Raw genomic sequence first — 57,214 nt, forward strand, 5'->3', positions numbered from 1 at the left:
ACCGGCACGAAATCGTAGGTCGGATAGAAGTCGGTCTGGAAAGTTCCCCAGGCCCGGCGTTCCAGCTCGACGTTGACCGCGGCGAGCCGGTCGGCCGCCAGGCGCAGCGTGACGATCTGACCGATGCCCATCGCGACGACCCAGGACACGATCTCGCAGCCTTCGGGCGGGAAGCCGTGCCACCAGTCACTGTCGTCGAGGCGGCTCTGCAGCTGCTCGAGATTCTGCGACTGGTCGTGGCGCAGGATGACGGTCAGCAGCAGCGTGTCGTCGGAGCTCATGCGTTGGCCTTCGCGAGTACCTCGGCCTGGGCGACGGCGTCGGCACGGTAGATCCGCCGGATGCGCGAGACGCCGAGATCGTGCTGGTAGAGGTGCTCTTCGCGGTCGGCGTCGTTCGCCAGTGCCTCGAGCACCACGCGGTCCTGTTCGAGCACCTCCCAGTGCTTGGCCTCAAGGGTGCTGCGGAACATGAAGCGCCAGGCCTCACGTTCCCAGCCACTCACCCGTCGGGTCCGCCAATGGAAGATCGCCGACGTCGACCGGTCGATGGGCGTGCTCATGCCGACGATGCCGAAGACACCGCCGGGGCCGGCGCCCGGACCGTACGGGATCTCCAGGTCGACGTAGTCCATCGAGCCGCGGACGAACTCCACCCAGTCGAAGTTCACGCCGCGTTGATCGGTCTTCTCGAAGAAGAAGCCACGGTCGGTCTCGCGGATGCGGAACCGCGCCGAGGTGTCGCCGCCGAACATCGAATGCGAGTTTCGGTGCAGGAACGCGCCGTGCATCGGGTCGAGCACGTTGTCCATGTAGAAGCGCCAGGGGCCGCCCCACTCGGCATAGTTGGGAAACCACGACACGTCCAGGTCCGACAGTCGGTCGGGAAGCGCGAACGGCGTCGGCACGGACTCGTCGGTGAGCGGAATGTAGGCAAAGATCGTGTCGGCGGCCTCGACGACCTTCAGCGAGACGGTGGCCCGGCGCCCTTCGAGCGCGCAGCCCGGCATGCCGGGCACGGAGACGACGGTGCCGCCGCTGTCGACCTGAACGCCGTGGTAGGCGCAGGCGATCCGGTCGCCGAGGTGCTGGCCCACCGAGAGCGGTGCACTGCGGTGCGGGCATCGGTCCTCGAGCATGTGCACGACGCCCCGTGGGTCGCGGAACAGCACCCAGTCGACCTCGAGGCGCCGGACCGGAACCATGGCGCCGGGATCCACCATGTGCGAGGGCAGGATCGGGTACCAGCGGTCGCGCAGCCCGGTGGCAGCGATCTCGTCGGCGTCGAGGTGTCGGCGGGTGCCGACAGCGAAGGTGGGCCGTCCTCGGATGGGACGTGGTGTGGCTGTGGTGGTTTCGGTGGTGGTCATGTCAGTTCCCCAATCGGCGCATCTCGGCGCGGAAGTTATCGTCGGTCCACGGACCGCCGTCGGGTCCGTGCAGTCCCAGGGCGTTGAGGCCGTCGACGACCTCGGTCAATGTCGTTGCACCGGCGGTGAAGATCTCGGTGAGTGAGCCGGCGAGCTTCTGTTCGTACGGTGTGATGGGCTCCGGATGGGTTTGGTGGACTTCGAGATAGGGCTCGCGGGCTGGGCGAGTGATCATCGGAGGGCTCCTTCGATCAGTGGAGTGGGCGGGGTGAGTAGTTTGCCGTCGCGTGCGGCGAGGCCTTCGGCGATGGCGACGAACGAGGAGCTCCATTCGGTGAAGGACTCCCGGCGTTCGGTGTGCACCGGTTTCGGCGCCCCGTCGATGACGACGAAGACACCGTTGTCGATCTCACCGGCGAGTTGTTGGGCGGCAGTGAGATCCGCGTCGGCCGACGGCGCCGACGCCAGCACGAGTGTGGGTACCGACACCTCGGCGAGGAGGTCTGCCACGTCTGCGGGGAACGCGGCCGGTTCGGCCAGAATCAGGCTGAGGACGACATCCGGGTGAGCAACGGCGAGTCGAATGGCCTCGGCCACATCGTGATCGGCGGCGAAGACGTGGGTCGGTGCACCGGATTCGACCGCGGTGCGGGCTCCGTCGTCCCACCACAGCGTCGCGGCGGTCATGACCGTGCCCCCGCGGCAGAGGGGACATGCACTGGCGGGACGAAGGGCCCCGGCACCGGGTCGAGCGCCTCGACATCGACCTCGATGACCGAGGGGCCTCGGTGCGCGACCGCGTGCTCGAGGGCCGTCGCGATCGAGCCCGCACCCTGGACCAGTCGATACGGCAGATCCATCGACGCCGCGAGCAGATCGAAGCGCGGAGTGTACAGGTCTACGCCGGATCGTCGGAAACCGTTCTTCTCCTGCATGTTTCGCAAGACGCCGTAACCGCCGTCGTTGAAGACCAGCACGATCACGGGGGCGCCGGAGCCGGCCAGCGAGGCGAGTTCGCCGAGGTGGACGGCGAGACCGCCGTCGCCGACGATGACCAGGGTCGGGACGTCGGGGCGGGCGTGCGCGGCACCGATCCCCATCGCCAGTCCCTGCCCGATGCCGCCGCCGAGCGGGAAGATGTTGGTGGCCCGGTCGTGGATCGGCAGCAGGCGGTTGCCCCACTGACTCGACGGGATGGTGACGTCGCGGGCGATGACCGACTCGGCGGGCAACGCTGCCCGGATCGCTGAGCAGATCTCGGCATAGCCGCCGATGTAGCCGGTGAGATCTGCCCGGACCCGATCCCGGACCTCGCTGACCCGGGCCGGCCAGTCCTCGTCGGCGGACACCGCGCCGAGGTGTTCGGTGATCGCCCGGACCGATGCGTCGGCGTCGCCCACGACACCGACCGATGCCGGGTAGACGCGGCCGACGGTTGTCGGTTCGACGTCGATCTGGATCAGCTGCTGCGGGAGACGCAGGCTGTACGAGGCGGTTTCGTTGGACCGGAAGTGGGTACCGATCGCCAGCAGCACATCGGCGTCGTCGATCAGGGCACGCACCGCCGCGGTGGTGGCGAAGTTCCCGACCACCAGCGGATCTGCCTCGTCCACGATGCCGCGTCCGGAATTGCTGGTGAGGATGCCCGCACCCAGGCGTCGGGCGAGTTCGGCCACGGCGTCCCCGGCACCCGCCGCCCCGCCACCGAGCCAGATCAGCGGCGACCGCGCGGTGCGCAGGAGTTCGGCTGCGGCAGCGACGGACTCGGCGAGTGGTGCGGCGGCGGCCGGTGCCGTGACCTCGGCCGGCCGTTGCCCCTCTGGTGTCGCGAGGTACTGCAGGTCGGTGGGCCATTCCACGCTGGCCGGTCCCGACGGGGCCGTGACGATCCGCGCGATGGCGGTCTCGAGTTCGGCGGCGGCGTCCTTGGCGTCGGTGATGGTGGCGGCGTGTGCGGAGATGGCGTCAAGCATCCGGGGTTGGCCGGGGAACTCGTGGATGACGCCGCGACTGGGCGCCGGCCGGCCCGGGGCCAGGTGTTCGCTCTCGATCTGGCCGGTGATGTGCAGCACGCGGCTGCCCGCGGTCAGCGCCTCGACCATCGAGCCGGCGGCGTTGCCTGCGCCGGTGCCGGTACTGGTCAGTGCGACTCCGATACCGCCGGAGGCGCGGGCGAATCCGTCCGCGGCGTTGACCGCGGCGGCCTCGTGGCGCATCTCGACGAAGGTGAGGTCGCGGTCGACGGCCTCGACGAGCGGCAGGTTGTGAATGCTGACGACGCCGAACGCGTGGGTGATGCCGTGTCGGCGCATCACCTCGACGAGGACGTCGCCGCCGGTGCGGCGGTGATGGGTGGGCTGGTCGGTCATGGGTGGTCTCCTGGGGGCTGGGTCGGGTCAGACGTAGCGGTGGACGCCGCCGCCGACGTCGAGGGCCGCACCGGTCATATAGCTGTTGCGGGGCGATAGCAGCGTAGTCACCGGGAAGGCGAGTTCGTCGGCGGTGCCGAAGCGCCCCAATGCGATTCCACGGTCGTGGGCGATCTCGGCGCTCCAGGCGGCGAAGTCGTCGGAGCCGCTCTCGGTGAAGCGCCGCTGCCACTGGCCGGTGTCGATGAGTCCGAGCAGGACCGAGTTGACCCGTATGCCGTCGGCGGCGTACTCGCCGGCCAGTGACCGGGAGAGATTCAGCAGTCCGGCCCGGGCGGCGGCGGTGACCGCGAGCCGCAGTTCGGGCTGTCGCGACAGGATCGCGTTGACCACGACCACCGCGCCGGCGTCGGACTTGGCGAGCGCGGGCCGGGCCGCGCGGATGACGTTGAGCACCCCGAAGATCTTCAGGTCGAACTCGTCGCGGATCTCGTCGTCGGTGGTCTCGTCGAGGGTGCGCATCAGGGATCGGCCGGCGTTGCAGACGACTCCGTCGAGCCCGCCGAGGCCCTGCACCGCGGCGTCGACGAAGGCGTCGACCGAGGACCGGTCGGTGACGTCGCAGGACGCGTAGACCACGTCGGTGGTGGCGGCGAGATCGGCGGTGGCGCAACGCAGTCGGGACTCGTCCCGCGCGCAGAGCGCGAGCGTCGCGCCCTCCTCGGCAAGCAGCCGCGCCGTGGCGAGTCCGATCCCCGAGCTGGCGCCGGTGATCAGAATCCGGCGGCCGGTCAGCTGCAGATCCATGGTGACTCCTCTGGTGTGGTGGGTCAGGGTGGGCCGGTCGGGGTGACCGTCAGCGGAAGACGAATCCGCCGTCGACGACGATGGTCTGGCCGGTGACGAAGGCGGCGTCGTCGGAGAGCAGGAAGGCGACTACTCCCGCGACGTCGTCCGGGGTCTGTTCGCGTTTCAGGGCACGGCCCTCCGCATAGGTGCGATACCGCTCGTCGGGCACCGTCTCGGTGGCCTCCACGCGTGTGAGACCCGGGGCGACGGCGTTCACCCGTACCCCGTGCGGACCCGCATCGCGGGCCATCGACCGGGTCATGCCGATGACGGCCGCCTTGGACGAGACGTAGTGCACCAGGCGCGGTGAACCGTACATGGCGACGTCGGAGGCGATGTTGACGACGGCGCCCTGCGACGCCGACAGCAGCGGCCACAAGTACTTGGTGACCGACCAGGTGCCGCGGACGTTGACGTCGGTCAACCGCCCGAACTCGTCGTCGGCGAGCTCGAAGAACGTCGCGCCCCCGACTCCGTCGGCGATCGCCGCGTTGTTCACCAGTCCGACGACGTGCTCGCCGTCGAGCCGATCCAACAGCGCGCGAACCGATGTCACGTCGGCGATGTCGGTGACCACCGCGTCGGCGTCCCGGCCGGACGCGCGTAGTTCGGCTTGCGCGGCGGCGGCGGTGCGCGGGTCGCGCTCGGCGATGATCACGCGATGTCCGTCTCGGCAGAGTCGGCGGGCAATGGCGAGGCCGAGACCTCTGCCACCGCCGGTCACCACGACCGTTCCCGCGCTCATGACAGACCGCCGACGAAGTCGGCGACGAGCTCGGCCACCACGTCGGGTTGTTCCTGGATCGCCACGTGTCCGGCGTCGGCGATGATCGCCAGTTCGGCACCGGGGATGCGGTCGGCCAGCAGACGCGATTCGTCGACACCGGTGATCACGTCGTGTTCACCGACGAGGACCAGAGTCGGACAGTCGACGCGGTGCAGATCGGCCCCGTGGTCGGTGGCCGCCATGAAGTCGGCCGCGGCCCGGAATCCGTTCTCACGCACCGCCGCCATCGATCGGCGGACGGCGTCGGACACGACCGGCGCCGCATCCGGGGCGGTGAGCCGCGACGCCCGCTGTGCGGCGACCACGTCTGCTCCACGGGCCCGGAACTCGTCGATCCGGGCGCGCATGGCGGCGGCCTGCTCCGGCGTGGTGCCCGATCCCCGGGTGCTGTCGGCCAGGATGAGCGCGGCGACACGGCCGGGGCGGCGCAGTGCGACGGCGGTCGCGATGACCCCGCCCCAGGACGTGCCGAGCAGGACGACCGGCCGGTCCGGCCAGCGGGCGTCGAGCAGCTCGATCACCGCGTCCGCGGCGTCGACGCCGGGTTCGGGGTCCGGCGAATCCCCGTAGCCCGGCGCGTCCACACAGGTGCACGGGATTCCCGCTGCGGCCAGCCGTTCGCCGAGAGGTGCGCAGGACGCTACGGAGCCGCCGATACCGTGCAGCAGCAGCATGGGCTGGTCGATGCTGATCTCGCGGTGGGTGCGATGCTCGACGATGTTGAGCCGGTGCCGGGCCGGTGACGTCGCGGTCACGAGACACCTGCCAGTTCCGGCGCACCGTAGAAGTAGTCGTCGTGGACCGGAACGACGAGGTCACGTGCACCCGGATCCGGACTACCGGCCATCGCCGACCGGATGGTCGTCGAGGGCGGGCCGGCGGTGCCCCACTGGTCGGACAGTTCGGGGGTCCGGCGCCAGGTGCGGCACAGCCAGGCGTCCTCGTCGATCTGGGCGACCTCCGAGGTGTACTCGCACACCAGTCCGGCGGGATCGGTGAAATAGGAGAACGTGTTGTCCCCCGGGCCGTGTCGTCCCGGCCCCCACTGCGGGGCGATCCCGTGCGACCGGAGATTGCCGATACCGCGCATGAAATGGTCGATCGAGGTCATCTCGTAGGCGATGTGGTTGAGCGAGGGCCACGCCGCCTGATTGAGGGCGATCACGTGATGATCGGCATTGCATCGGAGGAAGGCCATCTGACGTTCCGACCAGTCGGAGATCCGCATGCCGAGCACGCGGGTGTAGAACGCGGCAGTGCGCTCGATGTCGGTGGTGTTGAGCACCACGTGGGCGATCTTGCGGGGCACGGCCCGGCGTCCCGCGGGTTCCCGGGTGGAGACCGCGAAGGTGTCGGCGGACAGTTCGACGACGCGTCCCTCCGGGTCGACGAGCTGGAGTCCGTAGCCGCCGCCGGCGTCGTCGAGCGGTCCGGGTTCGCGCAGCAGCGGGACGCCGCGGCTCTCCAGGGCGCGTGCCGCGTCATCGATCTCGCCCGGCGTCGACACCGCGAAGGTGATACAGCCGAGTTCATTCGACCGGGCGGGCCGGAGGTCGAGGACGTGGTGTTCGGTGCCGGTGGCGCGGAGCCAGAACCGGTCGCCGTCCTCGTCGATCGCCGTCAGTCCCCAGACCTCGTGATAGAAGTCGCGGGAGGCGATCGGATCGGGGACGCCCAGCGCGACCGACCGCAGGCTGCGCAGCCGGCAGACCGGGACGTCGGTGGTGGGGGTCTTCGCTGAGTGCAGCACGATGGTTCCTTTACAGATCGAGGACGAGTTCGGCGGAGCGGCAGCGGGATACACACGGGAACATCGTCGTGTTCGCGGCGTGCTCGGCCTCGCTGAGCAGGAAGTCACGGTGGTCGACGTCACCTTTGACGACACCCACCTCGCAGGTGCCACAGATGCCTTCGGTGCAGGAGCTCGGCACGTCGACGCCGGCCTCGAGCAGCGCATCGAGCACCGACGTGTCCGGCCCGACCGTCACACGTTGTCCGCTGCGGTCCAGGACGACGTCGAAGGCGGTGTCGTCGCCGGCGGGTGCGGCGGCGATCGGCGCGGCGAACCGTTCGGTCCGCAGCGTGACCCCCTCGGGGACATGGGCGGCGACGGCGTCGAGCAGCGGCGCCGGGCCGCAGCAGTACACGACCGCGCCGGCCGGTGCCGTCGCGACCACGCCGGCGAGGTCGGGCAGACCGCCCTGTTCGTCGTCCGCGTGGATCGTCGAATCGGCATGCAGCGCAACCTCGTCGACGAAGGCCATCGACCGTCGCGAGCGTCCCGCGTACAGCATCCGCCACGGGTGGCCGTCGCGGTGCAGGCGGCGCATCATCGCGATGATCGGGGTGATGCCGACGCCACCGGCGACGAGCACGTGCTCGCGGGCGTCGTCGTCGATGGCGAAGGCGTTGCGAGGCCCGCAGACCTCGACCTCCGCACCGACCGACAGCCGATCATGGACGAACGCGCTGCCACCCCGGGACTGTTCGGCCCGCAGCACCGCGACGGTCCACCGGGCGGTGTCCTCGGGGTCCGAGCACAGGCTGTACTCGCGGACGAGTCCACCCGGAAGTTGCAGCGCGACATGGCTACCCGGCTCCCAGGTCGGCAGCGGCGCACCCGTGGGGTCCACCAGGGTGACACTCGTGACGCCGTCGGCCTCCCACGTCTTCTGATGGACGCGTAGCGCTCTCGAGTCTGCTGTGCTCATCGTTGATCCTCTTGAGTCGGTGTCGGTCGGTGCGGCGTCCCTCAGCGGGTGACGCCGTACATCTCCGAGCTCGGCGGATAGGTGGGCAGCTGCGGCTTCTGGGCGCCGATGATCACGCAGAACAGCGCATCGGTGTCCCCGACGTTGGCGAGGCTGCGCGGGACGCCGGCGGGCACGCGGATGAGGTCGCGGTAGCCGAGGCGGCGCACGGCCTTCTTGGTTCCGTCCTCGACGTCGTGCACGGCCACCTCGAGTTCGCCCTCGAGGACGAAGAAGACCTCTTCGACGTCGTGGTGGGTGTGTTCGGGGCCGACCGCGCCGACCGGCAGGCGCATGTTGGAAAAGGTGAAGTGTTCCGACGGGAGGGTGCGGTTGTCCCCTTCGTGGTTTCCGGTTGCGCCCGAACCGATGTAGCGGATCTGGGCCCGCTTGAAGCGGTCACCACCCTTGGCGGCCTGGAATCCCAGGGTGTCCCAGTCCTCGTAGCGGGAGTCGTGGCTGGCAATGGCTGCGTCGATCTGCTGTTCGAGATCGACGGTGGTCTTCTCCGGTGCGGTCATGATGGGTCCTTTCGGTTGGATGGGGGTCGTGCGGTGGACGGAGGGGTCAGGCGAGGTGGGCGACCGCTTCGATCTCGACGGTCGCGCCGTAGGGCAGCGCGGCGACCTCGACGAAGGAGCGGGCGGGGCGCGGAGTGTCGAAGACCTTCTCGTAGTGGCGGTTGGCCGCGTCCCGCAGGGACACGTCGGTGACGAAGTAGGTGGTCTTCACGACGTCGGCCAGCGCCATGCCGATCGTGGCGAGTCGTTCGGAAAGCCGGGCGATCGCGGCGTCGAGCGCGGGTTCCACACCCTCGACGGCGCGGCCGTGTTGGTCGACCGAGAGTGCCCCGGAGACGAAGCCGAAGCCGGCGACCGCGTAGGCGGGGCTGTAGGGGTGCGCGGACACCTGCGCGGTGTCGGTGGGTGCTGACATTGAGGGGATTCCTTTCGTCCGTGATGGTTTCGGGGCAGCCGCTAGTGGGCGGCGCCCCAGGCGAGGGGTGCGTCGCTGCGGTCGAGGTAGATGCTCTTCTGCTCGCTGTACTGGCGGACCGCGTCGCGTCCCTTCTCCGTGCCGAGCCCGCTGTCGCGGAGGCCGGTGAAGGGGGTGGAGATGGAGAACTGCTTGTAGGTGTTGACCCAGACGGTGCCGGCGTCGACGGCCTCGCCGACGCGCAGGGCGCGGCGGTAGTCCTCGGTCCAGATGCCGCAGGCGAGTCCGTACACGGTGTCGTTGGCCTGGGCGATGACGTCGGCCTCGTCGTCGAAGGGGATCACCACGGCGACCGGGCCGAACACCTCCTGCTGACAGATGGTGTCGGAGTTGGTGACCGCGCTGAGGATGGTCGGCGGGTAGTAGCTGCCGCCGGCGAGCCTCGGATCGTCGGGAATGGCTCCGCCACAGAGGACCTCGGCACCGTCGGCGACCGCGGCGTCGACCATCGCGGCGACGGAGTCCCGGTGGGTCCGCGAGATCATCGGTGCGACGTCGGTGGCGGGGTCGGTGCCGACCCCCAGCCGCAGCCGACGGGCGCGGGCCACCAGTTCGGTGGTGAACGAGTCGATGATGCTGCGCTGCACGAAGATCCGCGATCCCGCGATGCAGCTCTGCCCGCTGGAGGAGAAGATGCCGAACAGCACGCCCTGCAGGGCACGTTCGATGTCAGCGTCGTCGAACACGATCGTCGGCGATTTGCCACCGAGTTCGAGGGTGATCGGCATCAGCTTGTCGGCGGCCAGATGGGCCAGGTGGCGGCCCGTCGAGGTCCCGCCGGTAAAGCTGACCTTCGCGACCAGCGGATGCCGGACCAGGGCCTCGCCGACGGTGCGTCCCGGGCCCGGCAATACCGACAGCACGCCGCGTGGGAGGCCGGCGTCCTCACAGAGCCGCGCGAGCAGGAGGGTGACCCAGGGCGCCCACACCGGCGGCTTGCTGACCACCGCGTTTCCCGCGGCCAGCGCCGGTGCCAGCTTCTGCGCGTCGGAGGCGATCGGCGAGTTCCACGGCGTGATCGCCCCGACGACCCCCATGGGTCGGTGTGTGGCCAGCGTCATCCAGGGACCGCGGGGCGTGGTCAGCCCGCCGTCCATGGTCTCCAGGGCGGCCGCCATGTAGCGAAACGTGTTGGCTGCGCTTGCGGCCAGCGCCCGGGTCTCGGTCAGGGTCTTGCCGGTGTCGAGTGTCTGTAGCGCCGCGATGCGGTCGCGGGCACCGTCGATCGCGTTGCCGATCCGATGCAGGACCGCGGCCCGCTCGTGCGGCAGCATCGTCGCCCACCCGCTCGTGTTGGCGGCCGACAATCCCTCGCGTACCGCGGTGTCGACGGTGTCGGCGGTCGCGCCGTGGAGGGTGGCGAAGACGCGTCCGGTGGCGGGGTCGATGGACTCGATGAGCCCGCCGGTGCCGATCTCCCACCGTCCGGCGACGTGGATACGGTCGGCGAGATCTCGCGTGGTGTCGATACCGGCGGCGGAGAGGTCCGCGATTTCTGGGGTACTCGCGACGAGCGACATACATCTGTCCGTTCGGGAGGCTGTTCGGGGATTGTCTGCGCTGAGGGATATATCTTTGCGCTAAGACAGTTCTAAAGCCTTAGCGCTAAGACGTCAAGGGCGGAAACCGCTGGACAGACGTTTGTAACGGCCGATTTACATCGTCGAAATCGAAGAGATGCAGGTCACACAGGGTGTGGTGGCGGTCACGGCCGCCGGAAGATTCTTTCGGATTCCGCCGTCAGCCGGCAGTGATCGGGTCCGATTCGCCCGGATCGAGGCCGTCGCCGAGGACCGCCGATCGCGCCGAGCGCTCGAGCTGACCGAGCAGACCCGCGAGTTCCGCGGCGTCGTCGTCCGACAGTCCGTCGAGCATCAGGCGCAGTTTTGCGAAGTGTTCGTCGGCCACCCGATCCACCAGGGCCGCGCCCTCGGGCGTCAGATCGACGTAGACCACCCGGGCGTCGTGCGGGTCCTTGGATCGCCGGACCAGCCCGGCATCCTCGAGTCGCTTCACGCGCAGCGAGAGCCCGCCCGTGGTGACCAGGGTCTGCTCCGCGAGCTGACCGGCCGTCAATCGGTGATCCGGCACGGCGCGTCGCAGACAGGCGAGTACGTCGAAGCCCGCCTCGCTGATGTCGTACTCGTCGAAGGTGGTCGCGATGCGCGCCTTGTAGACGAGGAAGCTGCGATGGAGCCGGCCGAAGACCTTCAGGGCCGAGACGTCCAGTTCGGGTCGGGCGACCGCCCAGTGCGCCACGATGACATCGACTCCATCCATGATTGGTTGAGAGTACCCACCGAGGCGCTCAGCACCGGATACCGCCGGTCGGACACGCCAGCGAATCGTTGCCGGCCCCTCGAAGCCAAACCCTCCGCGAAGACTGTTCTCCAGTGCGGTCGATCGCATGTGTGTGGCGGATCCCCCGCGCGGCGCGCATATCGCGCCGGATCCTGAGACGATGCATGTCGTGACGAGCGAAGCAGGCGCGCGCGAGCATCTGGAGGGATTGGCCCGACGCTGCGGCGTCGCCACGAGCTATGTGGGATGGGATCAGCTCGACCACGAGGTCGGTTCGGAAACGATTGTCGCGGTGCTCGGTTCGCTCGGCATCGCGGCCGCCACCCCGGACGAGATCGCCGCCGCCCACGCCGACCTCGACGACGAGCCCTGGCGGCGGATGCTGCCGCCGGTGACCGTGGCGACCGAGGGGTCGCGGGCGACGTTCGCCGCGCACGTTCCGCATTGGAACCCGGTGCACGTCTGGATCGTGACCGAACAGGGACAGACCGTCCATCCTGACCAGTGCGACGTCTGGGTGGACCCGCGCGAGGTCGACGGTGTGCTCGTCGGGCGCGCGACCTTCGAGGTGCCCGCCGGCCTCGCGCCGGGCTATCACCGTCTGCACGCGCTCGATCCCGTCACCGAGAAGACCTCGCAGCGCCCCCTCATCGTGACACCGCGGCGTCTGTCCACCGCCGACACACTCCTCGGCGAGCAGCGGTGGGGGCTGGCGGTGCAGCTCTACTCGGTGCGCTCCGCGCGGTCGTGGGGGGTCGGTGACTTCGCCGACCTCGCTGACATCTGCGAGGTGGCCGCGAGCAGTTTCGGGGCGGACTTCGTCCAGGTCAATCCGCTGCACGCGGCGCAGCCGCAGGCACCGATAGAGGCATCCCCGTATCTGCCGGTGACCCGACGGTTCGTCAACCCGCTCTACATCCGGATCGCCGACATCCCGGAGGCGTCCGACCTGGACAAACGTACCCGCAAGTGGCTGAAGGGGGTCGAACGCGACTTCTTCGACGAGAACGTGTCGGCGGAGAAGATCAAGCGCAACAAGGCGTTTCGCGCCAAGATGTCGATTCTGGAGCTGCTGCACCGGCAACCGCGGTCAGACGAACGGGACTTCGCATTCCGGTCGTTTCGGCGCCGCGAGGGCAAGGGGTTGCGCCGGTTCGCGACGTGGTGCGCGCTCGCCGAACGCTACGGCCCGGATAGTCCGAAATGGTCGGATCAGTTGCAGGACAAGGACTTCGTCCGCAGGAAGCGGCGCGAGCTGGCCGACCGGGTCGACTTCTATATGTGGCTGCAGTGGATCTGCGACCAGCAACTCGCCGCGGCCCAGCGCGCGGCCCTCGCGGCGGGGATGGACATCGGGATCATCGCCGATCTCGCGGTCGGCGTTGCCCGGCACAGCGCCGACGCGTGGATGCTCGGCGATGTCCTGGCCTCCGGCGCCACCGTCGGTGCGCCGCCGGACGGATTCAACCAGCAGGGTCAGGGCTGGGACCAGCCGCCGTGGCATCCCCGCCGGCTCGCCGAGGCCGGGTACGGCCCGTATCGCGACATGCTCCGCACGGTGCTGCGTCATGCGGGTGGTCTGCGGGTCGACCACATTCTCGGCTTGTTCCGTCTGTGGTGGATCCCGGATGGTAAGGGCCCGGCCGACGGCACGTATGTCCACTACGACCATGACGCGCTCATCGGCATCCTCGCGCTGGAGGCCGAACGTGCCGGCGCAGTCGTGATCGGCGAGGATCTCGGTGTCTTCGAACCTCACGTGCAGGAGGCGCTGGCCGAGCGGGGCATCCTCGGTACCTCGATCCTGTGGTTCGAGCACGGACCGTATGCGCCGATTCCGCCCGAGTCCTACCGCGAGCTGTGCCTGACCTCGGTGACGACGCACGACCTGCCGCCGACGGTGGGCTACCTCGCGGGCGATCACATCGAGCTGCGGTCGAGGCTGGGTCTGTTGGAGACCGGTGAGGACGCCGAACGAGCCCGCGACACCCGAGACCGCGACGCGATCCTGGGCATGGCGCGGCAACGGGGCCTGCTGTCGGAGGGCACCGAGCTGACCGACGCGCGGACCGTCGAGGCGCTCTACCGGCTGATCGCGGCCAGCCCGTCGGTACTGCTCGGCGTGGCCCTTGTCGACGCGGTGGGGGAGAGGCGCATCCAGAACCAGCCCGGCACCAACGCGAAGCAGTACCCGAACTGGTGTATTCCGCTCGCCGACCCGGACGGTGAGGTGGTGCTGGTGGAGGACCTCGCCAGCAACTCCCGGTTCGCCGAGCTGGTCGCGGCCCTCAACGACGCCGGAATCGGGCGCGACTGGGACTGACCGCGACCACCGACAGCGCCAGCGCGATCAACGCGAGCACCCCGACCACGACGTCGAACACGATCCCCGACGTGCGCAGCCCCCACTGGGCGGCCGCGATGCCCTCGCCGACGATGGGGATCGAGATCGCGACGTAGGCGACCACGAAATAGCTCGAGGTGACCTCGGCCCGCCGGTCGGCGGGGCTGGCGGCGACCACCGCGGCGAGTCCCTTGCTGAACGAGAGACCCTGTCCGATGCCGCAGACGACGGCGCCGACGAGGAGCAACACGAAGGACGCGGCGAGTAGCCCACCGATCAGCACGCCCACACCCGCGACGAGGATCGCGCACCCGACGATGAGGGACAGCTCGGTGGGCAGCCGACGGCCGACGATCTGCGTCACCGCCGACGACAGGAACAGCACCGACACCAGAATTCCCGCCAGCGCATGGCTGGAGATGCCGAGGATCTGCGACACGAACGAGGGCGTGACGCCGGTGAACGTGCCCATCACCGCGAAACCCGCGAAGGCCGCGATCGACGCCCGCAGGAAGACGGCCCGGACTTCGGGCGGCACCGACAGCCGCTGCACCGTCAGACGCGCGCCCCGTCGAACCGCGACGGGCTCGGTGATCGCCCAGATCCCGGCCATCGCCGCGGCCAGCAGCACCAGATCCACCGCGAACGGCACCCGCAGGGGCGCCGCGACGAACTCGGCGAGCAGCCCGGCGATCAGCGGACCGAGTCCGAGCCCGCCGATGTTGGCGGCGGTCGCGATGGCGGGCGCCCGATGACGCCAACCGCGGGGTGCGAGTTCGATGACCGCGGCGGTGGCCGCGCCGGCGTAGATACCGGCGGACAGTCCGGACAGGACCCGCCCGATCATGAGCTGCCACACCGGACCGGCGGTGAGGAACACGACCGCGCTGGCCGTCGAGAGTGCGGCGCCGGCCAGCAACAACGGCCGACGGCCGACGATATCCGACCACCGTCCGAACAACACGAGCGCAGCGATCACCCCGGCGGCGTAGACCCCGAAGATCACCGTGGTGGTGGTGACACCGAAGCCCAGCTCGTCGGAGTAGATCGCATAGAGCGGCGTCGGGAGAGTGGTGCCGAGCATGACCACCGTGAACGCGAACACCACCGAGGCGAAGGCGCGGCCGCTCGAACCGATCGGCGTGGTGGCGGGAGATGCGACCTGAGCTGACGGCGCGGAGTGGTTCGACGGCATACCCAAGCGCAGCGTCATCGCCGGCGCATGTATTCCTCGGGACGGGTATCCGTCCGGGCCGTGTCGGTGTGACGTCGGCATCATCGATTAGGGTCGGACGGTGCCAGAGCCAAGCGCACCGCCCCGCATCCTCGTGACGACGTCGCGGATGCCCTTCGCCGTCGACGAGATCCACAAACTGGGCGTCACCGGTCACGACGTGACCGCCGCCGACACGTTCGCCGCGTCGCCGGGCAGCCATTCCCGCGGTGCCCGCCGTTCGGTGGTGGTGCCCGCCCCCACCCAGCAGACCGAGGCGTTCATCGACGCCGTCATCGACGTCATCGACCGCCACGACATCACCTGGCTGTTGCCGATGTTCGAGGAGGTCTTCTACCTCGCGGCCCATCGCGACCGGTTGATGGCGGCTCGCGATGACCTGGAACTGTTCTTCCCGCCCTTCGAAACCCTCGCCCGGGTGCACGACAAGGTGACCTTCGCCGACCTGTGTGCCACTCTCGGGCTGCCCGTCGCCGAGTCCGTCACGGCGACGTCGACCGCCGAGCTGCAGGCGGCGATCGGTCGGTGGGATCGTTGGTTCGCCCGGGCCGCCTACGGGCGGGGCGGCCTCGACATCGTCAGCAACGCCGGACCGCTGGCCGCCGAGACCGACATCGGTGACGCCCATCCGACACCACAGGCGCCCTGGATGGTGCAGGAATACCTGACCGGCGTCGACCGGTGCAGCTGGAGCGTCGTCCAGCACGGCGAGGTGGTCTTGCACTCCTGCTACGAGCACCCGCTGTCCATCGACGACCGGGGCGGCATCGTGTTCGAGTCCGTGGCGTCGCCGGAGTCGTTGGCGGCGACCCAGACCATCGCGCGGCACCTGAACTGGCACGGCCAGATCAGCATCGACTACCTGGTCACCGAGGACGGAACCCATCACATGGTCGAGTGCAACCCACGCCCGACCGCCGGCTGCACCGTTGCCACCGCCGACGAGTTCGCGACCGCGCTCTTCGAACCGGGCGGCCTCGTCGTCGTCCCGCCCGGCCGTAAGAAGGCGATCCGGGCCGCGGTGCTGCGCGACGTCCTCAAACACCCGACCCGTCTCCTGCGAGACCTCAGTGTCGCCCTCGGTGCCGGTGGCGTCTACGAACAGGCCGGCGATATCCTGCCGCTGATCTACTCCGCGTTGTCGTTGCAGCACGTGCAGCAGTACCGCAAGGCGATCGGGCTGGACCGCAACACCCGCGAAGAGCTGTTGGCGACGCAGTTCTTCGACGTGTCGTGGGACGGTTCGCCGATCGGTTGATCGGCTCCCGAGATCGCACGGGTATCAACTCCTGACACCGCCTCGGCCCATATCCTGGAGCCATGCGCGCATGGGCGGTGACGCGGCCCGGTCCGATCGAGGACCGGCCGCTCGAGTTCGTAGAGAAACCGACACCCGAGCCGGCCGAGGGTGAACTCCTCGTCCGGGTCCTGGCCTGCGGTGTCTGCCGGACCGACCTGCATGTGTGCGAGGGCGACCTCCCGGTGCACCGTGACCATGTCACCCCGGGGCACGAGGTGGTCGGGGAGGTCGCGGCGCTCGGCGCCGGCGCGGAGGGCTTCGCGGTCGGTGATCGGGTGGGGGTGGCCTGGCTGCGCAGCACCGACGGGACCTGTGCCTATTGTCGGCGCGGCGCCGAGAACCTTTGCCCCGCATCGTCGTACACGGGCTGGGACGTCGACGGTGGCTACGCCGAGTTCACCACGGTGCCCGCCGCCTTCGCCTACCGGCTGCCCGACGACATCGATACCGTGACCGCGGCGCCGTTGCTGTGTGCGGGCATCATCGGTTATCGCGCGCTCAAGCGGGCCTGCCACACCGACGGCACGTCCGGATCGGGGTTCACCGTCCCCGAGCGTCTGGGTCTGTACGGTTTCGGCGGCAGCGCGCACCTGTGCGCCCAGATCGCCATCGCCCTGGGCTCCCGCGTCCATGTGTTGACCCGTGGTGAGCAGGCTCGCGAGCTGGCGTTGTCGCTGGGTGCGGCGTCGGCGGGCGGCGCCTACGACAGCCCGCCCGAACCGCTGGACGCCGCGATCAGCTTCGCACCCGTCGGCGAATTGGTGCCGGTCGCGATGCGGGCGCTCGACCGGGGCGGGATCCTGTCCATCGCCGGCATCCACGTGACCGACATCGGGCCGCTCGACTACGAACGGGAACTGTTCTACGAGAAGGAGATCCGGTCGGTCACCGCGAACACCCGCGACGACGGGCGGGAGTTCCTGGAGCTGGCCGCCCGCCACGGTGTGCGGTCGACGACCCATCCGTATCCGTTGTCGTCGGCGGCGCAGGCGCTGGCCGACCTCAAGGCGGGCCGCTTCGACGGCGCCGCGGTCCTCGTTCCCGACTAGCCTGACAGTTCGTCCGCCAGTTCTCTCAAGACCCTCCGAAAGCAGAAAGGGGACGAACGGGGAACTGGGGGACGAACGGGTGAGGAGATGGCTACGAGACCGGCTCGAGGAGCTCCGGTCCGTTGTTGGCGACGCGGTTGACCAGCGGCGCGACCTCGCGGATGTCGATGGCATCGGCGATCGCATCGGTCGGCGGCGCGAACAGATCCGCCGGCGCCACATGATCGGGATCAAGCCACGCATCCCAGCTGTCGAAGGGCATGATCAGCGGCATCCGGTCGTGCACGTCACGAAGGTGGCCGACGGCGTCGGTGGTCAGGATCGAGCAGCTCAGCAGCGGCGGTGCATCCCTCGGTGCGTCCTTAGGACGCCACACCGACCACAGACCGGCCATGAACAGCCGGGTGCCGTCGTGCGGCGACATGAAGAACGGCACCTTCGTCGGTTTGCCCTTCGAATCCGGCGGCCCCTTCTTCCACTCGTACCAGCCGTCCATCGGGACCAGGCAGCGCCGCGACTTCACCGAGGTGCGGAACGAACTCTTCTGCGCCGCGGTCTCTGCGCGGGCGTTGAACAGCAACGGTCCCTTGCCGACCTCCTTGGCCCACGCCGGGACCAGCCCCCACCGCATGGCGCGGATCCGCAGCGCCGGATCGTCGTCGGGATCATCGGGGTCATGACGTTTGACCACCGTCATGACGGTCGTCGTCGGTGCGACGTTGTAGTTGGATCCCGGGACCCCGGCCGGCCGGGAAACCGGGGCGGACTCCGCCGACGACGAGTCCTCCACCCGCGCGGCGCTGCTGCCGCTGCCGGGATCGAGGGGGACGGGCACCTCGTTGATTGCGTCGATCTCCGCGGCGAGCTTCGCCGGATCGGTGGTCACCGCATATCGTCCGCACATGCCTCCATGCTGACACGCACCTCAGACAGCGATGTCGGCGACGACCGCGCCGGTCACCGCGACCAGGTCGGTCGGTGCGAGCGAGACCTCGAGTCCGCGCCGCCCGGCGCTGCAATAGACCCGCGGCCACTGCAGGGCCGAGGAGTCCACCACGGTCGCCAACGCGGTCTTCTGCCCGATGGGGGAGACCCCACCGAGCACATACCCGGTGGAACGGGTGACGGCCTTCGCGTCGGCCATCTGGGCCTTCGAAGCGCCCGGCACCGCCTCCGACAGCGCGGCCGCCGCGGCCTTGAGGGACAGTTTGCGGGGCACCGGCACCACGGCGACAGCGAGTGTTCCCGCGAGATCGATCACCAGTGTCTTGAAGATCTGCGCCGGATCGACGCCGAGGGCCCGTCCGAGGACGGCGACGGCCTCTTCACCGTAGGAGTCGCTACGGGCGTCGTGTCGGTAGCGATGTACATCGTGGCTGACGCCTGCCCGTTCGAGCGCGGCAACCGCCGGGGTCGCGGCCATCGGCATGGTCTCCCTTCACAGGCGGTCCTCGGAACATTTGAGACGATCGCGCTGTTGTGTCGGATGTCGACGGTTCGGCAAGTCCATCCCCGTCCACCGTGACCAGAAGATTTCCGCCTGGAGAAGGCCACTAGAGGAAGGTAGCCCAGCTCGATGAGTACCCTCGGTCTGCTCGACGCACCGCTGTCGGCTCCCGGGTCCGGCGACCGGTCCGGCGCCGTGTCCGCAACCGCATCGGTAAGCTTGAACGACATCGGTCAGGCGGCTCCCGATCCCCTGTGGATCATCGAGGCACCGGCCGCCGTGTCCGCGCCTGCCGTCACCGAAGGGATCGTAGTGGTCGAACCCGAGTCATCCGAGCAGCCGTCCGCCGTCGACATCGACGGCAACGACATCGATACGGGGGCCGACGCGTCGGAGGCCCCCGGCGTCAGCTCGCAGGCCCCGCGGCGTACCGACCCGGCGGAGAGCGCAGAAGAGCTGACCGAGCGTTTCGAACGCGACGCCCTGCCGTTGCTCGACCAGATGTTCGGCGCCGCGCTGCGGATGACACGCAACCCGGCCGACGCCGAGGACCTGGTGCAGGAGACCTACGTGAAGGCGTTCTCGGCGTTCTCGTCGTTCCGCGAGGGCACCAACCTCAAGGCCTGGCTGTATCGCATTCTGACGAACACTTACATCAACGGCTACCGCAAGAAGCAGCGGCAGCCCGCCCAGTATCCGACCGACGAGATCACCGACTGGCAGCTCGCGGCCACCGCCGAGCATTCGTCGACCGGGTTGCGGTCGGCGGAGATCGAGGCACTCGAGGCGCTACCCGACGACGACATCAAGGCGGCCCTGCAGGCGCTGCCGGAGGATTTCCGGATGGCGGTCTACTACGCCGACGTGGAGGGGCTTCCGTACAAGGAGATCGCGGAGATCATGGACACCCCGATCGGAACCGTCATGTCGCGTCTGCACCGCGGGCGTCGGCAGCTGCGTGAACTGCTCGCCGACGTCGCGCGCGAGCGCGGCTTCAACCGGGCGGCCCGTAACTCGGAGAGCGAGGTCGCGCGATGAGTGGCGCACCGCAGCATTCCCACGAGGCCCACGAGGACGACCCCGAATTCCTGCAGCACGACTGCTCGGCGGTGATCGCCGACGTCTGGCTCCTGCTGGACAACGAATGTGACACCGGCGCCCGGGCCCGGCTGCAGGGACACCTGGACAACTGCCCGTCCTGCCTCGCGCACTACGGCATCGAACAGCAACTGAAGATGCTGATCAACCGCAAGTGCGGGGGCGACCACGCACCCGAGGGGCTGCGTGAGCGGCTGCGGGTGGAGATCCGTAAGACGGTCATCGTCCGCGAGACCGAGGAACGCTGACCGCGGCCCGACCAGGCGAGTAATCGGACGGACGAGCGATCAGAAGACGACGACGGCGCCCAGATCCTTTCACAGGGCTGGGCGCCGTCGCTGTCTTTCCGATCGTGTCGCGACTCAGGAATTGGGACGCCGACCGTGGTTGGCTGCGTTCTTCTTCCGAGCGCGCTTCTTGCGTCCGCGCTTACCCATGATGGTCTCCTTCGTGCTATGTGCGTCGCCCATTGTCCCATGACGGTCGTTTCCCATTACCGGCAGGCGGCCCCGACAGGTCATCGGGTGCACAGTGGGTGGGCTAGTTTATGTCCATGGCTGAAGACGTCGTGGCAGAGATCGTGGCGAGCGTCCTGGAGGTGTCGGCCAGTGCGGGCCAGCGGGTCGACGTCGGAGACACCCTGGTCCTGCTGGAGTCGATGAAGATGGAGATCCCCGTCCTCGCCGAGGAACCGGGAACCCTCGCCGACGTCAAGGTCAAGGTCGGCGATGTCATCCAGGCCGGTGACGTCATCGCCGTCTACGAGTAGCGCGCCCGGGCCCACGATCCGTCGCACTGACCGCTGAGATCCCACGTCGATGTCGACCCTCGCCGATCTGCTCGCCGAGCACACCACCTTGTCCGACGCCGCCGCCGGGCACCTGCAGCGCCTGGTCGCCGAATGGCAGTTGCTCGCCGACCTCTCGTTTGCCGATCTCCTGCTGTCGGTGCGCACCGAGAACGGTGCGGTCATCACCGTCGCCCAATGCCGACCCAACACCGCCTCGACGGTGTACGCGCGCGACGAGGTGGGCGCGGTCGCCGACGACACGATGCGACCACAACTCGAACGGGCGCTCACCGCCGGCACCGTCCTGCGCGACGAGGACCCACAGTGGGTCGGCACGCTCGCGATCCGACGAGAGGCGGTGCCCGTCGGGTTCGAAGAGGGCACCGACGCCATCGCGGTCCTTTCGCGTGCGGTCGACCTGACGCACCCGCGTCTGCCGTCACCGCTGGAACTGGCCTACCAGGACTCCGCCAACGATCTGTGTCAGATGGTCGCCGACGGCACGTTCCCACAGCAGGAAGGCAATCCGCGGGGCCTGTCGACGCCACGAGCCGGGGACGGCTTCGTCCGCGTCGACGAGAACGCCACGGTGGTCTACGCGAGTCCCAACGCGCTGTCGGCGTTTCACCGTATGGGCTGGAACGCGGAACTGAACAACACCCGGTTGTCGGAGGTGACGGCCTCCTTGTTGACCGATCCATTCGTGTCCGAGGACGTCGCGATGATGATCGACGCGGCCGCGGGCGTCGCGACCGTGCCTGCCGGCCCGTACCGCGATGTGGGGATGCGGATGGAGGCCGACGCGCGGCGGGCGACGGTGCTGATCCGGGCGGTGCCGCTGCGTCCGCGCGGTGTCAGTACCGGCGCGGTGGTGCTCATCCGCGACGTCACCGAGGTCAAGCGACGCGACCTGGCCCTCATCAGCAAGGACGCGACGATCCGCGAGATCCATCACCGGGTGAAGAACAACCTGCAGTCCGTGTCGGCGCTGCTCCGTCTGCAGGCCCGAAGGACCACGAATCCCGAGGCGCGCGGGGCGCTCACCGAGGCCGTGCGCCGGGTGGCATCGATCGCGCTGGTCCACGAGCTGCTCTCGGGCAGCGTCGACGAGGAGGTCGACCTCGACGAGGTGGTCGACCGTTTGGTCCCCATCCTGGTGGACGTCGCATCGGGTGACACACCGGTGACGGTGCGTCACCGCGATCGCCTCGGTGTGCTGTCCGCGGAACTCGCGATGCCGCTGGTGATGGTGCTGACCGAACTGATCCAGAACGCGATCGAGCACGGTTTCGCCGGCACACAGAGCGACAGCGAGATCGAGATCGTCGCGGACCGTGATGTCCGTCAGGTGCGGATCACGGTCCGCGACAACGGCTCCGGCTTACCCGACGGGTTCGATCCGGCCGCGTCCGATCGCCTCGGGCTGCAGATCGTGCAGACCCTCGTGTCGATCGAACTCGGCGGCACCCTGACCATGGGCCCCAACCCGTCGGGTCGGGGCACCGAGGTGAGTGTGGTGTTCCCGTGGCGGTGATCCCCCCGAAGTCCCCGAAGTGGAGTACCCACGGTGATCGCCCGTGGGCACTGCCCCCCGAATCCCCCGAATGCTGTGGCACCGCACGAATCGTCGGTGCGCAGACGAAGAGACCCGGCCGGGGCCGGGTCTCTTCGATGCCGTTTCCGGCTGGGTCTCGGCCCCGTTAGACGCTGCTCCGCGTACGCGTGCGAGCCGTGCGCCGCTTGAGCGCGCGCCGCTCGTCTTCGCTCATCCCACCCCAGACGCCTGCGTCCTGTCCGGACTCCAGCGCCCACGACAGGCACTCGGCCGTGACGGGGCAGCGGGCGCAGACGAGCTTCGCATCGGCGACCTGCGCGATGGCCGGGCCACTGGTTCCCACCGGGAAGAACAGTTCCGGGTCTTCGTCGCGACAAATAGCCTTGTGACGCCAGTCCATTCCTTCTCCTTCAGGTGCTTGACGCACCACTCGACAACTCCCATTGCTGGTTTGTTGTGGCTGTAACCGCTAGTTCACGCGGACCCACCAAATGTTTCCGCACTGTTGCTTGTGAATACTTTCACGAATCCAGGCGAAGTCAATGGTCTTCCGTAACACGTGTGCAATATCACTGTGCTGTGATGGTTCCCGAAGGGGGTCCCTGCACTCGGTTGTTCACCGCTGTACTATGCTACCGGTCCGGCGGGCCGATGTCTCGGTAATTCCCCTGGTTGTCGTCTGAAACACCTGGTGGTGTTCACGTCACCGACGCTATCGTGTTACTCATGCCACTCCGACGATGTTGATCCTCGTCACGCCGACTGACCGTCACCGCGTCCCTCGCGGCTCTCGCCGAGGACGCCATCCCGTTGTACCCGATCTATGCGGTGATGTTCGCCGATCCGGTGTCCGGCGGTGGATTGTCGCCCGGGGCGATCTCCGGACTCTTCGTCATCTGGTCGCTGTGCATGTTCGGGTTCGAGATCCCGACGGGAGTGCTCGCCGACCGGATGTCGCGTCGATCGCTGCTGGTGGCGGGGCCTTTGCTGACCGGGACGGGATTCGCCCTGTGGACGTGGTGCCCGTCGTTCGGCGCCTACGCGGCGGGTTTCGTGCTGTGGGCCGCCGGGTCGGCGTTGCGGTCGGGGACCCTGCAGGCGCTGCTCTACGACACCCTCGCCGCGCGTGATCAGGCCCACCGATACGTCGCGCTGGCCGGGCGGGTACGCGCGATGGGTGCGGCGGGCGTCCTGTTCGGGACCGTACTGGCCGTCCCGCTGACCGCCTGGGGCGGGTACCGGGCCGTCGGTATCGCCAGCGTCGTCGCCTGCCTGCTGTGTTCGGCAGCGTCGGCACTGCTGCCGGAGGACGCCCCGCCGCGACGGCCACCACCGGCCTCGGCGGACGGCACCGGCACCCACAGCGACACTTGCACCGACAGCGAGACTGGCGCGGCCGGTGTTCGCGAGGTCCTCTCGGACGCGGTGCGCCGGGTCTACCGGATCCGCGCGGTGCGGCGGGTGTTCGTGCTGGTCGTCGCGCTGACCTGGGTCGGCGCGCTCGACGAGTATCTCCCGCTGCTCGCCGACGAGCTGTGGCCCGGTGCCGCGGCGGCGACCGGTGTATCGCTCCTGATGGTGGTCGTCGCCGTCGGTGACATCGTCGGCGGTCACGCCGCCGCTCTGACCTCGACGATGCGGCCCCGCCGACTCGGCCGCTGGCTGCTCGGCGGGGCCGGTGCGCTGGCCGCCGGTGCGATGACGGGACATCCCGCCGGGATCGTGCTGGTCTCGTTCGGTTTCGCGGTGTTCGGGTGGTCGCTGGTGATCGCCGACGCGATGCTGCAGGATCGCGTGCCCTCGCGATCCCGGGCGACGACCACGTCGATCGTCGGGGTCGGGGAGGAGATGGTGGCGATCGTCGCCTTCGGCGCCTGGGCGCTCGGCTCGCAGTCGTTCGGACCGACGACGCTGTTCACCCTCGCCGCGGTGCCCTATCTGGCGATCTCGCTGCCGTTGCTGGTCTCGTGTGGCGCGACCACCGCGATCGCGTCGCGACGATGACCGAACTCCACGACGGTGTGGGCGCCGATGTAGTCACCGTCCATCTGGACATCGATGGGTTCCTCGGCGCGGAACCGCACCCACTCGACGTCGTCGTCGCGGTAGAGGTGTCGGCCCTTGGGGCTGCGATGGGTGAGCAGTCGCGCGGCGAGCGGCAGGTTGCGCGACACCGCGGTCGAGGTGGCCGCGAACAAGCCGAGACGGCTGTCGAAGTCGGTGGTCGGATTGGTGCGGATCTCGTAGTTGCCGAGATAGGTCCAGGGGCTGGTGTTGCTGACGAAACCGAAGCGGACGCCGGGGATCGGCTCGTGGTCGGGTACCTCGACGGTGAACGACGACGTGTTGCCCGCATGCCGGAGAAACGACATGATCGTCGTCCGCAGATACCGGGCAGGCGTCGCGGACTTGCCGGCGTGGCGCTTGTCCTCCATCGCGTGCACCACGATGGCGTCCATCCCCATGCCGGTGTTGAACAGGAACCATCGATCGGCGGTGTGGCCGAGCCCGATGCTGCGGCATTCGCCGGCCTCGAGGAGCTCGATGAGCTGTGCGGTGGCGGCCAGGGGATCGCCGAGGATGCCGAGGGTGCGGGCGAAGACGTTGGCGCTGCCGCCCGGTATCACCCCGAGACGGGGCACGCGGCGGGGCGTCGGGATCGATCCGGGAGCACCGAGCAGGCCGTTGACCGCCTCGTTCACCGAACCGTCGCCACCGTGCACCAGCACCACGTCGAACCCGTCGTCGGCGGCGCGCCGCGCCAGCTCGCCGGCGTGGCCGCGGTGTGTGGTGTGTTCGACGTCGAGGCGGAAGCGCGAGCTGAGGGTGTGCGCGAGCGCGTCGCGACCGGCCGGGGTGGTGGCGGTGGCGAACGGGTTGACGATGAGCAGCACGCGCACGAGTCCCCACGATATGGGGTCCGGCTCTGTGACGCGCACCCCACCGTCGGGTCGGCCCGCGGGCGCGGGGCCGAGCGGCGCCGGCCGGGACCTCACCCATAGGCTGGACCCGTGAGCGATCTGGTGGTGTGTCCATATGGCGGGCGGTGATTCCCGGCGGCCGCCGGCGACGATCCGGGCGGCCGGGGCGGTCACGGCGCTTGAGGGGGCCATCGCGGTTGTCGTCGCGGTGATCCTGGCCATCCGCGAGGCGTCCGGTCACCGCGAGGCAGCGATCAGCGGGTACGGCACCGCGGCCTGGTTCGGGATCATCGGCGGGGGTGTGCTGCTCGGCGGGATCGCCCTGCTCGCCGGCCGGCGCTGGGGTCGCGCGATCGCGGTGGTCGCGCAGATCCTGCTCCTGCCTGTCGCCTACGCGTTGCTCACCGACAGCCATCAGCCCTGGTTCGGCGTCCCCCTGGGTATCGCCGCGATCGGCGTGTTGGTCGCGATGTTCAGTCCCGCTTCCACGCACTGGCTGGCGGGGGAATACGGGTCCGACGACCCCGCCGACGGCGGGTCACGGGCGCGGCGATGACCTCCGACGTCGGTCGGGCAGACCAGCGTGTGTGCTAACCCCGACGGGAGGCCGGATGGGTCGTACAGTGTTGCCATGACCCGCAAGCTCGCCGTCGCGAATCAGAAAGGTGGGGTCGCCAAGACCACCACCGTGGCGTCACTCGGGGCGGCCTTGGCCGACCTCGACGTGTCGGTGCTCGTCGTCGATCTCGATCCCCAAGGCTGCCTGACCTTTTCGCTCGGGCATGACCCCGACCAGCTCGAGGTGTCGGTCCACGATGTGCTCCTCGGCGACGAGGAGATCGCCGACGTCCTCCTCGATACCGAGGACAACGTCACGTTGTTACCGGCGACCATCGACCTCGCGGGCGCCGAGGCGCTGCTGCTGATGCGTCCGGGCCGCGAGTATGCACTCAAAAGGGCGTTGGCCGAGGTCGCCGAGGACTACGACGTCGTCCTCATCGACTGCCCGCCCTCGTTGGGCGTGCTCACGCTCAACGGTCTGACCGCCGCCGACGAGGTGATCGTGCCGCTGCAGTGCGAGACGCTCGCGCACCGCGGTGTCGGACAGCTGCTGCGCACCGTCCGGGAGGTTCAGCAGATCACCAACCCCGCCCTGACGATGCTGGGGGCGGCAGCCACGATCTTCGACGCGCGCACCACCCACAGCCGCGACGTGCTCTCCGACGTCACCGACCGCTACGACCTCCCGGTTCTCGACCCGCCCATCCCGCGCACGGTGCGGTTCGCCGAGGCGTCGGCTTCCGGGTCATCGGTGATGCGGGGTCGAAAGAACAAGGGCGCGAACGCGTATCGCAGTCTTGCCGAGAACCTCTGGAAGCATTGGGACGCGGGCGAACCGGTGCGTACGTTCGAACCGTCCTGATCCGCGCGGCAACGGCCGGTCAGGACGCGCGGAGCGCCTGAACCGTCGAACCCCACTGTTCGACGACCGCGCCGCCGAGCGTCCGGAGGGTGACCGGTGCGTCACCGCGGCCGTCGCGGGGCACCGCGATCGTCCGGATCTCGCGGCCGGTGGCCGCGTCGCGGACGCTGATGCCGTCCGGGATCGGCAGCAACAACTGTCCGCCCATGGTGTCGCCGGACCCGATGGTGCCGGGCACCTGGTAGATCGGGCGCAGCGTCTGGGTGTCGAGGATGACGGTGGATTTTCCGGTGAAATAGCTGGTCAATCCATCGGCCGTGACCACGGCGGGCCCAGTGGGCGGTGACGGATCGCCGGCGACGAGATTGGTGGCCGACGGTACGCCGTCGGTGGTGAATCGCCGAATCGACGGCGCCAGGGACCCGCTCGGGGTGTCGGATGCCGGTGCGGGTGGATCTGCTCCTCCGTCGTAGACGGCGATACCCGAACTCCCCATCGCCACCAGAACCGGGGGCGGTCCGGCGGTGCCCTCGGTGATCAACGACGACCCGTACTGCTGTACCTTCTCGTCGTCGTCGAGGACCGTGCCGAGCACCGTCAGTCGGTACCCGGTGTCGCGGTCGCAACGCTCGATGACCGCGACCCGATCACCGCCCAGCGCCGACGAGTACAACCGGCATCCGGTGCGGCCGGGCTGCACGTCTGGCTTGACCGGCGCGTCGACCCGGCCGTACTCGATGCCTCGGACGAGATTGGATCCCCACGTCTCGAGTCGTGTCGGGCCTTGGGACACAACGTATCCCGTGTCCGACGACAGCTGGACGTGGTCATCGGCGTCGCTGCTGCGCGCACCCACCCGCTGCCCGGACGATCCGTCGAGCGCGGTGACCTCCGAGCATCCGCGGGAATTGCGGTAGACCGCGAGGACCGAGTTGGTGCCGGTCGGCCACGCGGCGAGCGCCGCGCACAACGACAAGTTGCGCCGATAGTGCCACAGCTCGTCACCGGTGGCCGGGTCGCGTCCCACGACCGCGCCGTCGGCGGCGGTCACCACCACCGAACGAGCGAGGGACGGACCGGCGGTCGCCGTGGAGCGCGCTCGCCAGGCCACCGATAGCCGCTCGGGCACCGTGGTCGCCGGAGCCACGTCGGCCGCGGGCCGGGCCGACTGCGCGCTGTCGGTGTGTCGGACCGGGCTCTTGGCCCAGACCACCAGGGCGGCGACGGCGAGCACCACGAGGATCGCGGCACTCACGGCGAGATCGACCCTGGTACGCCGCTCAGGACGGAGTGTGCCCACGCCCGGTGTCGCTCAGTCGGCGCTCGAGACGGTGGTCGCCTCCTCGGCGCGGTGCTCCGACGACGATCCGCTGCGCTTCGCGCCGCCCCGCCGCCGACGACGGCGCCGCGGCTTGTCGCTGCCGGTCTCCGACGACATATCGGACGGGGCGTCGTCGCCCTGCGCGGATCCGTCCGCGTCGTCGGCCGGCGTGGTGGTCGGGTCGGCGCCGGCGTCGGACGCTTCGACCGGCTTGCCACCGCGGGTGCGCCGTCGCGACCGGTTCGACTTCGGACGCTCGGCTCGCTCCCGCCGCCGTTCGCCTTTCTCGCCGTCGCCCGACTCGCGCTTCGGCTTCGCGATCCGACCGGTCGCCGACTCCGGGATGCCGAGGTCGCTGCGGAGATTCTCGGAGGTCGAATAGGTTTCCACCGGCTCTGGGACGCCGAGGCCGAGTGCGGTGTTGATCAGTTCCCAGCGATGCAGTTCGTCCCAGTCGACCAGGGTGATCGCCGTGCCGGTGCGCCCGGCGCGGCCGGTCCGGCCGATGCGGTGGATGTAGGTCTTGTCATCGTCGGGGCACTGGTAGTTGATGACGTGGGTGACGTCGTCGATGTCGATGCCGCGGGCCGCCACATCGGTGGCCACCAGGACGTCGATGTCGCCGTTGCGGAATCGCTTGAGCGCCTTCTCCCGGGCCACCTGGCCGAGGTCACCGTGCACCGCGCCGACGGAGAAACCGCGCTCGCCGAGATCGTCGGCGACCTTCTGCGCCGTGCGCTTGGTGCGGGTGAAGATCATCGTCGCGCCGCGACCGTCGGCCTGCAGAATGCGTGCGACGAGTTCGGCCTTGTCCAGCGCGTGGGCGCGGTAGACGTGCTGGGTGGTGCGTTCGTGCACCGCGGAGTCGTTGGCGTGCTCGGCGCGGATATGTGTCGGGCGGTGCAGGAACGTGCGGGCCAGGGTCACGATGGGGCCGGGCATCGTCGCCGAGAACAACATCGTCTGGCGCGGCGTCGGCAGCGACGCCATGATGCGTTCGATGTCGGGCAGGAACCCGAGGTCGAGCATCTCGTCGGCCTCGTCGAGGACCAGGATGGCGACCTTGCCGAGGATGAGATGTCCCTGCTGGGCGAGGTCGAGGAGGCGGCCGGGGGTGCCGACGACGACGTCGACGCCGGACTTCAGCTCGGCGATCTGTGATTCGTAGGGGCGGCCGCCGTAGATCGAGGTGATCTTCAGCGGGCGGGTGGCTCTGTCCGCGAACGTCACGTCAAGCCTGCGCGCGGCGACCTCGAGATCTCCGGTCACCTGCAGGCAGAGTTCGCGGGTCGGCACGATCACCAACGCGCGCGGTGTGTTGTCGAGCGCGCGGAGTCCGGACTCCTCGGCGTGGACGAGCCGGTGCAGCAGCGGCACGCCGAACCCGAAGGTCTTGCCCATACCGGTACGGGCCTGGCCGATCAGGTCGTCACCGGCCATGGCCAGCGGCAGCGTGAGTTCCTGGATCGCGAAGGTGTGGGTCTTGCCGTCGTCGGCGAGGGCCGCGACGATGCGGTCGTCGACACCGAGTTCGGCGAAGGTGGGGGAGGTGTGGGTCTCGTCGACGACCGTGGTCTGCACGTCGTCGGTACCGGTGTTCGTCCCTGTGTCTGTCATGTGGTTGTATGCCTTCCTGCATTCCCGCACGCACGGAGGCACCACAGATCGAGCTGGCTTGCATGCGATGGGTCCGGCCGAAGCCGGGCAAACCGTCGGTGACTGTGTGGTGGCCAGGCTGGGCAGCTCTGCCCAGCGACTGTGCGCGCACATTGTCGGATACCTGCGCGTGAACCGGGCCGTCGGCCACCGGAACGTCACGTTCGCGTCAGTGCATCGTCGTTGAGTGTACTTGGTGAACGCACCCGGCCCGCCTACCATCACCACCATGTCGACTGTGCCGCCCCCATCCGGGGTCTCGCCCGAGCCCACCGCAGACGCCGACACGGGAGCCGATTCGGTCGCCATCGGCAAGCTCTACGCCGTACTGCTCGCCGGTGAATACTCCGCGTTCTACCGGTTGATCGATGAATCCCGGATGGCTCCGGACGTGCCGAGTCGGATCGCGATCGCGCGCATGGCGGCTTCGGAGATCCGACACTTCGACACCCTCGCCGAGCAGGTCTCCGCGCGCGGCCTCGACCCGGTGGCCGCGGTGGAGCGCTACCGGCCGATCTTCGACCAATACCACCAGGTCACCACCCCCAAGACGTGGTACGAGGCCCTGATCAAGGCCTACGTGGGTGACGGTCTGGCCGCCGACTTCTACAACCAGCTGTCCGGTGTGCTGCCGGCCGAGGCGCAGTCCGTGGTCGCCGAGGTGATGTCGCAGACCGCGAGTTCGGAGTTCGCGCGGGAGCAGGTGTCGCAGGCGGTGGCCCGGGAACCACGACTCAAGTCGCCCCTGACGTTGTGGGGGCGGCGTCTGCTCGGCGAGGCGGTGACCCACACGCAGTGGGTGCTGGCGGCCGAGGAAGAGGTGACCGACCTGCTGTTCTCCGGCGCGGCGACGCTCGCGGGCATGACCACCTTCTTCGATGTCATCGCCGAGAAGCACGCCGAGCGGATGCGCGACCTGGGTCTCGGCTGAGCCGCCCGCGCGGGCCGACACGTGCCTCCCGCGCCCGATTTCCGCTGTGAGCGGAGCCGCTGTCGCCCGCCCGCGACACGACACTAGGCTGGTGCGGCAGGCATCGTCGTATGCCGTCAGAGGCGTCGAGTCGGAAGAAGGTGGCCATGTCCGTTGAAGTGAAGATCGGCATCGCGGAGAGCGCTCGTGAACTGTCGATTCAGTCGTCCCTCACCAGCGACAAGGCCTTCGCCGCGGTCGAGGCCGCTCTGAGCGGATCGGAGCAGTTGCTCTCGCTGGTCGACGACAAGGGCGCCCGCTACCTCATCCCGGTGGCCAAGATCGCCTACGTCGAGGTCGGAGCCACCGAGAACCGGCGGGTGGGCTTCGGCGCGGTCTGACCAGCGATCGGACCGAACCGAGATCAGGCCGGACCCTCGGCGGCAGTGTGTCCGCCGGGGGCCTCGTCGTCTGACGGGGTCTGCTCGCCCGACGGGGTCTCCTCGTCCAACAGCGGAACATGGGAGAGTCCGCCCCACAGCAGCGCGGCGGTCGTGTCGATCGCGGACTCCTTGTCGATCGGCCGCTTCGCCTCCAGCCAGTAGCGGGCGTTGACCTGGCTCGCGCCGACGAGGCCCGCCGCCAACATGCGCGACCGATAGGGGTCGAGACCGGAGTCGTGCATGACCAGTCCGTACACGGCGTCGACGCACGCCTCCGTGGCACCTTCCACGCGTCGGATCACCGCGGGATCCATGGCGTCCGACGAGAAGATCAACCGGTAGCCGGAGTTGTCCTGGTCGATGAAATCGAAGAACGCCGCGACCGCGGCGTGGACGCGTTGTTTGTTGTCAGTGGTCGTCAACAGGGCGGTGTTGACGTCGCTGACCAGCTTCTCGGCGTGTGAGTCGACGACGGCGATGTAGAGGTCGAGCTTGGACGGGAAATGCTGATACAGGACCGGTTTGCTGACACCCGCGTGCACCGCGATCTCGTCCATACCGGCCGAGTGATAGCCGCGCTCCACGAAGATCTCACTGGCAGCGTCGAGCAACTGCATGCGACGGGCGCTGCGCGGCAGGCGCGTGCTGCTGCGTCCCGCACCCTGCGAGGAATTCGTAGCGGTTGACATGCGTCGAGAGTACTCGCGGCGACGCGCTCGCAGACCCGCCTGGCCACTACCGGGAGCCGGTGGATCGGGAGATTGGCGGTCACCTGTGAGAAAGTTGACCGGTGAGTGACCCAGGATATGGGCCGAGCTCCGGCGACGGTGGTGTTGGCGGATCCGGCGTCGGTGGCACCGGCGTCGGGGGGGACCGCCTGCGCGTGCGGGCGGGAGACGTGGGTCCGCGTCCCAGCAGCGGGATCGTGTCGGACCCGGCTCCGGGCCCATCGTCGGCGGTCGGTTCGGCGCCGCGCCCGCGCCCGCGACCCGACCAGCCGCTCCGCGCTCGATGGGACCCGACCGATGACAGCGGTCGTCCCCGCGTGGACCGGGACGCGCAGCCCGAGCGCAAGAAGCAGAGTGCCCTCGGCCGGTTCGTCTCGACCTACGGATGGCGGGCCTACGCGATCCCGGTATTGGCCATCATCACGGTGACCGTGGTTGTGATGACCCTGCGAGACGGAAGCGACCCGTCGGTCGCGACCGCCGCCGACGTCAACCCCGACACCGCCTCGCGCAACACCGAGGTCGCCGAGCAGACCACCCCGATCGGTGCCCCCACCGCAGCGATCCAGGAGGCGGCGTTGCCGGCGGGCGCGCTGCCGGCCGGTGGCGCGTTCACCGTGCAGGGTAAGCGGACCTACCACGTCGTCCCGGGGACGGGGGAGAAGATCGGCACCGGCGGGCAGGTCTACACCTACGCCGTGGAGGTCGAGAACGGTCTGAACGCCCAGGACTTCGGGGGCGACCGGACCTTCGCGAAGATGGTCGACGCGACGCTGGCCAACCCGCGCAGCTGGATCGGCGACGGGAAGGTCTCGTTCCAGCGGGTCTCCACCGACAATCCCGATCTGCGCATCACGCTGACGTCGACGGCGACCACGCGTGAGCTCTGTGGATACCAGATCCGGCTGGAGACGTCGTGCTTCTACCCGCCCGAGGGACGGGTCACCCTCAACGAGGCGCGGTGGGTCCGCGGCGCGGTGGCCTACCAGGGTGACGATCTGCTCTACCGCCAGTACCTCGTCAACCACGAGGTCGGGCACGGGATCGGGTACGAACATCACGAACCCTGCCGGGAGAACGGCGCGCTGGCGCCGGTCATGATGCAGCAGTCGTTCGGCGTGGCCAACAGCGAGATCATGGCGCTCGACCCCGACATGGAGGCGAACCCGGCATTCGTGTGCAAACCCAACCCCTGGCCCTTCCCCAACGCCTGACGGGCGATCGGTGACCACTGCGGCGGCGGAGGTCCGGCCGCGTGGAATGCTGAGGCGATCGTTTCGGTTGATAACTATCGCCAACAAAGAGTCGTGTGATGGAGGCGCCCGTGTCGTCCTTGCCCCCGCTGGTCGAGCCCGCAGCGGAACTGTCCAACGAAGAGGTCGCCCGCTATAGCCGGCATCTGATCATCCCGGATGTCGGGATGGACGGACAGCGGCGGTTGAAGAATGCGAAGGTCCTGGTCATCGGGGCCGGCGGACTCGGTTCGCCCACCTTGCTGTACCTGGCCGCGGCCGGAGTGGGCACCATTGGCATCGTCGAGTTCGACGTCGTCGACGAGTCGAACCTGCAGCGTCAGGTCATCCACGGCCAGTCCGACATCGGGCGGCTCAAGGCGGAGAGTGCCCGCGACTCGATCCTCGAGATCAACCCGTTTGTCACGGTCAACATCCACGATCAGCGATTGGAACCCGAGGGTGCGATCGAACTGTTCTCGGCCTACGACCTGATCCTCGACGGGACCGACAACTTCGCCACCCGCTATCTCGTGAACGATGCGGCGGTGCTGGCCCACAAGCCCTACGTGTGGGGCTCGATCTATCGATTCGAGGGTCAGGCGTCGGTCTTTTGGGAGGACGCACCCGACGGCCGCGGCATCAACTACCGCGACCTCTATCCCCAGGCACCGCCTCCGGGGATGGTGCCCTCGTGCGCGGAGGGCGGTGTGCTCGGTATCCTGTGCGCCTCGATCGGCTCCATCATGGGCACCGAGGCGATCAAACTGATCTGCGGCATCGGTGAACCCCTGCTGGGCCGGTTGATGGTCTACGACGCCCTCGACATGAACTACCGGACGATCAGGATCCGCAAGGACCCCGAGGGCGCGAGGATCTCCGAGCTCATCGACTACGACGAGTTCTGCGGTGTGGTGTCGGCCGAGGCGGCCGACGCGGCGACCGGGTCGACGCTGACCGCCGCCGAGCTCAAGGAGCGCATCGACGCCGGCGAGAAGATCGCGCTAGTCGACGTCCGTGAGCCCGTCGAGTGGGACATCGTGCACATCGACGGTGCGACGCTGATCCCCAAGGACGAGATCCTGTCCGGGTCCGGGCTGGCGAAGCTGCCGCAGGACCGCCCGACGGTGCTGTACTGCAAGACCGGTATCCGCTCCGCGGAGGCACTCGCCGCGCTCAAGCGCGCCGGATTCGCCGACGCGACACATCTGCAAGGCGGTGTCACGGCCTGGGCCAGCCAGGTGGACAAGAGTCTTCCGGTCTACTGATCATCTGCCGTCCGCACCCGCCCGTGACCCAATCGGTCCCGGGCGGGTCCTTTTTGCCCTGCTCACGGCCGCGTCGTTGCCGGGTTCTGCCCCGTTGGCTCGGTAATCTCTGCAGACGTGAACAGCGTCGAGCCGCCCGAACATGTGCTCAACACGTTCGGGCTGACCGCCCACCCGCCGATTCCGATGGGGGATTCCTGGATCGGCGGCTGGCGTGTCGGCGAGGTCGTTCTCTCGCTGGTGCCCGACCATGCGCGCGCCGCCTGGTCGGCGAAGGTCCGCGAATCGCTCTACGTCGAGGGCCTGCGCATCGCCCGCCCGTTCCGCGCGACCGACGGCCGCTACGTCGTATCCGGGTGGCGCGCCGACACCTACATCGCCGGGACGCCCGAACCGCGCCACGACGAGGTGGTCCTCGTCGCCGACCGGCTCCACGCGGCGACGGCGGAACTCGAGCGTCCCCGATTCCTGTTGCAGTCACCGGCCCCGCCGCACACCGACGTCGACGTGTTCACCGCCGCCGACCGCGCCGCCTGGGAGGACGTACCGCTGCGCACCGCACGGGCCGCGGGGATGGGTGAGCCCACCTCACCTGATGGCGTGGCCAGCGTCGAGATGCTGAAAACCCTTGCCACACTGCGGAAGATCGTAGATCTCCCGTCGCAGGTCGTCCACGGTGACCTGTTCGGCACCGTGCTGTTCGCGGGGGCGGCGGCACCCGGAATCACCGACATCGTCCCCTACTGGAGACCGGCGCCCTGGGCGGCCGCCGTCGTGGTCGTGGACTCCCTGGCGTGGGGCGGGGCAGACGACGAGCTCGTCGACCGGTGGTCGGATCAACCCGAGTGGCCGCAGATGATGCTGCGTGCCACCATGTTCAGACTGGCCGTGCACGCCCTGCATCCGCGGGCGACGGGCGGTGCGCTCCCTGGATTGCAGCGTGTCGTCGACCTCGTCCGCCTGATGCTCTAAGTGGACCACTAAGGACCGCGCAGGTCGGAGCGGGTCCGACACCTTCTCACAGGTTTCCTCCCCGGATGTGAGCACAACGTGACCGTTCGGTCACGCGAAGGAAAATGGGCGCAACAAGGGTTACCTACCTTGATTCCCATCACACCGACGACGCCGTCGGGCAACCACGCTCACCAACCCGATTGGATGGCCCATGCCAGCACTGCCCGCATCCGTGCGTGACGCGCTCAAACGCGATCACACGATCACCGCATGGGATCCCGAGGACGAGCAGGCCTGGGAGGCGGGCAACGCCGCCATCGCGAAGCGCAACCTGGTCTGGTCGGTGATCTGCGAGCACGTCGGCTTCTCGATCTGGTCGCTGTTCTCGGTGATGGCGTTGTTCATGGGGCCCGAGTACGGCATCAGCCTCGACCAGAAGTTCATCATCGGCGCCACCGCCACCCTGGTCGGCTCCTGCCTGCGCATCCCCTACACCCAGGCCACTGCCCGATTCGGCGGGCGCAACTGGGCCATCTTCAGTGCGATCGTGCTGCTCATCCCCACCGGCCTCACCATGATGCTGATGATGAATCCGGGTGAGTTCGGCTTCGGCTGGTTCCTCGCGGTCGCGGCGCTGACCGGTTTCGGTGGCGGCAACTTCGCCTCGTCGATGACCAACATCAACGCCTTCTACCCGCAGCGGCTCAAGGGCTGGGCGCTCGGGCTCAACGCCGGCGGCGGCAACATCGGCGTGCCGGTGGTGCAGTTGATCGGTCTGGCCGTCATCTGGCTCGCCTCGGATCAGCCCGAGATCGTGTGCTCGATCTACCTGGTGGCCCTGGCCGTGGCCGGTGTCGGCGCGGCCATCTACATGGACAACCTCGACCACCAGACCTCCAGCGGCCGTGCGATGATCGACTGCCTCAAATACCGCGACACCTGGTTGATCTGCCTGCTCTACGTCGGCACCTTCGGTTCATTCATCGGTTTCGGTTTCGCCTTCAGCCAGGTCCTCAACATTAGCTTCACCTCGGCGGGGGCCGCCAAGCCGGCGCTGGCCGCGGCGTCGATCGCCTGGATCGGTCCGCTGCTCGGTTCGCTGTCCCGGCCCTACGGCGGCAAGCTGGCCGACCGCATCGGCGGCGGCAGGGTGACCCTGTACTCCTTCGTCGCGATGACCGCCTCGGCCGCGGTCCTCGTCGTCGCCGGCACGATCGCCGACACCAACGGCAAGGTGATCACCGGCCCCATTCTCACCACGTTCGTCATCGCCTTCATCGCGCTGTTCCTGATCTCGGGTATCGCGAACGGCTCGGTGTACAAGATCATCCCGACGATCTGGGAGCACAAGTCCGCGCACCTCACCGCTCTCAACGCGGTGGGTAAGACCAAGTGGTCGCGCAGCATGTCCGGCGCCTTGATCGGAATCGCCGGAGCCGCAGGTGGTCTCGGTGGTGTCGGCATCAATCTCGTGCTGCGGGCGAGCTACAAGTCGAATCAGTCGGCCACCTTCGCGTTCTGGGTCTTCATGGTCTTCTACGTCGTCGCCGGGGTGATCACCTGGTGGTTCTACGCCCGCCGTCCGATCGTCCTCGGCGAGACCACCGATCTGGCCGTGGCCGACCCCGCCGCGGTCTCGGGACACCTGACCGGAGAGATCGGCACCACCGACAAGGCCATGGCCTGACCGACCGGTCCGCGACGCCGCCGGTGTCGTGAGCCGCGAGTTCCTCGAGGAGTTACCAGTGACCAACGAATCCAAAACAGTCGTCGTGGTCGGCCACGGCATGGTCGGACACCGTTTCGTTCAGACCCTTCGCGATCGCGACACCGCGGACACCTGGCGAGTGGAGGTGGTGTGCGAGGAAGCCGATCCCGCCTACGACCGCGTGGGGCTGTCGTCCTATGTCGGTGCGTGGCAGCGTGATCTGCTGGCGCTGCAGGGCAACACCTATGCCGGAGACGAGCGCGTCATCACCCACCTCGGGGAGGCGGTCACCGGGATCGACCGTGCCGCGCGCCGGGTCACCACCAGCGCCGGGCGCGAGATCGACTACGACGCGCTGGTTCTGGCGACCGGGTCGTACGCCTTCGTGCCGCCGGTGCCCGGCCACGATCACGAGAAGTGCTTCGTGTACCGCACCCTCGACGACCTCGACGAGATCCGGGCCACCGCCGAGGCCGCCGGTCCCGGCGCACCCGGCATCGTTGTCGGCGGCGGCCTGCTCGGCCTCGAGGCGGCCAACGCGCTGAAGCTGATGGGGATGACCCCGCACGTGGTGGAGTTCGCACCCCGGCTCATGCCGATGCAGGTCGACGACGGCGGCGGCGCGGTCCTGAAGAACCTCGTCACCGAACTCGGGCTCGTGGTGCACACCGGCGTGGGCACGGCGAACATCGCCGACGGTGAGGCAGGCGGACTGAGGGTCACCCTGTCCGACGAGACGGAGCTCGATGCCGCCCTGGTCGTGTTCTCGGCCGGTGTCCGACCGCGCGACCAACTGGCCCGCGACGCCGGCCTCGCGATCGGTGAGCGCGGAGGTGTCCTGGTGGACGATGTCTGCCGCACCGACGATCCGGCCATCTTCGCCATCGGTGAGGTGGCCGCCGTGGAGGGCCGCTGCTATGGCCTGGTCGCCCCTGGTTACAGCACCGCCGAGGTCGTCGCCGATCAGCTGCTCGGTGCCGACTCGACGTTCCCCGGTGCGGACATGTCCACCAAGCTGAAGCTCCTCGGCGTGGATGTCGCGAGTTTCGGCGATGCGATGGGCGCCACGGATAACGCGCTGGAGATCGTCTACCACGATCCGGTGGCCGGGCGCTACGCCAAGGTCGTGGTGTCCGACGACGCCAAGACCCTCCTCGGCGGCATCCTGGTCGGCGACGCATCGGCCTACGCCATGCTCAAGCCGATGGTCGGCCGGGAGATCCCCGGCGATCCGGCGGCACTCATCGCCCCGGCCGGTGGGCCGGCGGTCGGCATCGACGCGCTGCCCGACGACGCCGAGATCTGTTCCTGCAACGGTGTCTCCAAGGGCACGATCTGCTCGGCGATCGCCGCGGGCGCGTGCGAGATCGCCGACATCAAGAAGGAGACCTGCGCGGGCACGACGTGCGGTGGCTGTGTGCCGAGTATCAAGCAACTGCTCGAGGCCTCCGGGGTGGAACTGTCCAAGTCACTGTGCGAACACTTCGAACAGTCACGTCGGGAACTGTTCGAGATCGTCGCGGTCACCGGCATCCGCACCTTCTCCGCGCTCATCGACGCCTACGGCACCGGACAGGGCTGTGAGATCTGCAAGCCGACGGTGGCGTCGATCCTGGCGTCGACGTCGAGCGACCACATCCTCGACGGTGAGCAGATGTCGCTGCAGGACACCAACGACCACTTCCTGGCCAACCTGCAGAAGAACGGCTCCTACTCGGTGGTGCCCCGGATACCCGGCGGGGAGGTCACCCCCGAACAGCTCATCGTCATCGGCGAGATCGCCCGCGACTTCGGTCTCTACACGAAGATCACCGGGGGACAGCGCATCGACCTGTTCGGTGCCCGCGTGGACCAACTCCCGCTGATCTGGCGGCGCCTCGTCGACGCCGGCATGGAATCGGGCCACGCGTACGGCAAGAGTCTGCGGACCGTGAAGAGCTGCGTCGGGTCCACGTGGTGCCGCTACGGCGTGCAGGACTCCGTGGGCATGGCGGTGTTCCTGGAGAAGCGCTACCGGGGTCTGCGGTCACCGCACAAACTGAAGTTCGGGGTGTCGGGCTGCGCCCGCGAGTGTGCCGAGGCGCGGGGCAAGGACGTGGGCGTGATCGCCACCGAGAACGGCTGGAACCTGTACGTCGCGGGCAACGGTGGCCAGAGCCCGAAGCACGCCCAGCTGCTGGCGAGCGGGGTGGATGACGCGACGCTCGTCGCCTACATTGATCGGTATCTGATGTTCTACATCCGCACCGCCGATCGTCTGCAGCGCACGGCACCGTGGCTGGAGTCGTTGGAGGGGGGACTCGATCATCTGAAGGCAGTGGTCTGTGAAGACGGTCTGGGACTGGCCGCCGACCTCGAGTCGGCCATGGAGCGACACGTCGCCGGCTACCGCGACGAGTGGGCCGCGGTGCTCGAAGACGAGGACAAGCTCAAGCGGTTCGTCTCGTTCGTCAACGCGCCGGAGGTCGCCGACCCGACCATCAGATTCACCGAGACGGAGCGCAAGGTGCCGGTACTGCTGGACATGCCGACCGTGCGGGATACCGAAGGAGTACCGACATGACCATCACCGACGAACAGGTCACCGGGACATGGGTACGCGCCTGCGCGCTGGCCGACCTCACGGTCGGGCGCGGTGTCGCGGTGCTGGGCCCCGACTATGAACAGGCCGCACTGTTCCGCATCCCGGCGTACGAGACCGACCGGGAAGCCGCCGCCGGCCGGACCCGCCTGCACGCCATCGGCAACATCGACCCGTTCGCGCGCGCGGCTGTGCTGTCGCGCGGAGTGACCGGGGATCGGTCCGGCGAGCCGACGGTGGCCAGCCCGCTGGGCAAACAGGTGTTCTCGCTACGTACGGGTATCTGCCTCGACGACGAGTCGACTCAGGTGCCCAGTTATGCCGTCAGGATCGTCGACGACGTCGTCGAGATCTACTTCCCGGAGGGATGACAATCAACAAGACCCACGCAGGATCCACCGACGTGGCCGACCCGCTGCCGCTGGTGGGGTTCACTGTCGGCATCACCGCCGCCCGGCGCGCCGACGAGTTCGCCGCGCTGCTCACCCGCCGCGGTGCGGAGGTGATGATGGCCCCGACGATCCGGATCCTCCCGCTCGTCGACGACACCGAACTCGAGCGCGTCACCGATGCGATCATCGCCGACCCACCCGACATCATGGTCGCCACCACCGGTATCGGTTTTCGTGGCTGGGTCGAGGCCGCCGACGGGTGGGGCAACGTCGAACCCCTCCTCGGTGCACTCGGCAAGAGCCGGCTGATCGCCCGTGGCCCGAAGGCCAAGGGTGCCATCCGCGCGGCCGGGTTGCGGGAGGAATGGTCACCGGAGAGCGAATCGTCGTCGGAGGTGCTCGACCTTCTGCTCGAGGAGGGCGTCGACGGGGTGCGCATCGCGGTGCAGCTGCACGGCGCGACGACCGAGTGGGAGCCACTGCCGGACTTCTGTGCTGTGCTGCGCGCCGCCGGCGCGCGGGTGGTGCCGGTTCCGGTCTACCGCTGGAACATGCACCCCGACGTGGACCGGATCGACCGGATGATCACCGGGGTGATCCGTGGCGACCTCGACGCGATCACCTTCACCAGTGCCCCGGCCGCGGCGTCGATCCTGACCCGCGCCAAGGACCTGGGCAAACTGACGCAGTTCGTGCACGCGATGCGCACCGCCGTCGCGGTGGTGTGCGTCGGGTCGGTGACCGCGGCCCCGCTGGAGGCGTTGCAGATCCCCACCATCTATCCGAAGCGGTTCCGACTCGGTGCGCTGGCGCGGCTGATCACCGACGAACTTCCGCGGCGTGGTCACAATCTGCGGGTTCACGGCCACGACACCGCTATCCACGGTCAGGCCGTGGTGGTCGACGGGGAACTGCGGGACCTGTCGGCGACCAGTCTGATCATGCTCAAGGCCCTGGCCAAGAGCCCCGGAGCGGTGGTCTCGCGGCGGGATCTGCTCGCGGCGCTGCCGGGCGACAGTTCTGACACCCATGCCGTCGAGGTCGCGGTGGCACGACTGCGTGCGGCGCTCGGCGATCCGAAGATGATCCAGACGGTGGTCAAGCGCGGTTACCGCCTCGCGGTCGATCTGGAGTACGAGGAGGAGGACGGCGAATGACCGTCGAGCACCTGTTGCCCTTCGGCGACCGCCTACGCGACGTCAGTCCGGTGCTGGTCGCACACGGCACCCGAAATCCCCATGGCGTCAACGTGATCGCCCAGATCGCCGAGGCGGTCAGCGACCGTGTCGGCACCACGCGCACCGCCTTCGTCGACGTGCTCGGACCGAACCCGGCCGAGGTCATCGCCGACGCGCCCCGGCCCGCGGTCCTCGTCCCGGCCTTCCTCGCGTCGGGTTATCACGTGCGGCAGGACATCCCCCAGCATGTCGCCGCCGCGGGGCGCCCGGACACCATCGTGACCCGCGCCCTCGGGCCGGACCCGGCGATCGCCGCGGTGCTGCGCCTGCGCCTGATCGAGGCCGGGTGGGAACCGGGGGATGCAGTGGTGCTGGCCGCTGCCGGATCGTCCGACGAGAGTGCCTGCGGCCAGACCTATCTCGCGGCCCGGCAGCTCGAGTCCCTCATCGGCGGTCGGATCGAGGTGGGTTTCATCACCACCGCGAGCCCGTCGGTGCCCGACGCCGTCGAACGCGCCTCCCGGCACGGTCGCCGGGTCGTGATCGCCGCCAACCTGCTCGCACCGGGCCTGTTCCACGAGCGACTGCACACCTATGGAGCCGACGCGGTGTCCGACCCGCTCGGCGTGGACCGGCGCATCGTCGACCTCATCGTCACGCGGATGCGCGCGGCCGTCAGCCCGTACCGTCGCCGCACCGCCGCCTGACGCCCCTGTACGCCTCCGGCAGGTTTTCCGCCGGAAGTCGGTTCGTCCCCTAGCTGCAGTTGGAGGGCGAACACGATTGCGGGGGAGGAACTTTCGGGCTAGGGGGCCCAGCGGTGGGCGCGGAGCGCCACGCGGCCCGCGTGGACCGCGACGCCTTCGGCGCGCAGGCGCTCCAGTTGGCGGTCGGCGAGATGTGCGGCCGGTCTCCCGCTCGCGGAGATGACGCGGTGCCAGGGTAGATCCGCCGAGTCGGTCCGCATGATCCACCCGACGATCCGTGGACTCGACAACCCCGCCGCCGCGGCCAGGTCCCCATAGGTGGTGACCCGGCCGACGGGGATCGCGGCGACCAACTCGCGGACCCGTTCCACGTCGTCGTCGGAGACGGACGCCACCTCAGCGGTGTCCGATCATCGCGCGGATCAAGCCTGCGGTGAGGTCGGGATCGTCGTAGGCGACCATGTGGCCGCAATCGGCCCGCACGACCTCGACGCTCTCGGCACGCTCGGCGGCGCAGGCCCGCAGAAACGCCTCCGACACGAACGCAGGATCGACCCTCTCGGCGACGACGACGGTCGTCGGCACGCCGGCCGGTGGCAACACGAACGGCCGGGCCATCTCGCTCCACGCGGTCGCCGCCGCGGCGGCGGCCACCCGCCAGCCCACCCGGCCGTTGTCGAGGTCGATCAGATGCTCGGCGATCTCCTTGTCCAACAGTGCATCCGGGACATCGGCCCATCCCTCGGCGCGTTTCGCCGCACGCGCTGCGTCGGCGTCGGCGTAATCCCAGTGGGTGAGGCTGTCGGTGGCCACCTGCAGGGCCCACGCCGGGTCGAGACCCTGCGCCGGATCGAGTAGGACCAGACCGCGCACGACATCGGCACCGAGTGCGGCGGCGAGCCGGACGGCCACCGCACCACCGAACGAGTGGCCGACGACGACGAACGGTCGGGCGTGGGCGGGGATGTGTTCGTCGACGACGGCGGTCAGCGCGTCCACGTGATGGTCGTACGACCATGGCGGGAGATGCGGCGAATGGCCGTGGCCGATCAGATCGGGCGCGACGACCCGAACGTCGGCCAGGTGCGCGGCCGCCAACGACTCCCACCGCCGGCCGTGCCCGGTCAGGCCGTGGATCGCCAGCACGCTGGGCGCGTCGGCGGGGCCGAAGACATGGGTCTGCAGGTGCATGCTGCCATCCTGCCGCAGGGTGGTCCGGCAGGGTGGGCTCGGCGGGGTGGGTTCGGCGGGGTGGGATCGGCAGGGTGGTCCGGCGGGGCGGGTTCGACGGGTGGGCTCGGCAGGGCGGTGCCCGAACGGCGCTGTCGGCGGGCCATGATTCCATGGGGACATGGCGCGACGCACCGAGATCTCCACCGGCGATGCGCTGCGGACCCGGCTGATCGCTGCCGGCGTCGACGCCGACACGGCAGTCCGGGAGTGGCCGCCGCATGTACAGGCGGTGATCGACGGACACGACGGAGTCGATCTCGGCCGGCCGTGGTCACCGATCCGGGTGCACGGCGGCCCGGGCACCGGCAAGACGGCGCTCATCGTCGACGCGGCGGTCTCGCGGCTGCGTCGACCTGGGGTCGACCCGGAGTCGGTGCTGGTCCTCGCCGCGTCCCGGCGTGCCGCCGCGGCGCTGCGCGAGGAGATCACCCGGCGGGTGCTGTCGGATCAGGCGTCCGACGATGCCGCCGACGGCGGTCATGCGCTGCGCGAACCCCTGGTCCGCACGGTGCACTCCTATGCGTTCGCGATCCTGCGGTTGCAGGCGTCGGTGCACGGCAACCCGCCGCCTCGGCTGATCACCGGGTCCGAACAGGACGTGGTGCTGCGCGAACTGCTCGCCGGCGACATCGAGGACGGCGCCGGGTACTGGCCCGAGCGGCTGCGGCCCGCGCTCGGCACCGACGGGTTCGCCCAGGCGTTGCGCGACCTGATGATGCGGGCCGCCGAGCGCGGCGTGGGGCCCGAGGAACTGGCCGCGCTCGGTCGCCATCATCGTCATCCCGAGTGGGTCGCGGCCGGGCGGGCCTACGCCCAGTACGAGCAGAACATGCTGCTGCGCGGCGCGGTCGGCGCCGACGCCCCCGGCGCCTCGGCCCCCGCGGTGGACGCCGCGGAACTCGTCGGCTCCGCATTGTCGGCCTTCGCGACCGACCCGGACCTGTTGGCGGGTCAGCGGCGCCGCATCCGGCATCTGCTCGTCGACGACGCGCAGCACCTCGACCCGCAGGCCGCCGAGCTGGTCACCCTGATCGGCACCGGTACCTCCTCGACCGTGATCGCCGCCGACACCGATCAGTCGGTCTTCGGGTTCCGCGGCGCCAGTCCGCGATTCGCCGACGAACTCGCCGAGCCGGGATCGGCGCGCGACATCGTCCTGGACCGCAGCTTCCGCAATCATCCGGCGATCGCGGCGGTCGGTGCCGCACTCGCGTCCCGGCTCCCCGGCGCGCGCCCGCATCCCTACCCGGAGTCGATGGACGCGGATTCGGCTGCCGGACAAGAAGTCCAGGACACCGGCGAGGGTGTCGAGGTGCGCGTGTTCAGTTCCGCGGCGAAGGAGGCGACGGCCGTCGCCGATCTGCTGCGTCGTGCGCATCTCTTCGCCGGGATCCCGTGGTCACGGATGGCGGTGATCGTGCGCTCGGTCCCGTTCGCGCTGCCGGCGTTGCGGCGGGCGTTCCGGTCGGCGGGGGTGCCGGTCATGACACCCACCAGCGATCTCCCGCTGCATCGCCAGCGTGCCGTCGGGGCGCTGATGGGGGTGCTGCGGGCGGTCGCGGCCCGCGACCTGATGGCGCACGGCCCGTCCGACGACGTGAACGAGACCTTCGGTGTCGACGACGCCGTCGGCCTCCTCTCCGGGCCCGTCGGTGGTGCCGATCCGGGTGCGATGCGACGGTTGCGGCGCGGTGTCCGGCGATTCGATGAACGCAGCGGCACCGGCGGCGCCGCCACCGATTCGCTCGTCTCCCTGCGGCGCGCCGTCCTCGACCGCGACGAGGCCGCCCGGTATCTGGCCGGGCTCAGCGAGACCGAGGCGCGCCCGCTGGTGCGGGTCCTCGACGTCGTCGACGCCGCGCACCGCACCCACCGCGCGCGGCGCGGGGTGGAGGAGACCCTGTGGGCGGCATGGCAGGCCAGCGGGCTGGAGCGGCGCTGGGCGTCGAGCGCCCTCCGGGGCGGACCGGCGGGGGAGCAGGCCGACCGTGACCTCGACGCGGTGCTGGCGATGTTCGAGGCGGCGGCGAACTTCGCCGACACCCTGCCCGCCGCGGGCCCCGCGGGGTTCGTGCGCTACCTGTCGGCGCTGCAGATCCCGCGGGACAGCCGGCTGCCCACGGCCGCCGCCGATGCGGTGACGGTACTGTCCGCGCATGCGGCGGCGGGACGCGAATGGGATGTCGTGGCGGTGGCCGGTGTGCTGGACGGGCTGTGGCCGTCCCTTCGCAGCCGGGGCAGTGTGCTCGCGACCGGGCAACTCGTCGACCTGCTCGACGGCGTCGATCCGGATGCCCTCGACACCGTGACGAGGTCGAGGGCGGCGCTCGCCGACGAACGGCGCCTGCTGCTGGTCGCGTGCACCCGCGCGCGGCGCCGGCTGCTCGTCACCGCGGTGGAGGACGGCAGTGGTGACGCGTCGCCGTCCCGCTTCGTCGCCGAGATCGCCGACGCCCTCGCCGGGCGACGGCTCCTCGACGACGACGCGCCACACCCGATCGGCGAGATCCCGTTGGACCCGGGAGTGGACCGGGTGCTCTCGCTGCCGTCGCTCATCGCGACGCTGCGCTCGGTCGTCGTCGCCGACGCCGAGCACCGGGCCCGCGAGGGTGGCGACCAACCGTCGCCGCGTGCCCGTGCGGCCGCCGAACTCCTTGCTCGACTGGCCGATTCGGATATCCCGGGGGCATCGCCCAAGGACTGGTACGGGCTGGGTGGCCCGAGTACGGACACCGCGCTGTGGACACCCGATCGCGGTCCGGTGATGCTGTCGCCGTCCAACGTCGAATCGTTGACCCGGTGCTCGCTGCGCTGGATGCTCGAGCGGCACGGAGGACGCGACGGTGACGGCACCCCCGCGCTCACCGGCAGCCTCGTGCACACTCTCGTCCAGGCGGTCGCGGGACGCATCGAGCCCGCGGAGGTCACCGCCGCGCTGCGCGGTATCTGGGACCGCGTCGACACGGGTGCCGCGTGGTATTCGGTGCGCGAACTCGAACGGGCCGAGGCGATGCTCACAAATTTCCGCGATTGGCTGCGCATCTCGCGTGACGAACTGGCCGAGGTGGGGGTAGAGGCCGAGATCGACGCGACCGTGCCGGGCGACGCGACCGACGGTGCAGACGGGGACATCCCGGTCCGGCTGCGCGGGCGTATCGACCGTCTCGAAACCGACCACCGGGGGCGCCCGGTGGTCATTGACGTGAAGACCGCGAAGACCGCGATATCCAAGGCCGACGCACAGGACCACGCCCAACTCGCCACCTATCAGCTGGCCCTCGCGCTCGGCGGCGTGGAAGGGCTCGGCGAGACCGAACCCGGCGGCGGACGACTGGTCTACGTGTCGGCAGCCAACAAGAACACCGGCGCCGCCGAACGGGTTCAGGACGGGTTGACACCGGAACTCGTCGGCGAGTGGATCGCCGTGGTGCGCAACGCCGCTCGCGCCAGTATCGGACCTGGCTACGCCGCGACCCGCAATCCCGGGTGCGGGCACTGCGCGCTGTCGACGAGCTGTCCGGCACAGCTGCGGGGGAAGAGCGTCATCGATGACTGACCGTACCGGCACCCGCCGCGGCCCGACCGTGTCGGCGGTGGTGCTCGCCGCCGCGCTGGGTCTGCCCACCCCCACCCCCGAACAGGTCGCGGTGATCGAGGCGCCCATGGAACCGGTTCTCGTCGTCGCCGGCGCGGGGGCCGGCAAGACCGAGACCATGGCGTCGCGGGTGGTGTGGCTGGTGGCCAATGGGCTCGTCGCCCCCGACGAGATCCTCGGGCTCACCTTCACCCGCAAGGCGGCCAGCGAACTCGGAGCACGGATTCGGCGTCGCCTCTCCACGCTGTCGGGGTCACCGGCGCTGCGGCACTGGGACCCCGACGGCGTGATCGCGGCCCGGCTGCGCGGGGGTGACCCGGAGGTCGGCACCTACCACGCCTACGCGGGGCGGCTGATCTCGGACTACGGCCTGCTGCTGCCGGTGGAACCGCGCTCGACGTTGTTGTCGGAGACCGAGCTGTGGCAGATGGCGTTCTCGGTGGTGTCGAACTGGACGGGGGAGCTGCACACCACGAAGGTGCCCTCCAGCGTCACCGAGGCAGTCCTGAAGCTCTACGGTGAGATCTCCGAACACCTTGTCGACATCGACGACCTGCGCCGCGCCGGTGAGGACCTCGTCGCGATGATCGAGACCCTGCCGAAGGGTCCGCGGCAGCGCGACACCCCGACGCAGGCGCTGCTGCGTGTCCGTGACGTGATCGCGGAGCGGCGCGAATTGATCCCGATGGTCGAGGCGCTGGGTGAGACGATGCGCGCGGCCACCGCACTCGACTTCGGCAGCCAGATGTCACTGGCCGCACGTCTGGTCACGGGAAACCCGGAAGTTGTTGCCGCCGAACGTGAATCGTTCTGTGCGGTGTTGCTCGACGAGTATCAGGACACCGGGCACTCGCAGCGTGTCCTGCTGGCGACGCTGTTCGGAGTGGCACCCCGCCTGCCCCGGGGCACTGCGACGACATCGGTCGCGGTGACCGCGGTCGGCGATCCCATCCAGTCCATCTACGGGTGGCGTGGCGCGTCGGCAGCGAACCTGCCCCGCTTCACCGACGACTTCCGAGGACCCGACGGTAAGCCGGCGTCCCGTCTCGAACTGCTCACCAGCTGGCGCAACGCCGTGCACTCGTTGCGGCTGGCGAACGAGACGTCGGAGGAACTGCGCCGCCGCGGCATCCCGGTCAGCGTGCTGCGGCCCCGGCCGGACGCACCTTTGGGCACCGTGAACCTGGCCATGACCGAGACGGTCGTCGACGAACGACGTTGGGTCGCCGACCACGTCGAGCGCTATTACCGGGCGGCGGAGACCGCGGGCGAAGCGCCACCCACCACGGCGATCCTGGTGCGGCGCAACGAGGATTCCGCGCCCTTGGCCGCCGAACTGGAGAGCCGCGGAATCCCGGCGGAGGTCGTGGGCATCGGTGGGCTCCTGCATGTTCCCGAGATCGAGGACATCGTCGCGATGCTGCGGGTGATCGCCGACCCGATGGCCGGTACCGCGGCGATGCGACTGTTGACCGGCGCGCGGTGGCAGCTGGGGGCCGGGGACATCGCCGCGTTGTGGCGGCGCGCCACCGAACTCGCCGCCGTGGAGTACACCGCGTCCAGCGGAGTAGTCACTTCGCGCGAAGAACTCGACGCCGCGCTCGATTCGGTGCTGCCCACCGAGATCGTCGACCGCGCCGGGATCGCCGACGCGATCGTCGACCCCGGTGAGGCCGGCCGCTACAGCCGTGAGGGGTACGCCCGGATCCGTGCCCTCGGCGCCCAACTGGAGTCGCTGCGCCGGCGGATCGGGCAGCCGCTGCCCGAACTCGTCGCCGACGTCGAGCACACGATCGGGGTCGCGGTCGAGGCGCAGATCCGGGCCCGCCGGATGCGCGGTGCGATCACCGGGCGTGAACATCTCGACGCCTTCGCCGACCATGTGACCGCCTACGCCGACCGCTCCGGTGCGAATCTGCCCGGCCTGCTGGCGTTCCTGGACACCGCCGAGACCATCGAGAAGGGCCTCGAGCCCGGGCGTATCGAGGTCGCCGAGCAGCGCGTACAGATCCTCACCGTGCACGCCGCGAAGGGCCTCGAATGGGATGTCGTGGTTCTGCCGCACGTCTGCCGCGGCATCTTCCCGGGAGGTCGAGCCGACACGACGTGGCTGGGCAGCGCCAAGGAGTTGCCGGCCTCGCTGCGCGGCGACCTCGCCGACGACGTCGACGCCGAGGGTTTCCCGCCGCTGGATCTGCGGTCGGTGTCGGATCGCAAGGCACTCGAAGAGGCGCTCACCGAGCACAAGGAGGCGATCACCCGACGACGACTCGACGAGGATCGTCGTCTGCTCTACGTCGCGCTGACCCGCGCCAAGCAGACATTGCTGGTATCCGCGCACCACTGGTCGGAAACCGGCGACAAACCGCGCGGCGGCTCGGAGTTCTTCGACGAACTTCGCTCGATCGTCACTGCCGACATCGCCGACCCGACCGTCGACTCGGCCGGGATGACCATCGACGAGGATGCACCCGAGCCGGAGGACGGCGCCGCCAACCCGCTCGCCGAACAGGTGGTCAGCGCGGCCTGGCCGCAGGATCTGCTGGGCGAACGCCGGGCTGCGGTCGCCGAGGCCGCCCGGATGGTGGCCGAGGCGATCGGCGAGCGTGACACGCCGGCGCTTTTCGCGGCCCCCGGAACCGCCGACGCCGAGGCCCGGCACGACGAGGACGCCGAGATCGTCGCCTGGCGCGCCGAGGTCGACGCGCTGCTCGACGAGCACGACCGCACCAACCGGGCCGAGGTCGACGTCGCGCTGCCGACACATCTGTCGGTGAGCCAACTCGTCGAACTCGACAGCGACGAAGCGGCCTTCGCCCGGCGGCTCCGCCGTCCGGTGCCGTATCAACCGAATCCCACCGCGCGCCGCGGCACCGCCTTCCACGCGTGGGTGGAGCGCTGGTTCGGGGCCACGCGCCTGCTCGACGTCGACGAACTGCCCGGGGCGGCCGACGCTACGGCCGCCCCCGACGCCGACCTCGACGCGCTGCGGGATGCCTTCCTGGCGTCTCGGTGGGCGCAGCGCAGCCCGACCGAGGTCGAGGTGCCGTTCGAGACCGTGATCGGTCCGACGGTGATCCGCGGCCGGATCGACGCGGTCTTCGCCGAAACCGACGGGAGCTGGATCGTCGTCGACTGGAAGACCGGTTCGGTACCGGAGCCGGCCCGCCGCGGTCCGTTGTTCGTCCAGCTGGCCGCCTACCGGATCGCGTGGGCCCAACTGAAGGGTGTGCCCGTGGACTCCGTGCGCGCCGCGTTCCACTACGTGCGGTCGGGCTATACGTTGGAACCCGATGAGTTGCCCGATCGCACGTCACTCGCCGCGATGCTGGCGAAGTAGGCTAGATTCGCGTGTTGTGATGCAACGGCGGGGTGCCTGATGGTCAGACGGAGGTTGCGCCGTCTACGCGGCGAGGAACTCCACGACCGGCCCGACTATGCGCTGGTCGGTGTCCTGCACATCCCCGAGCTCCAGCAGAGTCCCGGCAGGGCGATCAGCAGGCGGGTCGTGTTCGCGACCTTCGCGCTGGTCGCGACGGCCGTCATCGTCTTCCTGGATCGCGACGGATATCGGGACACGCAGGACAATCCGCTGTCCTTCCTGGACGCGATGTACTACTCGGCGGTGACGCTGTCGACGACCGGGTACGGCGACATCACCCCGATCACCCCGTCCGCGCGCCTGATCAACCTACTCATCATCACCCCTCTGCGTGTGCTGTTCCTGATCGTGTTGATCGGAACGACACTGGAGGTGCTGACCGAACGGTCCCGGCAGGCGCTCAAGATCCAGCGGTGGAGGAACAGCGTGCGTAATCACACGGTCGTCATCGGCTACGGCACCAAGGGACGGACCGCCATCGACGCGATGATCGGCGACGGGGTCAAGACGTCGGAGATCGTCGTCGTCGACGCCAACCCGGACGTGTTGGAGGTGGCGGCGGCGAGGGGACTCGTCACCGTCCGCGGCGACGCGACCAAATCCGACGTGCTACGACTCGCCGGGGTCGTGCACGCCTCCAGCATCGTCGTCGCGGCCAACCGGGACGACACCGCGGTGCTCGCGACGCTCACCGCGCGCGAACTCAACCCGCGGGCGAAGATCGTCGCCTCGATCCGCGAATCCGAGAACACCCACCTGATGCGGCAGTCCGGCGCCAACTCGGTGGTGGTGTCCTCGGAGACCGCAGGGCGCTTGCTCGGTATCGCGACGATGACCCCGTCGGTGGTGGAGGTCATCGAGGATCTGCTGACTCCCGACGAGGGGTATGCGATCGCCGAGCGGGAGGTCGAGCCGACCGAGACCGGTGGATCGCCATCCCACACCCGCGACATCGTGCTCGGTGTGGTGCGCGACGGTAAGTTGCACCGCGTCGACGACATCGTGGTCGAGCAGATCGAGGTGGGCGACCGGCTGCTGTACGTGCGGAAGGGGGCGTCGGAATGAGGTCGTCATTCCGTTTGGACGAACCGCCGCTGCTGTCGCGAGCCACCTTCGATCGCGCCGACGAGATTCGTGACGACCCGGAACGGATGCGGGCGGGTTGGACGACGGCGCGGGTGTTGCTCATCGACGCCACCGGGCGCTACCCGGTCGCCGACGACGGCCGGCTGCACTGGCAGGATGCCGCGGGCCTCGCCGACGAGCCGCTCGCCGACGCCGTCTTCCTCGGGATCTCCGCCTCCGGAGCCGATCTGTGGACGCGGCGGGTCGATCACATCGACGGCCCCACCGACGATCCGCGCCGCGGCGCGCACGGACTCGACTCCGACGAGGCCGGCCAGCTCGCCACCGCGCTGGGAATCCTGAACTGGCATGCGACGGCACGGTTCTCTCCGGTGGACGGGTCCGCCACCGTACCGGCCCGCGGGGGATGGGTGCGTCGGCACCTCGACAGCGGTGCCGACGAGTTCCCGCGCACCGACCCGGCGATCATCACCGTGGTGCACGACGGGGCCGACCGGATTCTGCTCGGCCGGCAGTCCGTGTGGCCCGACGGCTGGTATTCGACGCTGGCCGGATTCGTCGAACCCGGTGAATCCCTGGAACAGTGCGTGATCCGCGAGGTGTACGAGGAGGTGGGGGTCACCGTCAGCGATCCCCATTATCTGGGCAGCCAGCCGTGGCCGTTCCCGCGCTCGCTGATGCTGGGTTTCGAGGCCGTCGCCGACCCCGAGGAACCGCTGCGCTTCCTCGACGGCGAGATCGCCGACGCCGCCTGGTTCGACCGGGCCGAGGTGATCGAGGTACTCGAGGCCGGTGGGGACTGGGGTGCCGGCGGGGCCGCCGAACGCCCGGATGGTCGTCGCCTGCGGTTGCCCGGTTCCATCTCGATCGCGCGTGCCATCATCAGCGCGTGGGCCCATTCGGCACCGAACTGACCACTGTCGGGAGTGGCGATTGGGAACAGGCCACCATTTCGTGATGTTATTGGTCACATGAGCAACGTGATCGACGACGATGTTTCGGCCCGGGTTTCCGGCACCGGCGAGCTGACGATGTACACCACCAGCTGGTGCGGCTTCTGTAACCGGCTGAAGACCGGGCTCAAGGGCCTGGGGCTGAAGTGGCAGGAGGTCGACATCGAGCTCAACCCCGACGCCGCGGAGTTCGTCGGCAGCGTCAACGACGGCGACCACACCGTCCCGACCCTGCTCTTCGCCGACGGCACGACGGCCACCAACCCGTCATTGGCCGAGGTCAAGGCCAAGCTCGGACTCTGACCCGGGTCCGGGTCGATCTCGACCCTGACCTGTCACAGCCCGGTGGCATAGTGAACCGGTGCCCGATCATCACCGCATACTCGACGGTCTCGACCCCGAGCAGCAGCGGGCGGTGCTGGCACCGCGCGGTCCGGTGTGCGTTCTGGCGGGGGCCGGGACCGGCAAGACCCGCACGATCACTCGCCGCATCGCACACCTGATCGACAGCGGTCAGGTGAACCCGAGCCAGGTTCTCGCGGTCACCTTCACGACCCGTGCCGCCGGTGAGCTGCGCTCGCGGCTGCGCGCTCTGGGTATCGCCGGGCCCGGGGGTTCGGTGCAGGCCCAGACGTTTCACGCCGCGGCGCTACGTCAGCTGAGATACTTCTGGCCGCGCGAACTCAGCTGGGAACTGCTCGACAACAAGCTCCCGGTGGTCGCGCGGGCCGCACGCCACGCCGGTCTGGCCACCACGTCGGAGTCGTTGCGCGATCTCGCGTCGGAGATCGAATGGGCCAAGGCGTCGCTGATCGGACCCGCCGGCTACCCGGAGGCCGTCGCCGCTCTGAGGCGTGACACGCCGTTTCCGGCCGACGCCGTCGCCGACGTCTTCGACACCTACGAGAGAGCCAAACGCGACGGCGCCCATCTGTTGCTGGATTTCGACGACCTCATCGTCTACGCCGCTGAGCTGCTGCGCGAACCCCGGGTCGCCGCCGACTTCCGCTCCCGCTACCGGTGTTTCGTCGTCGACGAGTATCAGGACATCACCCCGGTGCAGCAGGGCCTGCTCGAGGCGTGGCTGGGGGAGCGCGACAATCTGACCGTCGTCGGCGACGCGAATCAGACCATCTACACCTTCGCCGGGGCGACCTCACGTTTTCTGCTGGACTTCACCCGCCGGTATCCCGACGCCATCCTGGTACGGCTCGAACGCGACTACCGCTCGACCCCCGAGGTGGTGGCGGTGGCCAACCAGGTCATCGCCGGGGCCGGCGAACGAGTACCCGGAACGCGGCTGGAACTGGTCGGACAACGATCTCGCGGCCCGGTACCGCGGCCCGCCGAGTTCGCCGACGAACTGCGTGAGGCGCACGGGGTCGCCGCCCAGATCAAACACCTGATCAACGCCGGTACGCCACCGTCGGAGATCGCCGTGCTCTATCGGGTCAACGCGCAATCCGACCGGTTCGAGGAGGCCCTGACCGAAGCGGGCATCCCGTATCAGATCCGCGGTTCGGAGGCGTTCTTCACGCGTACCGAGATCGTGCAGGCGATGGGCAAACTGCGCGCCGCGGCGCAGCGCGACGATCTCCCGGCCGGCGTCGCGCCCGCGCATCTGGTCCGTGCCGTGCTCGCACCGCTCGGGCTGAGCGAGTCCGAACCCGCCGGTGCCAACGCCAAAGCCCGCTGGGAATCGTTGTCCGCCTTGATGTCCGTCGTCTCCGAGATGGTCGCCGATCAGCCGGGTCTGACCTTTCCCCGGGTCGTCGCCGAATTGACGATGCGCGCCGAGGAACGGCACACCCCGACGCAGGCGGGCGTCACGCTGGCGTCCCTGCACGCCGCGAAGGGACTCGAATGGGATGCGGTGTTCCTGGTCGGTCTCACCGAGGGGTCGGTGCCCATCAGCCAGGCGATCGACGCCGGGCCATCCGCGATCGACGAGGAGCGGCGCCTGTTCTACGTCGGGATCACCCGGGCCCGTGAACATCTCTTCCTGTCGTGGAGTCTGTCGCGATCCGGTTCGAGTCGCGCGACACGTAAGCGCACCCGGTTCCTCGAGGGCATCGATCTCGATCCGCGCCGCAGCGGCCGGTGCACGGTCTGCGGTGCGCAGCTGGTGAATCCGGAATCACGCGTGCGGCAGCGATGCGGCAGCTGCCGGGTCGAGGAACGCGACGAGGCGCTGGTGTCGGCGCTGCGGTCGTGGCGGGCCGACCATGCCCGACGGCGCGGCATGGCCGAACACGCGGTTCTGACCGACGCCATGCTCGACGCGATCGCCGAACGGCGCCCGGCCGACACGCGATCCCTGGGGGATATCGGCGGCATCGGCCCGACGAAACTCGACCAGTTCGGTGCCGAACTCCTCGATCTGGTCAAAAGCGCTGGTCAAAAATAGGTTGTGCGATCATCGTCGCACCCCATACCCTGGATTCACCCAGCACGGGGTGCCTCCTGCTCGTCCATGGCAGGTCGCCTCGCGTGGAAGCCATCGAACACGGGAAGGAGCGGATCAGTGAACGGAAACAACGTTCAGCTCGGCATCGGCACGGCCAGTGCCGTCACATGGGCGGCTCACGACCGCTCCTGGGCCGACCCGACCCGCGTGCGACCGATGGCATTCCGCCCGGTCACCGCGGCCGTAACCGCCGCCGACCCCGCAATCGCCGCAGCGCGAGCGCCGCAGCGGTTCCCTGTGCAGATACGAGAACTGCGGAGACATTAGTCTCCGCACCATCCGGGCCACGGGCGAATCGCATCAGGCGAAACCCGTGGCCCTTGTTGTGAAGCCGGTTCGACGATCTCATCCCCGACGATGAGCATCCCGAACCGATTCCCTCCACATCAGGACTCGGGTGCCAAACACCCAACACGAGCAGATGTGGAGAAACCAATGACGACCGATTGCGTTCTCGAATCCTGTCTTCCGGCGGACCACGGGTCGATCGGCCGACTGGACCTGCCCTGTCAGGTGGCCGACGCCGACCTGTGGTTCGCCGAGGACCCCCGAGATCTGGAGCGGGCCAAGGCGATGTGCGCCGACTGCCCCCTGCAGCAGGCCTGCCTTCGCGCGGCCCTCGACCGCGCCGAGCCCTGGGGTGTTTGGGGTGGCGAGATCTTCGAGCGCGGCGTCGTCGTCGCGCGCAAGCGTCCGCGCGGTCGCCCGCGGAAGAACGCCGCGTAAGCGGTTCGTCGTTCGTCGTGCTGATCGAGTAGCCGTGAGAACGGAGTGAGTGGCGTATCGAGATCACGTGAGTGGTGGTCTCGATACGCGTCGGGCTCGCATGCTCGCACGTCGCTACTCGACCAGCGGAGTGAGCGTCGGGCTCGCAGGCTCGCACGTCGCTACCAGCGGGTGGTGGCGGGAGTGTGTGTGTCGAGATCGAGATCGCTCCGCCGCCGGGGCACTCAGTCGGCCAGCCCCGGCACCCACTTCTCCATGATCGCCCGGTAGGGTGCGTTCGCCTCGAGCTGCGCGGCGATGCCGACGCAGCCGGCGAGCACCCGGAACACCATCACATAGTGCTTGGGCAGGTTGAGGTTTCGGGATGTCTTGTAGACATCGCCGCGCACGTCGGTCGCCTTGCCGGCCGCACGTTGCATCCATTTGCGGGTGAAGTGGAAGGACTCGGTGTAGAGCGGATCGACATAGGGCTTCAGATAGGCCTCGATGTCGTCCGCGTTCACCCGGTCCACATGGGAGCGGCGGATGAAATCCGTCTGCACCATCAGCTCTTTGAGCTCCTCGTACTTCTTGTCGCGGGCCAGGCGCAGAATCGGTCCGGTCTCGGGCGGCAGACCGTTCGGATAATGTCCGACGGCACCGAAATCCAGCACTCCGAAGCGCCCGTCGGGGGTGATGAAGAAGTTGCCGGGATGCGGATCGCCGTGCAGCAGTCCGACCCGGAACGGTGAACTGACCTCGAAGGTGGCCATGCGTGCGGCCGCGCTGTCACGGGTGGCCTGATCACCCGAGGTGATGATCTTCGACAGCGGGGTACCGACCATCCACTCCGACACCACGACCTTGGGAGCGCTCGCGACCACCTTCGGGATGACGAAATCGGGATCACCATCGAAGGCCTTGGCGAAGGCCCGCTGGTTGTCGGCCTCACCGAGATAGTCGAGTTCGGCCTCGGTGCGGTCGATCAGTTCGTCCATCATCGCCTTGACATCGGTGCCCGGCGACAGCTTCTGCAGCAGACCCGACATCCGCGACAGCGTCTTGAGATCCGCCTTGAGGGCGTGGTCGGCGCCCGGGTACTGCACCTTGACGGCAACCTCGCGGCCGTCGGACCAGATCGCCTTGTGGACCTGCCCGATGCTCGCGGACGCGGCGGGCTCGTCGGAGAACTCGCGGAAGCGTTCCCGCCACCGGGTACCGAGTTGCTGGTCGAGAACCTTGTGCACGGTGGCCGCCGGCATCGGCGGTGCGTCGGCCTGCAGCTTCGTCAGCGCCTCCCGGAACGGTTCACCGAACTCGTCCGGGATCGCGGCCTCCATGATCGACATGGCCTGGCCGACCTTCATGGCGCCGCCCTTGAGCTCGCCGAGGACGGCGAAGAGTTGCTCGGCGGCCTTCTCCAGCATCTCCTGCTGGACTTCGTCCTTGTCCTTGCCGACCATGCGTTTGCCGAGACCTGCCGCGGCCCGACCGGCCATTCCGATGGGGAGAGACGCAAGCTTCGCGTTGCGCCGTCCCTGCCCCCGAGTGATTTCAGCCATAGCGTCCTTTCCCCACCACAGAATAGAGGACCGAGCGACGACGACCAGAACCCAGACCTCATCCTGCGCGCGCCGCGGCCGCACGGCACCCGCACAGGGGATGCGGAGGCCATTCGGTGACCGCGAGTCCCGCCGGGGCCGGACGGAATTCCAGTGCACGGTTGAACAATTGGGGTGTCGAGCCGGAGCCGGCACCCGACCACAGCGCGCTCGCCAACTGTTCGACCTGTTCCTGGGCGAGCGCCGCGGTGGCCCGAATGGTGGCGGCGCTCGCGTAGCCCGGCTGCATCACCATCTGCGCCGCGAGCAGCGGCCAGTCGGGTTCGAGGACCGACCGGTGATGGTCCGCGCAGCGCAGGCAACTCGACATTCCGGGCAGCACGAGCGGTCCGACGACACCCACGCCGTCACGCACCCGCACCTGCAAGTGCGCGATCCGGGCGGTGGTGAGCGCGTTGACGATCGCCGGGTCGTGCACCAGGAAGTCCGTCAGCAGGATCAGGTTGGCATCCCAGTCGGCCGCCGATCGGGGCGCGGTGGGTCGGCGGGTTGAGCGCGCCGAGACCATTCC

The 57,214-nt window shown here is 69.1% G+C and carries 54 protein-coding genes (1 of these 54 cut by a window edge); 27 read left to right on the forward strand and 27 right to left on the reverse strand.

All coding sequences use genetic code 11. The features are described from left to right. The 14 genes from GORHZ_RS02330 to GORHZ_RS02395 form a co-directional block, all read right to left on the reverse strand. Window positions 1–281 (reverse strand): hypothetical protein (locus GORHZ_RS02330; RefSeq protein WP_006330015.1); only part of this gene is annotated, 281 nt, incomplete at its 3' end. Then, the gene (locus GORHZ_RS02335; protein ID WP_006330016.1) at window positions 278–1,369 is read right to left on the reverse strand and encodes a Rieske 2Fe-2S domain-containing protein; all 1,092 of its coding nucleotides are present in this window, start codon (window positions 1,367–1,369) and stop codon (window positions 278–280) included. The genes GORHZ_RS02335 and GORHZ_RS02330, both read right to left, overlap by 4 nt. Before the next feature lies 1 nt (window position 1,370). Beyond that, window positions 1,371–1,604, reverse strand: coding sequence for a recombinase-like helix-turn-helix domain-containing protein (locus GORHZ_RS02340; RefSeq protein WP_006330034.1), 234 nt, complete (start codon window positions 1,602–1,604; stop codon window positions 1,371–1,373). Beyond that, entirely contained in the window at window positions 1,601–2,056 is a 456-nt protein-coding gene (locus GORHZ_RS02345; protein ID WP_006330035.1) for an alpha/beta fold hydrolase, read from the reverse strand. The genes GORHZ_RS02340 and GORHZ_RS02345 overlap by 4 nt, the downstream gene beginning before the upstream one ends. Beyond that, window positions 2,053–3,738: a thiamine pyrophosphate-binding protein gene (locus GORHZ_RS02350; RefSeq protein ID WP_006330036.1), complete on the reverse strand. Its 1,686-nt coding sequence runs from the start codon at window positions 3,736–3,738 to the stop codon at window positions 2,053–2,055. Before GORHZ_RS02350 ends, GORHZ_RS02345 begins: the two co-directional genes overlap by 4 nt. 27 nt (window positions 3,739–3,765) lie before the next feature. Next, complete coding sequence (locus GORHZ_RS02355) at window positions 3,766–4,545, reverse strand: SDR family oxidoreductase (protein WP_006330037.1); 780 nt, start codon at window positions 4,543–4,545, stop codon at window positions 3,766–3,768. 49 nt (window positions 4,546–4,594) lie between these two features. Further along, a complete protein-coding gene (locus GORHZ_RS02360; RefSeq protein WP_006330038.1) occupies window positions 4,595–5,332 on the reverse strand; it encodes an SDR family oxidoreductase in 738 nt (245 codons plus the stop codon). After that, complete coding sequence (locus GORHZ_RS02365) at window positions 5,329–6,129, reverse strand: alpha/beta fold hydrolase (protein WP_006330039.1); 801 nt, start codon at window positions 6,127–6,129, stop codon at window positions 5,329–5,331. Before GORHZ_RS02365 ends, GORHZ_RS02360 begins: the two co-directional genes overlap by 4 nt. After that, the gene (locus tag GORHZ_RS02370) at window positions 6,126–7,124 is read right to left on the reverse strand and encodes a VOC family protein (RefSeq protein WP_006330050.1); all 999 of its coding nucleotides are present in this window, start codon (window positions 7,122–7,124) and stop codon (window positions 6,126–6,128) included. Before GORHZ_RS02370 ends, GORHZ_RS02365 begins: the two co-directional genes overlap by 4 nt. Window positions 7,125–7,134: 10 nt before the next feature. Continuing rightward, entirely contained in the window at window positions 7,135–8,085 is a 951-nt protein-coding gene (locus tag GORHZ_RS02375; protein WP_006330053.1) for a PDR/VanB family oxidoreductase, read from the reverse strand. 41 nt (window positions 8,086–8,126) lie between these two features. Further along, window positions 8,127–8,645 carry a cupin domain-containing protein gene (locus GORHZ_RS02380; protein ID WP_006330054.1) on the reverse strand — a complete coding sequence of 173 codons (519 nt, stop codon included), beginning with the start codon at window positions 8,643–8,645 and terminating at the stop codon, window positions 8,127–8,129. A gap of 46 nt (window positions 8,646–8,691) precedes the next feature. After that, the gene (locus GORHZ_RS02385; protein ID WP_006330055.1) at window positions 8,692–9,060 is read right to left on the reverse strand and encodes a RidA family protein; all 369 of its coding nucleotides are present in this window, start codon (window positions 9,058–9,060) and stop codon (window positions 8,692–8,694) included. Between the two features lie 41 nt (window positions 9,061–9,101). Then, entirely contained in the window at window positions 9,102–10,640 is a 1,539-nt protein-coding gene (locus GORHZ_RS02390) for an aldehyde dehydrogenase (RefSeq protein WP_006330056.1), read from the reverse strand. 220 nt (window positions 10,641–10,860) lie between these two features. Further along, window positions 10,861–11,400 carry a MarR family winged helix-turn-helix transcriptional regulator gene (locus GORHZ_RS02395; protein WP_040529841.1) on the reverse strand — a complete coding sequence of 180 codons (540 nt, stop codon included), beginning with the start codon at window positions 11,398–11,400 and terminating at the stop codon, window positions 10,861–10,863. A 181-nt stretch (window positions 11,401–11,581) separates the two neighbouring features. Between GORHZ_RS02395 and malQ the strand changes: the two genes are divergently transcribed. Next, on the forward strand, window positions 11,582–13,744 hold the full coding sequence (gene malQ, locus GORHZ_RS02400; RefSeq protein ID WP_040529864.1) for a 4-alpha-glucanotransferase: 2,163 nt from the start codon (window positions 11,582–11,584) through the stop codon (window positions 13,742–13,744). Here the strand turns inward: malQ and GORHZ_RS02405 are convergent. After that, on the reverse strand, window positions 13,710–14,978 hold the full coding sequence (locus GORHZ_RS02405; RefSeq protein WP_006330059.1) for an MFS transporter: 1,269 nt from the start codon (window positions 14,976–14,978) through the stop codon (window positions 13,710–13,712). The genes malQ and GORHZ_RS02405 overlap by 35 nt on opposite strands. Before the next feature lie 130 nt (window positions 14,979–15,108). Here GORHZ_RS02405 and GORHZ_RS02410 point away from each other — a divergent pair, with 130 nt between their 5' ends. After that, complete coding sequence (locus GORHZ_RS02410; protein ID WP_051998727.1) at window positions 15,109–16,257, forward strand: ATP-grasp domain-containing protein; 1,149 nt, start codon at window positions 15,109–15,111, stop codon at window positions 16,255–16,257. A gap of 62 nt (window positions 16,258–16,319) precedes the next feature. Next, on the forward strand, window positions 16,320–17,348 hold the full coding sequence (locus GORHZ_RS02415) for a zinc-binding alcohol dehydrogenase family protein (protein ID WP_006330064.1): 1,029 nt from the start codon (window positions 16,320–16,322) through the stop codon (window positions 17,346–17,348). Window positions 17,349–17,439: 91 nt separating this feature from the next. On the opposite strand, the gene GORHZ_RS02420 is transcribed toward GORHZ_RS02415, so the two are convergent. Next, window positions 17,440–18,252, reverse strand: a complete 813-nt coding sequence (locus GORHZ_RS02420; RefSeq protein ID WP_006330065.1) for an SOS response-associated peptidase — start codon at window positions 18,250–18,252, stop codon at window positions 17,440–17,442. A 21-nt stretch (window positions 18,253–18,273) separates the two neighbouring features. Then, window positions 18,274–18,771: an aminoacyl-tRNA deacylase gene (locus GORHZ_RS02425; RefSeq protein ID WP_006330067.1), complete on the reverse strand. Its 498-nt coding sequence runs from the start codon at window positions 18,769–18,771 to the stop codon at window positions 18,274–18,276. A gap of 153 nt (window positions 18,772–18,924) precedes the next feature. Here GORHZ_RS02425 and GORHZ_RS02430 point away from each other — a divergent pair, with 153 nt between their 5' ends. Continuing rightward, on the forward strand, window positions 18,925–19,833 hold the full coding sequence (locus tag GORHZ_RS02430; protein WP_006330068.1) for a sigma-70 family RNA polymerase sigma factor: 909 nt from the start codon (window positions 18,925–18,927) through the stop codon (window positions 19,831–19,833). After that, window positions 19,830–20,141, forward strand: coding sequence for a mycothiol system anti-sigma-R factor (gene rsrA / locus GORHZ_RS02435; RefSeq protein WP_006330069.1), 312 nt, complete (start codon window positions 19,830–19,832; stop codon window positions 20,139–20,141). The genes GORHZ_RS02430 and rsrA overlap by 4 nt, the downstream gene beginning before the upstream one ends. Before the next feature lie 114 nt (window positions 20,142–20,255). Here rsrA and GORHZ_RS32160 read toward each other — a convergent pair whose 3' ends face one another. Then, a complete protein-coding gene (locus GORHZ_RS32160; RefSeq protein ID WP_373279550.1) occupies window positions 20,256–20,330 on the reverse strand; it encodes a 50S ribosomal protein bL37 in 75 nt (24 codons plus the stop codon). A gap of 116 nt (window positions 20,331–20,446) precedes the next feature. Between GORHZ_RS32160 and GORHZ_RS02440 the strand changes: the two genes are divergently transcribed. After that, complete coding sequence (locus tag GORHZ_RS02440; RefSeq protein WP_006330070.1) at window positions 20,447–20,662, forward strand: biotin/lipoyl-binding carrier protein; 216 nt, start codon at window positions 20,447–20,449, stop codon at window positions 20,660–20,662. Window positions 20,663–20,711: 49 nt separating this feature from the next. Beyond that, window positions 20,712–22,217, forward strand: a complete 1,506-nt coding sequence (locus GORHZ_RS02445; RefSeq protein ID WP_006330072.1) for a sensor histidine kinase — start codon at window positions 20,712–20,714, stop codon at window positions 22,215–22,217. 166 nt (window positions 22,218–22,383) lie between these two features. On the opposite strand, the gene GORHZ_RS02450 is transcribed toward GORHZ_RS02445, so the two are convergent. Continuing rightward, complete coding sequence (locus GORHZ_RS02450; protein ID WP_006330074.1) at window positions 22,384–22,638, reverse strand: WhiB family transcriptional regulator; 255 nt, start codon at window positions 22,636–22,638, stop codon at window positions 22,384–22,386. A 410-nt stretch (window positions 22,639–23,048) separates the two neighbouring features. On the opposite strand from GORHZ_RS02450, the gene GORHZ_RS02455 reads away from it, so the two are divergent. Further along, window positions 23,049–24,242 (forward strand): MFS transporter, encoded by a 1,194-nt coding sequence (locus GORHZ_RS02455; RefSeq protein WP_006330076.1) that lies wholly within the window; start codon window positions 23,049–23,051, stop codon window positions 24,240–24,242. Here GORHZ_RS02455 and GORHZ_RS02460 read toward each other — a convergent pair. Further along, window positions 24,173–25,138, reverse strand: a complete 966-nt coding sequence (locus GORHZ_RS02460) for a diacylglycerol/lipid kinase family protein (RefSeq protein WP_051998728.1) — start codon at window positions 25,136–25,138, stop codon at window positions 24,173–24,175. The two genes, GORHZ_RS02455 and GORHZ_RS02460, sit on opposite strands and share 70 nt — an antisense overlap. 136 nt (window positions 25,139–25,274) lie before the next feature. On the opposite strand from GORHZ_RS02460, the gene GORHZ_RS02465 reads away from it, so the two are divergent. Then, a complete protein-coding gene (locus GORHZ_RS02465) occupies window positions 25,275–25,715 on the forward strand; it encodes a hypothetical protein (protein WP_006330079.1) in 441 nt (146 codons plus the stop codon). A 75-nt stretch (window positions 25,716–25,790) separates the two neighbouring features. Further along, entirely contained in the window at window positions 25,791–26,582 is a 792-nt protein-coding gene (locus GORHZ_RS02470; protein WP_006330082.1) for a ParA family protein, read from the forward strand. Between the two features lie 19 nt (window positions 26,583–26,601). Here GORHZ_RS02470 and GORHZ_RS02475 read toward each other — a convergent pair whose 3' ends face one another. After that, the gene (locus GORHZ_RS02475; RefSeq protein WP_006330083.1) at window positions 26,602–27,882 is read right to left on the reverse strand and encodes an Rv3212 family protein; all 1,281 of its coding nucleotides are present in this window, start codon (window positions 27,880–27,882) and stop codon (window positions 26,602–26,604) included. Window positions 27,883–27,894: 12 nt separating this feature from the next. Beyond that, window positions 27,895–29,520, reverse strand: a complete 1,626-nt coding sequence (locus GORHZ_RS02480; RefSeq protein WP_040529873.1) for a DEAD/DEAH box helicase — start codon at window positions 29,518–29,520, stop codon at window positions 27,895–27,897. Window positions 29,521–29,788: 268 nt separating this feature from the next. On the opposite strand from GORHZ_RS02480, the gene GORHZ_RS02485 reads away from it, so the two are divergent. Together GORHZ_RS02485 and GORHZ_RS02490 are read left to right on the forward strand one after the other, a co-directional pair. Next, entirely contained in the window at window positions 29,789–30,490 is a 702-nt protein-coding gene (locus GORHZ_RS02485; protein WP_040529875.1) for a ferritin-like fold-containing protein, read from the forward strand. 146 nt (window positions 30,491–30,636) lie between these two features. Continuing rightward, window positions 30,637–30,870, forward strand: a complete 234-nt coding sequence (locus GORHZ_RS02490) for a DUF3107 domain-containing protein (protein WP_006330093.1) — start codon at window positions 30,637–30,639, stop codon at window positions 30,868–30,870. Window positions 30,871–30,893: 23 nt separating this feature from the next. Here GORHZ_RS02490 and fasR read toward each other — a convergent pair whose 3' ends face one another. Continuing rightward, complete coding sequence (gene fasR / locus GORHZ_RS02495; RefSeq protein WP_083877169.1) at window positions 30,894–31,601, reverse strand: HTH-type transcriptional activator FasR; 708 nt, start codon at window positions 31,599–31,601, stop codon at window positions 30,894–30,896. 194 nt (window positions 31,602–31,795) lie between these two features. Here fasR and GORHZ_RS02500 point away from each other — a divergent pair, with 194 nt between their 5' ends. The 8 genes from GORHZ_RS02500 (at window position 31,796) to GORHZ_RS02535 (ending at window position 41,660) form a co-directional block, all read left to right on the forward strand. Continuing rightward, entirely contained in the window at window positions 31,796–32,854 is a 1,059-nt protein-coding gene (locus GORHZ_RS02500; RefSeq protein WP_373279551.1) for a DUF3152 domain-containing protein, read from the forward strand. 98 nt (window positions 32,855–32,952) lie between these two features. After that, entirely contained in the window at window positions 32,953–34,140 is a 1,188-nt protein-coding gene (gene moeZ, locus GORHZ_RS02505) for an adenylyltransferase/sulfurtransferase MoeZ (RefSeq protein ID WP_006330099.1), read from the forward strand. 117 nt (window positions 34,141–34,257) lie between these two features. Then, window positions 34,258–35,112 carry a TIGR02569 family protein gene (locus tag GORHZ_RS02510; protein ID WP_006330100.1) on the forward strand — a complete coding sequence of 285 codons (855 nt, stop codon included), beginning with the start codon at window positions 34,258–34,260 and terminating at the stop codon, window positions 35,110–35,112. 193 nt (window positions 35,113–35,305) lie between these two features. Next, complete coding sequence (locus GORHZ_RS02515; protein ID WP_006330105.1) at window positions 35,306–36,781, forward strand: nitrate/nitrite transporter; 1,476 nt, start codon at window positions 35,306–35,308, stop codon at window positions 36,779–36,781. Between the two features lie 58 nt (window positions 36,782–36,839). Next, window positions 36,840–39,365: a nitrite reductase large subunit NirB gene (nirB, locus tag GORHZ_RS02520; protein WP_006330106.1), complete on the forward strand. Its 2,526-nt coding sequence runs from the start codon at window positions 36,840–36,842 to the stop codon at window positions 39,363–39,365. Continuing rightward, the gene (gene nirD, locus GORHZ_RS02525) at window positions 39,362–39,754 is read left to right on the forward strand and encodes a nitrite reductase small subunit NirD (protein WP_006330107.1); all 393 of its coding nucleotides are present in this window, start codon (window positions 39,362–39,364) and stop codon (window positions 39,752–39,754) included. The genes nirB and nirD overlap by 4 nt, the downstream gene beginning before the upstream one ends. Then, on the forward strand, window positions 39,751–40,932 hold the full coding sequence (locus GORHZ_RS02530) for a uroporphyrinogen-III synthase (RefSeq protein ID WP_006330108.1): 1,182 nt from the start codon (window positions 39,751–39,753) through the stop codon (window positions 40,930–40,932). Before nirD ends, GORHZ_RS02530 begins: the two co-directional genes overlap by 4 nt. Next, a complete protein-coding gene (locus GORHZ_RS02535) occupies window positions 40,929–41,660 on the forward strand; it encodes a sirohydrochlorin chelatase (RefSeq protein WP_006330109.1) in 732 nt (243 codons plus the stop codon). The genes GORHZ_RS02530 and GORHZ_RS02535 overlap by 4 nt, the downstream gene beginning before the upstream one ends. Window positions 41,661–41,758: 98 nt before the next feature. On the opposite strand, the gene GORHZ_RS02540 is transcribed toward GORHZ_RS02535, so the two are convergent. Together GORHZ_RS02540 and GORHZ_RS02545 are read right to left on the reverse strand one after the other, a co-directional pair. After that, window positions 41,759–42,055, reverse strand: a complete 297-nt coding sequence (locus GORHZ_RS02540) for an MGMT family protein (protein ID WP_006330110.1) — start codon at window positions 42,053–42,055, stop codon at window positions 41,759–41,761. A 1-nt stretch (window position 42,056) separates the two neighbouring features. After that, window positions 42,057–42,851 carry an alpha/beta fold hydrolase gene (locus tag GORHZ_RS02545; protein ID WP_006330111.1) on the reverse strand — a complete coding sequence of 265 codons (795 nt, stop codon included), beginning with the start codon at window positions 42,849–42,851 and terminating at the stop codon, window positions 42,057–42,059. A 160-nt stretch (window positions 42,852–43,011) separates the two neighbouring features. Between GORHZ_RS02545 and GORHZ_RS02550 the strand changes: the two genes are divergently transcribed. The 7 genes from GORHZ_RS02550 (at window position 43,012) to GORHZ_RS02585 (ending at window position 55,102) form a co-directional block, all read left to right on the forward strand. Continuing rightward, entirely contained in the window at window positions 43,012–46,449 is a 3,438-nt protein-coding gene (locus GORHZ_RS02550; protein WP_006330112.1) for an ATP-dependent helicase, read from the forward strand. Continuing rightward, entirely contained in the window at window positions 46,442–49,828 is a 3,387-nt protein-coding gene (locus tag GORHZ_RS02555; protein ID WP_006330115.1) for an ATP-dependent helicase, read from the forward strand. The genes GORHZ_RS02550 and GORHZ_RS02555 overlap by 8 nt, the downstream gene beginning before the upstream one ends. Window positions 49,829–49,867: 39 nt before the next feature. Continuing rightward, the gene (locus tag GORHZ_RS02560; protein WP_040529853.1) at window positions 49,868–50,935 is read left to right on the forward strand and encodes a potassium channel family protein; all 1,068 of its coding nucleotides are present in this window, start codon (window positions 49,868–49,870) and stop codon (window positions 50,933–50,935) included. Continuing rightward, window positions 50,932–51,870 carry an NAD(+) diphosphatase gene (nudC, locus tag GORHZ_RS02565; RefSeq protein WP_040529856.1) on the forward strand — a complete coding sequence of 313 codons (939 nt, stop codon included), beginning with the start codon at window positions 50,932–50,934 and terminating at the stop codon, window positions 51,868–51,870. Before GORHZ_RS02560 ends, nudC begins: the two co-directional genes overlap by 4 nt. A 57-nt stretch (window positions 51,871–51,927) precedes the next feature. After that, window positions 51,928–52,212: a mycoredoxin gene (locus GORHZ_RS02570; RefSeq protein ID WP_006330120.1), complete on the forward strand. Its 285-nt coding sequence runs from the start codon at window positions 51,928–51,930 to the stop codon at window positions 52,210–52,212. A 58-nt stretch (window positions 52,213–52,270) separates the two neighbouring features. Beyond that, on the forward strand, window positions 52,271–54,316 hold the full coding sequence (locus GORHZ_RS02575; protein WP_006330124.1) for an ATP-dependent DNA helicase UvrD2: 2,046 nt from the start codon (window positions 52,271–52,273) through the stop codon (window positions 54,314–54,316). Between the two features lie 495 nt (window positions 54,317–54,811). Continuing rightward, entirely contained in the window at window positions 54,812–55,102 is a 291-nt protein-coding gene (locus GORHZ_RS02585) for a WhiB family transcriptional regulator (protein ID WP_006330128.1), read from the forward strand. A gap of 224 nt (window positions 55,103–55,326) precedes the next feature. Here the strand turns inward: GORHZ_RS02585 and GORHZ_RS02590 are convergent, their stop codons facing one another. Both GORHZ_RS02590 and GORHZ_RS02595 read right to left on the reverse strand, forming a co-directional pair. Next, the gene (locus GORHZ_RS02590; RefSeq protein ID WP_006330129.1) at window positions 55,327–56,643 is read right to left on the reverse strand and encodes an ABC1 kinase family protein; all 1,317 of its coding nucleotides are present in this window, start codon (window positions 56,641–56,643) and stop codon (window positions 55,327–55,329) included. Window positions 56,644–56,701: 58 nt separating this feature from the next. Then, a protein-coding gene (locus GORHZ_RS02595; RefSeq protein ID WP_006330130.1) for a hypothetical protein crosses the window boundary here: on the reverse strand, window positions 56,702–57,214 show its 3' portion. It continues 414 nt past the right edge of the window; the window shows 513 of its 927 coding nt (coding positions 415–927); its start codon lies beyond the right edge, outside the window; its stop codon occupies window positions 56,702–56,704.

The organism is Gordonia rhizosphera NBRC 16068, from assembly GCF_000298195.1.
Lineage (GTDB): Bacteria > Actinomycetota > Actinomycetes > Mycobacteriales > Mycobacteriaceae > Gordonia > Gordonia rhizosphera.

Bases quoted from the DNA above. Each gene is read 5' to 3' on its own strand.
- GORHZ_RS02335 (WP_006330016.1), bottom strand. From the start codon at position 1,369: ATGACCACCACCGAAACCACCACAGCCACACCACGTCCCATCCGAGGA.
- GORHZ_RS02340 (WP_006330034.1), bottom strand. From the start codon at position 1,604: ATGATCACTCGCCCAGCCCGCGAGCCCTATCTCGAAGTCCACCAAACC.
- GORHZ_RS02345 (WP_006330035.1), bottom strand. From the start codon at position 2,056: ATGACCGCCGCGACGCTGTGGTGGGACGACGGAGCCCGCACCGCGGTC.
- GORHZ_RS02350 (WP_006330036.1), bottom strand. From the start codon at position 3,738: ATGACCGACCAGCCCACCCATCACCGCCGCACCGGCGGCGACGTCCTC.
- GORHZ_RS02355 (WP_006330037.1), bottom strand. From the start codon at position 4,545: ATGGATCTGCAGCTGACCGGCCGCCGGATTCTGATCACCGGCGCCAGC.
- GORHZ_RS02360 (WP_006330038.1), bottom strand. From the start codon at position 5,332: ATGAGCGCGGGAACGGTCGTGGTGACCGGCGGTGGCAGAGGTCTCGGC.
- GORHZ_RS02375 (WP_006330053.1), bottom strand. From the start codon at position 8,085: ATGAGCACAGCAGACTCGAGAGCGCTACGCGTCCATCAGAAGACGTGG.
- GORHZ_RS02380 (WP_006330054.1), bottom strand. From the start codon at position 8,645: ATGACCGCACCGGAGAAGACCACCGTCGATCTCGAACAGCAGATCGAC.
- GORHZ_RS02385 (WP_006330055.1), bottom strand. From the start codon at position 9,060: ATGTCAGCACCCACCGACACCGCGCAGGTGTCCGCGCACCCCTACAGC.
- GORHZ_RS02390 (WP_006330056.1), bottom strand. From the start codon at position 10,640: ATGTCGCTCGTCGCGAGTACCCCAGAAATCGCGGACCTCTCCGCCGCC.
- GORHZ_RS02395 (WP_040529841.1), bottom strand. From the start codon at position 11,400: ATGGATGGAGTCGATGTCATCGTGGCGCACTGGGCGGTCGCCCGACCC.
- malQ (WP_040529864.1), top strand. From the start codon at position 11,582: ATGCATGTCGTGACGAGCGAAGCAGGCGCGCGCGAGCATCTGGAGGGA.
- GORHZ_RS02405 (WP_006330059.1), bottom strand. From the start codon at position 14,978: ATGACGCTGCGCTTGGGTATGCCGTCGAACCACTCCGCGCCGTCAGCT.
- GORHZ_RS02410 (WP_051998727.1), top strand. From the start codon at position 15,109: ATGCCCTTCGCCGTCGACGAGATCCACAAACTGGGCGTCACCGGTCAC.
- GORHZ_RS02415 (WP_006330064.1), top strand. From the start codon at position 16,320: ATGCGCGCATGGGCGGTGACGCGGCCCGGTCCGATCGAGGACCGGCCG.
- GORHZ_RS02420 (WP_006330065.1), bottom strand. From the start codon at position 18,252: ATGTGCGGACGATATGCGGTGACCACCGATCCGGCGAAGCTCGCCGCG.
- GORHZ_RS02425 (WP_006330067.1), bottom strand. From the start codon at position 18,771: ATGGCCGCGACCCCGGCGGTTGCCGCGCTCGAACGGGCAGGCGTCAGC.
- GORHZ_RS02430 (WP_006330068.1), top strand. From the start codon at position 18,925: ATGAGTACCCTCGGTCTGCTCGACGCACCGCTGTCGGCTCCCGGGTCC.
- rsrA (WP_006330069.1), top strand. From the start codon at position 19,830: ATGAGTGGCGCACCGCAGCATTCCCACGAGGCCCACGAGGACGACCCC.
- GORHZ_RS02440 (WP_006330070.1), top strand. From the start codon at position 20,447: ATGGCTGAAGACGTCGTGGCAGAGATCGTGGCGAGCGTCCTGGAGGTG.
- GORHZ_RS02445 (WP_006330072.1), top strand. From the start codon at position 20,712: ATGTCGACCCTCGCCGATCTGCTCGCCGAGCACACCACCTTGTCCGAC.
- GORHZ_RS02450 (WP_006330074.1), bottom strand. From the start codon at position 22,638: ATGGACTGGCGTCACAAGGCTATTTGTCGCGACGAAGACCCGGAACTG.
- GORHZ_RS02465 (WP_006330079.1), top strand. From the start codon at position 25,275: ATGGCGGGCGGTGATTCCCGGCGGCCGCCGGCGACGATCCGGGCGGCC.
- GORHZ_RS02470 (WP_006330082.1), top strand. From the start codon at position 25,791: ATGACCCGCAAGCTCGCCGTCGCGAATCAGAAAGGTGGGGTCGCCAAG.
- GORHZ_RS02480 (WP_040529873.1), bottom strand. From the start codon at position 29,520: ATGACAGACACAGGGACGAACACCGGTACCGACGACGTGCAGACCACG.
- GORHZ_RS02485 (WP_040529875.1), top strand. From the start codon at position 29,789: ATGTCGACTGTGCCGCCCCCATCCGGGGTCTCGCCCGAGCCCACCGCA.
- GORHZ_RS02490 (WP_006330093.1), top strand. From the start codon at position 30,637: ATGTCCGTTGAAGTGAAGATCGGCATCGCGGAGAGCGCTCGTGAACTG.
- fasR (WP_083877169.1), bottom strand. From the start codon at position 31,601: ATGTCAACCGCTACGAATTCCTCGCAGGGTGCGGGACGCAGCAGCACG.
- moeZ (WP_006330099.1), top strand. From the start codon at position 32,953: ATGGAGGCGCCCGTGTCGTCCTTGCCCCCGCTGGTCGAGCCCGCAGCG.
- GORHZ_RS02515 (WP_006330105.1), top strand. From the start codon at position 35,306: ATGCCAGCACTGCCCGCATCCGTGCGTGACGCGCTCAAACGCGATCAC.
- nirD (WP_006330107.1), top strand. From the start codon at position 39,362: ATGACCATCACCGACGAACAGGTCACCGGGACATGGGTACGCGCCTGC.
- GORHZ_RS02530 (WP_006330108.1), top strand. From the start codon at position 39,751: ATGACAATCAACAAGACCCACGCAGGATCCACCGACGTGGCCGACCCG.
- GORHZ_RS02535 (WP_006330109.1), top strand. From the start codon at position 40,929: ATGACCGTCGAGCACCTGTTGCCCTTCGGCGACCGCCTACGCGACGTC.
- GORHZ_RS02545 (WP_006330111.1), bottom strand. From the start codon at position 42,851: ATGCACCTGCAGACCCATGTCTTCGGCCCCGCCGACGCGCCCAGCGTG.
- GORHZ_RS02550 (WP_006330112.1), top strand. From the start codon at position 43,012: ATGGCGCGACGCACCGAGATCTCCACCGGCGATGCGCTGCGGACCCGG.
- GORHZ_RS02555 (WP_006330115.1), top strand. From the start codon at position 46,442: ATGACTGACCGTACCGGCACCCGCCGCGGCCCGACCGTGTCGGCGGTG.
- GORHZ_RS02560 (WP_040529853.1), top strand. From the start codon at position 49,868: ATGGTCAGACGGAGGTTGCGCCGTCTACGCGGCGAGGAACTCCACGAC.
- nudC (WP_040529856.1), top strand. From the start codon at position 50,932: ATGAGGTCGTCATTCCGTTTGGACGAACCGCCGCTGCTGTCGCGAGCC.
- GORHZ_RS02570 (WP_006330120.1), top strand. From the start codon at position 51,928: ATGAGCAACGTGATCGACGACGATGTTTCGGCCCGGGTTTCCGGCACC.
- GORHZ_RS02585 (WP_006330128.1), top strand. From the start codon at position 54,812: ATGACGACCGATTGCGTTCTCGAATCCTGTCTTCCGGCGGACCACGGG.
- GORHZ_RS02590 (WP_006330129.1), bottom strand. From the start codon at position 56,643: ATGGCTGAAATCACTCGGGGGCAGGGACGGCGCAACGCGAAGCTTGCG.